This window comes from Kribbella turkmenica, assembly GCF_004348725.1.
Classification (GTDB): Bacteria; Actinomycetota; Actinomycetes; order Propionibacteriales; family Kribbellaceae; genus Kribbella; species Kribbella turkmenica.
The window spans coordinates 1-57,671 of the sequence record NZ_SMKR01000018.1 but is presented as its reverse complement, the minus strand read 5'-3'; the positions used below and the strand labels follow the sequence as shown (position 1 = coordinate 57,671).

Genomic DNA, 57,671 nt, shown 5'->3' with positions numbered 1-57,671 from the left:
GGAGTCGCCGGCGGCCTGGGCGTTCGCGTACATCGCGGCACCCATCTTCTGGCTGGACTGGGCAAGCTTCTCCGACGCGGCCTTGATCGCGTCGGCGTCGTCACCCTCGAGCGCCTTCTTCAGCTCGGCGACACCGTCCTTGACCTCGGTCTTGACGTCGTCCGGGACCTTGTCCTCGTTCTCGGACAGGAACTTCTCGGTCTGGTAGACGAGCCCCTCGGCCTGGTTGCGGTTCTCCACCGCCTCACGGCGCTTGCGGTCCTCCTCGGCGTACTGCTCGGCGTCGCGGACCATCTTGTCGATGTCGTCCTTCGGCAGCGCGGAACCGCCGGTGACGGTCATCCGCTGCTCCTTGCCGGTGGCCAGGTCCTTGGCGTTGACGTGCACGATGCCGTTCGCGTCGATGTCGAAGGTGACTTCGATCTGCGGCACGTTGCGCGGCGCCGGCGGCAGGCCGGTCAGCTCGAAGTTGCCCAGCGACTTGTTGTCCCGGGCCATCTCCCGCTCACCCTGGTAGACCTGGATCATCACCGACGGCTGGTTGTCCTCGGCCGTGGTGAAGATCTCCGAGCCCTTGGTCGGGATCGTGGTGTTGCGCTCGATGATCTTGGTGAACACGCCGCCCTTGGTCTCGATACCCAGGCTCAGCGGGGTCACGTCGAGCAGCAGGACGTCCTTGACCTCACCCTTCAGCACACCGGCCTGCAGGGAGGCGCCGACGGCGACGACCTCGTCCGGGTTCACACCCTTGTTCGGGTCCTTGCCACCGGTCAGCTCCTTGACCAGGTCGGCCACCGCGGGCATCCGGGTCGAACCGCCGACCAGGATCACGTGGTCGATCTTCGCCACGTCGATACCGGCGTCCTTGATGACCGCCTTGAACGGGGCGCGGGCGCGCTCCAGCAGGTCGTTGGTCATCTTCTGGAACTCGGCCCGGGAGAGCTTCTCCTCCAGGTGCAGCGGGCCGGACTCGGTCAGGCTCAGGTACGGCAGGTGGATGGTGGTCTCTGCCGCGGCGGACAGCTCGATCTTGGCCTTCTCGGCGGCCTCCTGCAGCCGCTGCATGGCCATCTTGTCGCCGGACAGGTCGGTGCCGTTCTTGTTCTTGAACTGGGTCACCAGCCAGTTGACGATCCGCTGGTCCCAGTCGTCACCACCGAGGTGGTTGTCACCGCTGGTCGCCTTCACCTCGAAGACGCCGTCGCCGATCTCCAGCAGCGACACGTCGAACGTGCCACCACCGAGGTCGAAGACCAGGATGGTCTGCTCGGTGCCCTTGTCCAGGCCGTACGCGAGCGCGGCCGCGGTCGGCTCGTTGACGATCCGGTGCACCTGCAGGCCGGCGATCTCACCGGCCTCCTTGGTCGCCTGGCGCTGCGCGTCGGAGAAGTAGGCCGGCACGGTGATGACCGCGTCGGTGACCTGCTCCCCGAGGTACGCCTCGGCGTCCCGCTTCAGCTTCTGCAGCACGAACGCACTGATCTGCTGGGGGGTGAACTTCTTACCATCGATCGTCGTGCTCCAGTCCTCGCCCATGTGGCGCTTGATGGACCGGATCGTGCGGTCGACGTTCGTGGTGGCCTGGCGCTTCGCCACCTCGCCGACCAGGACCTCGCCGTTCTTGGCGAAGGCCACCACCGAGGGCGTCGTGCGCGCTCCCTCGGCGTTGGGGATGACGGTGGGCTCGCCACCTTCCAGTACGGCGATGACGGAGTTCGTCGTACCGAGATCGATACCGACCGCGCGGGCCATGCTTTTACCTCCACAGAGTTGAGTGATGCAGACTCAATGTTGCCGTTCGTCCGCCTCGGTTTCAAATCCGTGACTGAACAAACTTGAGTTCACTAGGCTCAACATTGCACATCGGTCAGGTCATTCCCAAGGGGACCCCCGATTTTCCGGGGTCGGCCGGGGTGGGTCCAGGAGACCCCTCCCGGGGCAAACGCTTACCGTGCGATGGTGTCACAGTGAAGCTCCGCCCCATGACCTCTGCCGACGAAGCGGCGGTGCTTGCCCTGAACGCCGCCGCCGCAGACGACGGCCTGGTCGAGCCCCTCGGTCCGGACCGGCTCGACTGGCTCCGGCTGATCGCCGCGCACGCCGCCGTGATCGAGGTGGACGACGAGGTGGCGGCCTTCGTGCTGACCTTCGCACCCGGCTCCGCGCACGACGGACGCGACTTCCAGTGGTTCGCCGAGACGTACGCCGACCGGTTCCTGCACCTCGACCGGATCGTGGTCGCCGAGGAGCACCGCCGCCAGGGCATCGCGACCGCGGTGTACCGCGCGGTCGAGCGGTCCGCCAAGCCATTCGACCGGCTGGTCTGCGGGATCCGTTCCGACCCGCCGGACGTCGCCGGCCTCGCGTTCCACGCCGGCCGCGACTTCGTCGAGGTCGGCAAGCTCCGCCGCCCGGACGGCACCACCACCGCACTGTGCTCGAAGGAGCTCAGCGACTAGCTCGTGCCTGATTCGGGTGCGTGGACGGTGCCTGGCCGCTCCGAGGCCTGATCGACGTACGACGGTTGTCGGCACGGACCGCCAGGCCATCACAATGGTCGACCGCATCCCGCCACCGCGGTGACCTCGCGCGTTGACGCCGCCTTGTGATGGCCTGGCGGTCCGGCTGTGGACAACACTCGACGAACCCCGGCCGATTTCCGCCACCATCGGCGCATGTCCGAGGTTCTCGATGTCCTCCAGCGTCGCGCGGGTACGGCGACGTTCGCCGAACTTCGCGCGGTCGTCTCCGGGCGTGTCATCCGGACGGCCTTGGCCGACGGCACGATCAGGCGCATCGCGAAGGGTGTGTACGCCGTTCCGCCGGCAACCGACGCGCTCGCCGCCGCCCGCGCTCAGGGTGGGGTGGTCTCACACCTGAGCGCCGCCGTTCTGCACGGATTCGCAGTGCTCGAACTGCCGGGCAAGCCCCACGTCACCGTGCCGCGCGGGCAGCACCGCCGCTTGAGTCAGCTCGACTGCGACCTGCACTGGGCCGATGGCGTCCCGTCCGATGGCCGGTGCACCGGCAAGCTCCGAACAGTGCTGGATTGTGCGCGCACTCTCTCCTTCCCGGCGGCGCTCACTGTCGCGGACTCGGCCCTCCGGCTGGGCGCAGTGGACCGATCGCAGCTGCTGATAGGGGCCACCGCTCTGACCGGTCCCGGTTCTCGTCGCGCCCGGCGGGTCGCGGCCGCCGCGGACGGCCGGGCCGAGTCGCCATTGGAGTCCACGCTTCGATCCCTCCTGATCGAGGCTCGAATCGAGGGCTTCGAGCCCCAGGTGGCGGTTCGGGACCACGGCTTCTCCGCCCGGGTCGACCTGGGCCACCCAGAACTCCTGATCGCGTTGGAGGCCGACAGCTTCGCTCACCACGGCACGCGGATCGCGCTCACGCGAGACTGCCGCCGGCACGTCAACCTCACCATCCGCGGCTGGCGTCTGCTGCGCTTCTCGTGGGAGGACGTGATGTTCGACCCAGCATGGGTGGTGGAGGTGATCCGGCAGGCGATCGCCGGATCTCCAGGCCATCACAATTCGCGTGGGAGCGTCAGCGGGAGCCGGAGGCGGCGTGTGTTACGAGGGTTGTGATGGGGTGGGCGTCCACCGTCCCTAGACCGGGCGGCCGCCGGTGAACGTCTGGCTGACCAGGGGGACGCCGGGACGGTACGCCAGGTGGATGTACGACGCCGCGTCGAGCACGGCCAGGTCGGCCCGGGCCCCCGGGGTCAGCCGGCCGACATCGGTACGCCGCAACGACGCCGCACCGCCCGCGGTCGCGGACCACAACGCCTCGGCCGGGGTCATGTGCATCTCGCGCACGGCCAGCGCGATGCACAGCGGCATGGAGGATGAGTAGCCGGAGCCCGGGTTGCAGTCGGTGGCCAGGGCGACCGTCACTCCCGCGTCGATCAGCCGCCGGGCATCCGGGTACGGCGACCGCGTCGAGAACTCGACCGCGGGCAGCAACCCCGCGACCACGCCGGTCGAGGCGAGGGCGTCGATGTCGGCGTCGGACAGGTAGGTGCAGTGATCGGCCGCGGCCGCCCCGATCGCGCAGGCCAACTGGACGCCTGGGCCCTCGCCGAGCTGGTTCGCGTGCACCCGGGCGACCAGGCCCTTCCTCTGCCCGGCGGTCAGGATCGCCCGGGCCTGGTCCTCGTCGAAGGCGCCGCGTTCGACGAAGACGTCGATCCACTTGGCGTGCTCCGCGACCGCGTCGAGCATCGGACCGGTCACCACAGACACATAGCCCGCCGGGTCGTCGGCGAACTCCGCCGGTACGACGTGCGCCCCCAGATAGGTGGTCTCGTCGGTGAACTGCTCCGCGATCCGTAGCGCCCGCGCCTCGTCGGCGACCGTCAGCCCGTACCCGGACTTGATCTCGACCGTGGTGGTCCCCTGCCGGCGCATCTCGGTGACCAGGCGGCCGACGTTCGCGGTCAGCGCCTGGTCGGTGGCCTGCCGGGTCGCCGCCACCGTCGTCCGGATCCCGCCCGCGGAGTACGGCGTACCGGTCATCCGGGCGGCGAACTCGTCGGCGCGGTCGCCGGCGAACACCAGGTGCGCGTGCGAGTCGACGAACCCCGGGATCACCGCCCGCCCACCGAGGTCCACAGCCCCGTCGGCCGCCGGGGCGTCCTGACGCCGCCCGACCCAGGCGACCTTGCTGCCCTCGACCACCAGCGCGGCGTCCCGGAGTTCGCCGAGCGGCTCGCCGCGGGCCGGGTCGTTGGTCACCAGCGAACCGATGTTCGTCAGCAACAGCGAGGTCACGCGGTCACTACTCCGATCGAGGCTGTCAGCTCCGCCGCCACGTCCAGCTTCACATGATTGCCATCAGCAACCAGTCGCCGTCCGCCGACGACCACGTCGGTGACATCGGCGGCCGACGCCGCGAACACGGCGGTCTCCACTGTTCCTCCGGTCCCCGCCGTACGCACGCTGTCCAGGCGAAGGGCGACTAGGTCGGCACGAGCACCGGCCTCGATCACGCCAGCGTCGGCGAACCCGATCGACCGGTGCCCGTCGGCCGTCGCCGCCTTGAGCAACTCGGTCGCGGACCAGTGGCCGCGTTCCTGCGAGGCGAGCCGCTCGTCGAGCTCGACCGCGCGCATCTCCTCGAACAGGTCGATCACCGCGTGGCTGTCCGACCCGAGGGTCAACGGCGACCCGGCGTCCCGCAGCGCCACCGACGGGCCGATGCCGTCGGCCAAATCCCGCTCGGTCGTCGGGCAGAAGCAGGAGTACGTCGCCGAGCTGCCGAGCACACCCACGTCGACGTCGGTGAGCTGCGTGGCGTGCACGGCACTCGTCCGTCCGCTGAGGAAGCCGCTCTCGTCCAGGACCTGGGCCGGCGTACGACCGTAGGCGTCGAGGCAGGCCGCGTTCTCGCCGACCTGCTCGGACAGGTGGATGTGCAGCGGCGCGTCCGGGAACGCGGACGCGACCGCGCCGAGCTGATCTTGAGGCACTCCGCGGACCGAATGCGCGGCCGCGCCGATCACGACGTCGTCGGAGCCGGTCAGGGCCGAGACCCGGGCGGCCCAGCGGGCGGCGTCGCCGTCACTGAACCGCTCCTGCACGGAGTTGAGCGGCTGGTCGATCCCGCCGGCGAGGTAACACGTGTCCAGCAAGGTGATCCGGATGCCGGCGTCGCGGGCGGCCGCGATCAATGCGGCACCCATCGCGTTCGGGTCGTCGTAGCGGCGGCCGCCGGGGGCGTGATGCAGGTAGTGGAACTCGCCGACCGCGGTGATCCCGGCCAGCACCATCTCGCCGTACACGGCGCGGGCGAGTTGGTAATACGACTCCGGGGTGAGCATCGACGCGACCGCGTACATCCGCTCGCGCCACGTCCAGAACGTGCCGCGCCCGGTCTGCGCCCGGCCGCGGAGCGCCCGGTGGAAGGCGTGGCTGTGGCAGTTCGCCAGTCCCGGGACGACCAGGCCGCGGAGGCGGATCGCGTCGCCGGGCTCGGCGTTCGTCTCGACCGCGGCGAAGCGTCCGTCGGCGATTGTCACCAATACGCGCTCGGCGACCCCGGTCGGCAGGAGGGCGCTCGAGCACCAGTACGACGTCACTTCGCGAGATCCCTCAGTACGGCGGCCAGCGCGTCCACGCCGGCCAGGCAGTCGTCAGGCTCGGCGAACTCGGCCGGTGAGTGCGAGATGCCGGTCGGATTCCGCACGAACAGCATCGCGGTCGGGACGCCGGCGGCCGAGAACACCCCGGCGTCGTGTCCGGCCCCGGTCGGGAGCACCGGCGCGCCGTCGAGTACGTCGACCAGGCGGTCGCGCAACCCGGCCGGGAAGTCCACGCTCGGGGAGACGGACTCGGGGACGACGTCGAGCGTCGTACCGTCGCGTTCGGCGCGCTCGGCCGCCTGCCTGGTGATTGCTGCAAGCAACGATTCGAGGGCGGCCTCGTCGGCGGCGCGGGCGTCCAGCCAGGCGGTCACCTGCAACGGCACCGCGTTCGTGCCGTTGGGCTCGACGGAGACTCGGCCGAAGGTCGCGCGGGCGCCCGTGAGGCGGGCCTGTTTGTTGGCGGCCAGGGCGGTCATGGCGTAGGTGAGCATCGGGTCGTGGCGGTCTTCCATCAGGGTCGTGCCGGCGTGGTTGGCCTCGCCGCCGAAGGTGAACCGGTACCGCCCGTGCGGCCAGATCGAGCTCGCCACCCCGACCGGCGCGGTCAGCCCGCGCCCCTGCTCGACGTGCAACTCGACGAACGTCCCCATCTTCGCCAGCAACGGCGACGGCCCGACACCCGCCGGATCCGTCCCCGCCGCCTCGAGCGCCGCCGCCAGCGACACCCCCTGCCGATCAGTCAACGCCAGCGCCCGCTCCGCAGGCAGGACTCCCGCCGCCACCCGAGACCCCAGGCAAGGCATCCCGAACCGCGACCCTTCCTCCTCCACGAACGCCCCGACCCCGATGGGCACGGACGGCTCGAAGCCCTCAGCCCGCAACAGGTCCACCGCCGCCAGAGCCGAAACCACCCCCAACGGCCCATCGAAAGCCCCACCGTCGATCACCGAATCCAGATGACTTCCGGTGACGATGCCCGGCCGGGAGGCCGGCCCTCCGGCCGGGGTTGCAGCAGAGCCGGGACTGGCTGGAGACGCCGCAGCATCCCCAGCGCCCAGGCCCGTGCCCCGGCGGCCGGCGGCGGTTGCGGAATCCCGGGTGCCGGTGCTCGATGGAGCACCCGGTATGCCGAGCTCCGCGTGGCGAGCCGGCTCGCCACGCGGAGACCACCAGGCGACGAGGTTGCCGATGCCGTCGGATTCCAGGGTCAGGTTCCGGCGGGTGCACTGGTCGGTGAACCAGGCGGTGGCTTCGCGTTCGGTCGGCGTCCAGCCGCCGCGGCGGTAACCCCCGGTGTCGGGGTCCCGGCCGACGGCGGCCAGCGCCGCCCACATGTCCTCGAAGCTCAAGACAGCGGGTTCTTCGACAGCCAGTCCTTGGCGACCGCGTTCGGCGACTCCTTGCCGACGTCGATCCGCTTGACCATCTCGGTCAGCGCCTCCGTGGTCAGCTTGGCGGACACCGCGTTCAGCGCCGCGGCGACGTCGTCCGACTTGTGGTCGGTCCGGATCAGCGGAACGACGTTGTTCGGCGGCAGGATGTTCTCCGGGTCCTCCAGCATGATCAGGTTGTTGTCCTTGATCAGCGCCTGGGTGGTGAAGAAGTTCGACACCTGGATCTGGTTGTCCAGCAGGGCCTTCAGGCTCAGCGGACCACCCGCGTCGAGCGTCTTGTACTCCTTGCCGAACTCGACGCCGTACTTCTCCTTCAGCCCCTTCAGCCCGGCGTCGCGCACCTTGAACTCGGAGCTGCCGCCCGCGGCCATGTCCTTCGCGACCGGCTTCAGGTCGGCCAGCGTCTTCAGGCCGTACTTGTCCGCGGTCGCCTTAGTCACCACGATGGTGTCCTCGTCGGCCGCCGGCGACTTCTCCAGCACCTCGAGCCCGGACGGCAGCGACGACTTCAGCGCGTCGTACGTCGCCTGCTCCTCGGTCTCGGTGGAGTCGGACTTGAAGTAGTGCAGCGCGGCACCGGTGTACTCCGGCAGGAGGTGCACCGAGCCGTCCTTGATCGCGGCCATGTAGGTCTCGCGGTTGCCGATGTTCGGCTTCTGCGTGACCTCGACGCCCTTCGCGGCCAGCGCCTGACCGTAGATCTCCGCCAGCAGCTGGCTCTCGGAGAAGTCCGCCGAGCCGACGGTGATGCTGGTGACCTTGTCCGGCGCGGGCGATGAACCCGCGTCACTGTCGCCCAGCTGATCGCCTCCACCCCCACAACCGGCCAGGCCGAGCATCGCCACCCCGGCGATCGCAGTTCGGACGAGTGTGGATCTCAACACGAGAGCCTCCAGTGTCTGGTCAGCCACCGGCCGTTACCGGTGGATATTTCGATGGGGCGGTTCGTCAGGTTCATCAGATCAGGCCGGTCCGACACTTCAGTCGGCCTTCAGGCCGTTCGAGACGACGACGCGGCCGAGGACGGCGAACAGCACGTCGAGACCGATGGCGAGCAGGGCCACCAGCAGCGCGCCGGTGAACATCTGCGGGAAGTCGCGGAGCTTCAACCCGTCGACCACGTAGCGGCCGAGACCGCCGAGGGACACCAGCGCGGCGATCGTCGCGGTCGAGACGATCTGCAGGGTCGCGCCGCGCAGACCGGAGATGATCAGCGGCATCGCGATCGGGATCTCCACCTTCGTCAGGATCTCTCGTCCGGTCATCCCCATCCCCCGGGCCGCGTCGATCGTGGCCGGATCGACACCGGACAGGCCGGCGTACGTCGAGGCCAGGATCGGCGGGATCCCGAGGGCGACCAGCGCGATCAGCACCGGCAGGAAGCCGATCTGGTCGGTCAGCAGCACCGCCAGCATCAGCAGCCCGAGGCTCGGCAGGGCGCGGGCCGCGTTGCCGAGGTTGATCGCCAGGAAGGCCCCGCGCCGGGTGTGGCCGATCCGCAGGCCGACCGGCAGCGCGATGGCCGCGGAGATCCCGAGGGCGGCGAACGTGTACCAGATGTGCTCGATGATCCGGGCCCAGATCCCTTCCGGGCCGGACCAGTTGAACGAGTCGGTCAGGTACTCCCACATGTCAGGCCACCTCCACCGGAGGAGCGGCGATCACGCGCGCCCAGGGAGTCAGGATCCGCTGCAGTCCGACCAGCACCAGGTCAGCCAGCAGGGCCAGCAGCACCGAGAGCACCACGCCGACCACGACCGGGGTGAGGAAGTCCTTCTGGAAGCCCTGGGTGAAGAGCTCGCCCAGACCGCCGATGCCGATCACCGCACCGACGCTCACCATCGAGATGTTCGCGACGGTGACGACCCGGAGGCCGGCGAAGATCACCGGTACGGCGATCGGCAGATCGACCGCGAACAGCCGGTGCAACGGGCCGTACCCGACCGCGACCGCCGACTGGCGGACCTCCGCGGGAACGGAGCGCAGCCCGTCGATCACGTTCCGGATGAGCAGGGAGACCGTGTAGACGGTCAGCGCGACGATGATGTTCACCGTCGACAGCACCTTGGTCCCGAGGATCGCCGGCAGCACGATGAACAACGCGATCGAGGGCAGTGAGTACAGCACGCCGCCGAGGGCGATCAGCGGATTCGCCAGCCACGAGAACCGGGTGGCGACGTACCCGAGCGGCACCGAGATCAGCAGTCCGAGGATCACCGGGACGATCGCCAGGTAGAGGTGCTCACGCAACTGTTCCCAGATCAGCCCGAGGTTGTCTGCTGTCCAGGTCATGGGGCCTCCTGGTTCGGACTGAGGAGCGCAGGCAGCGTAGCGACTGGGGCGACGAGGGGGCATCGGGAGTCGAAGCCCCACGACCCCCGCGACGGAGGCGTGGCCAGGTGCACAGTCATGACCGGAGCGCCTCTGCGACGATGGCCTGGTCGAAGACTCCCAGGGCCTTGCCACTGTCGTCCACGCAGATGCCGCGGCCGGTCGGAGAGGTCAGTACGGCGTCCAGCGCGGCCCGCAACGAGTCACCCTGCTTGAACACGGCGCCGATCGGCAGCAGCTCGTGGTCGGCACGCCAGCCGACCGGCGCACCGGAGTCGTCGAGCACGAGCTCGGACGGCAACGGTTCGACCGGAAGTTCCTGGGGGTGCACGAACGTGAGCGCTCGGTACCCCCGGTCCTGGCCGACGAATCCCCGGACGAAGTCGTCGACCGGATTCGCCAGCAGCTCGGACGGCGGCGCGAACTGCGCGAGCTTGCCGCCGACCCGCAGGACCGCGACGTTGTCGCCGAGCTTGATCGCCTCGTCGATGTCGTGGGTGACGAACACGATGGTCTTGCCGATGTCGCGCTGCAGCCGGAGCAGCTCCTCCTGCAACTGGTGACGGACGATCGGGTCGACGGCGCTGAACGGCTCGTCCATCAGCATGATCGCCGGGTCGGCCGCGAGCGCGCGGGCGACCCCGACTCGTTGCTGCTGGCCACCGGACAGCTGGGCCGGGTAGCGCTCGGCCAGCTTGAGGTCGAGGCCGACGCGTTCCAGCAGCTCCATCGCGGTGTCGCGGGTCTTGCGCTTGTCCCAGCCGAGCAGCTTCGGCACAGTGGCGACGTTGTCGACCACGGTCTTATGCGGGAAGAGGCCGGCGTGCTGGATCACGTACCCGATCCCGCGCCGCAGCGTCACCGGGTCCTTGCTGGTGATGTCCTCGCCGTCGATCGAGATCGTCCCGCTGGTCCGCTCGATGGTGCGGTTGATCATCCGCAGCGACGTGGTCTTGCCGCAGCCCGACGGGCCCACGAACACGGTGATCTGACCGCTCGGGATCCGCAGGGACAGCGTGTCGACGGCGAGTGTGCCGTCCGGATACCGCTTGGTGACGTCCTCGAACTCGATCATGGCGCCCCTTCGCGCTCGTCGTCGGTCGCCCGATCGACCCTAGCGGAACGAGAGACCGAAGCCACGTGATCGCCCGATTTCTCGCTCCGCGGGAAGTGCACCACAGCGATAGAGATTCCCATGGTCGCACTCAGTGGTCAGGATTCCTGCATCGGAACCCGGACCCCCCGGTCGGCGGCAACCTCTGCTGCCTTGTCGTAACCGGCGTCGACGTGCCGGATGACACCCATCGCCGGGTCGTTGCTGAGTACCCGCTCCAGCTTCTGCCGCGCCAGGTCGGTGCCGTCGGCAACCGATACCTGGCCCGCGTGGATGGACCGGCCCATGCCGACGCCGCCACCGTGGTGGATCGACACCCAGGACGCGCCGCTGGCCACGTTCACCATCGCGTTCAGCAACGGCCAGTCCGCGATCGCGTCCGAGCCGTCCAGCATGCCTTCGGTCTCCCGGTACGGCGACGCGACGCTGCCCGTGTCCAGGTGGTCCCGGCCGATCACGATCGGCGCCTCGAGCTCGCCGGACGCGACCAGCTCGTTGAACCGGACGCCGGCCTTGTCCCGCTCGCCCTGGCCGAGCCAGCAGATCCTTGCCGGCAGCCCCTGGTACGCGACCCGCTCACCGGCCATCCTGATCCACCGGGTCAGGTGCTCGTTGTCCGGGAACAGGTCGAGGATCGCCTGGTCGGTCCTCGCGATGTCGGCCGGGTTGCCCGACAGCGCGGCCCACCGGAACGGGCCCTTGCCCTCACAGAACAACGGCCGGATGTACGCCGGGACGAAGCCCGGAAAGTCGAACGCGCGCGTGAACCCGGCCTTGCGGGCCTCGTCGCGGATCGAGTTGCCGTAGTCGAACACCTCTGCGCCGGCGTCCTGGAAGCCCACCATCGCGGCCACGTGCCGGGCCATCGAGGCCTGCGCGCGCTCGGTGAACCCGGCCGGGTCCTTCTCCCGGGCCGTCGTCCAGTCGTCGAACTCGATCCCGGCCGGCAGGTACATCAGCGGGTCGTGGGCCGAGGTCTGGTCGGTGACGACGTCGATCTGAGCGCCGAGCTCCAGCAGTTCCGGCACGATCACCGCGGCGTTGCCGAGGACACCGATCGACAGCGGTCGCCGGGCCTTCCTCGCCTCCTCGGCCAGCCGCAGCGCCTCCTCCAGCGAGTCCGCGCGGACGTCCAGGTAACGGTGCTCGATCCGCCGGTCGATCCGGGTGGGGTCGACGTCGACGCAGATCGCCACACCGTCGTTCATGGTGACGGCCAGCGGCTGCGCACCGCCCATCCCGCCGAGCCCGGCGGTCAGCGTGATCGTGCCGGCCAGCGAGCCGCCGAACTTCTTCTCCGCGACCGCGGCGAAGGTCTCGTAGGTGCCCTGCAGGATGCCCTGGGTGCCGATGTAGATCCACGAGCCGGCCGTCATCTGGCCGTACATCGTCAAGCCCATCGCCTCCAGCTTGCGGAACTCCTCCCAGGTGGCCCAGTCGCCGACCAGGTTCGAGTTCGCGATCAGCACCCGCGGTGCCCACTCGTGCGTCTGCAGCACGCCGACCGGCCGGCCGGACTGCACCAGCATGGTCTCGTCGTCCTTCAGCGTGGTCAGCGTCCGGACCATCGCGTCGAAGGAGTTCCAGTCCCGGGCCGCCTTACCGGAGCCGCCGTACACGACCAGCTCGTCGGGGTGCTCGGCCACCTCGGGGTCGAGGTTGTTCTGCAGCATCCGCAGCGCGGCCTCCTGCTGCCAGCCGCGGGCGGTCAGGGTGGTACCGCGGGGGGCGCGCACGGGACGGGGTCCGGACATGGGTGATCCAGCCTTTCTAGGCGAGTGGGCCGGTGACGGCCTCGGCAGCGGACAAATAGGTGCCGTCAGCAACGAGCCGGACGGAGTGCTCGATCTCGGGCGCGAGGTGCCGGTCGGTGCCCGGGCCCTCGACGTGCTCCCGCAGTACGTCCCGGACGGCGGCGGTGGCCGGGGCCGGGGCGAGAGGTCTGCGCAGGTCGAGCGCCCGCGCGGCGGTCAGGATCTCGATGGCCAGGACGCGCTGCAGCCCGTCGATCGCCGTGCGCAGCTTGCGGGCGGCCGACCAGCCCATCGAGACGTGGTCCTCCTGCATCGCGCTGCTCGGGATCGAGTCCACGCTGGCCGGCGCGGCCAGCCGCTTCAGCTCGGACACGATCGCCGCCTGGGTGTACTGCGCGATCATGTGACCGCTGTCGACACCGGGATCGTCGGCCAGGAACGCGTTCAGCCCGTGGTTCCGGGCGACGTCGAGGAACCGGTCGGTACGCCGTTCACTGATGCCGGCCAGATCGGCGACAGCGATCGCGAGGAAGTCGAGCACGTAGCCGACCGGCGCGCCGTGGAAATTGCCGTTCGACTCGACCCGCCCGTCGGGCAGCACGACCGGATTGTCGATCGCGGCGGCCAGCTCGCGGTCGGCGACCGTCGCGGCGTGCGCCGCGGTGTCGCGGGCGGCACCGTGGACCTGCGGCGAGCAGCGCAGGGAGTAGGCGTCCTGGACCCGGTTGCAGTCCGGACCGCGGTGGCTCGCGACGATCGCACTGCCGGCGAGGATCGCGCGCAGGTTGGCGGCGGCGGACCGCTGGCCTGGATGCGGCCGCAGAGCCTGCAGGTCGTCCGCGAACACCCGGTCGGTGCCGAGCTGGCCCTCGACGCTCATCGCGGCAGCCAGGTCGGCGGTCTTGACCAGCCGGTCGAGGTCGGCGAGGGCGAGCACCAGCATGCCGAGCATGCCGTCGGTGCCGTTGATCAGCGCGAGGCCTTCCTTCTCCGCCAGCACGACCGGCCGCAGGCCGTGGTCGGCCAGGGCCCGGCCGGCCTCGAGAAGGTTGCCGTCGGCATCTCGGACGAAGCCCTCCCCCATCACCGCGAGCGCGACGTGGGACAGGGGCGCGAGGTCACCGGAGCACCCGAGGCTGCCGTACTCGTGGACGACCGGCGTCAGGTTGGCGTTGAGCAGGTCGGCGTACGCCTGGGCTGTCTCGACCCTGACACCGGTGCGGCCGGTCGCGAGGGTCGACAATCGCAGCAGCGCGAGGGCACGGACGACCTCGGTCTCCACCTCCGGACCGGAGCCGGCGGCGTGCGACCGGACCAGGCTGCGCTGCAACTGGGCGCGCAGTTCCGGGGCGATGTGCCGGGTCGCCAGGGCACCGAATCCGGTCGAGACGCCGTAGTGCGGGGTGTCCGCATGGGCGAGTGCCTCGATCGCGGCCCGCGACTTCGCGATCTCCTCGAGCGCCTGGTCGTCGACCCGCACCCGGGCTCCGTACCGGGCCACCGCGACCACGTCGGCCGCCCGCAGCGGCCCGACGCCGACGATCACCTCGTTCTGCTCATCCACGCGTTCATTCCACCGCGCGGCCCGGTGATCCGACAGCAGCGCCATGCACTTTCTGTCTCGCATCTGAGACATGGCCCATCGGCCACCTAAAGTTCAGGGATGGTGTTCGAGATCCGGACGGCGGGGCCGGAGGATGCGGTGGGGATCGCCCGGGTCTGGGCCGCCGCGATGCCGCAACTGGTGAAGACGGCGCGCGGGATCGAGGCCGAACTGCGCAACAGCACCCGCCGGATCGTGCTGATCGCGGTCGACGGCGCCGAGGTGGTCGGCTACGGCAACGTGTTCCTGCCCGATCCCGGTGAGCAGGCGCCGCGGGTGCGGATCTCGGTGCAGGTGCCGCCCGGCGAACGCCGGCGTGGCATCGGCGGCGCGCTGGCCGAGGCCGTCACCGCGAAAGCGGCGAAGGCCGGTGCGGCCAGTCTGCTGGTCGTGGTGGACGACAGCGAGGAGTCCAAGGAGTTCGCGACCCGGCGCGGATTCACCATCGGTCGCCGGATGAGCCATTCCCGGGCCGATCTGAGCGCCGTACCCGCACCGGCCGCTCCGCCCGAAGGCCTGCGCGACGTCGACTTCGACCAGGTGGAGCCGGAGCAGGTGTGGCGGGCGGTCGTGGCCGTCGCGAAGGGTGACCCGAGTGGCCTGTCGCTCGCACCGCCGTACGACGAGTGGCTGGCCACGGACTGGGGTCACGCGGATCTGCGCCGCGACCTCAGCGTCGCCGTGCTCGACGGCGGGACCGTCGCGTCCTTCGTAGTCACGACGGCCGACCCGGAGCGGCGGGTGATCTGGTCCAACCTGACCGGCACGATCCCGGCGCAGCGCGGCCGCGGGCTGGCGAAGGTGGTGAAGTCGGCGGCTCTCGCACGCGCCCGCGACGCGGGATTCATTCAGGCCTACACCGGCAACGACGCGGGGAACGCGCCGATGCTGGCGGTGAACTCCTGGCTCGGCTACCAGGTGTCGTCGGCCGCCTATACCGCGGAGAAGAACCTCTGATGCGCCTCTTTCTCGTCCTCGTGTTCTTCGCGGTCCTCTCCCTCGGAGCCGGCGTTCTGCTGTCCGGGGACGACCAGGATGTCGACTGGCTGGTCGCCGGCGGCCTGTTCGGGCCGGCGCTCGCCGGTGAAGGTCTCCGCGTCTGGCTGCGGCGCAGCCGCGCCCGGTCACGGGAATCGTCCGCAATCCGATAGTTCGCGGCTACGCTGCCGTTGTGAGCGGCAACGTTCCCGCCTCGACCCGCACGCTGCGGGTGCTGACCTTCCTGGCCACCCAGCCCGGACCGGTGCCGATGGAGCGCATCGCCTCCGCGGTCGGCCTGCCGCGCTCGTCGACGTACCACTTGCTGCGGGCAATGATCGATGAGGGCTTCGTCGTCCACCTGCCGGAGGAGAAGCGGTACGGGCTCGGGGTGGCGGCGTTCGAGATCGGGTCGGCGTACCTGCGGCACGATCCCCTGGAGCGGCTGGCGCGTCCGTTGCTCGTCCAGTTGGTCGCGGAGGTGGGTCAGACCGCGCATCTCGGCGTACTGCACGGGCGGGAGCTGGTCTACCTGTTGAAGGAACAGCCGCCGCGGCCGGTCACGCTGGTCACGGATGTCGGCGTCCGGTTGCCCGCGACGCTCACCGCGTCCGGGCGGGCGTTGCTGGCGGAGCTGCCGGCCGCCCAGGTGCGGGCGCTCTTTCCGGGTCCGGAGAGTTTCGTACGGCGCACGGACAAGGGGCCGCAGACGTTGACGCAGCTTCGTCGTCTGCTCGCTGACGAGAAGCGCCAGGGGTTCGCGGTCGAGGACTCGTTCATCAGCCCCGGGGTCTCGTCCGTCGCCAGCGCCGCCGTCGACCACGCCGGCCACCCGGTCGCCGCGATCAGCGTCACCTTCCGCACCGACGCCGTACCACCCGCTGAACGCCGCCTCCTGGCCCACCGAATCCGCCAGGCCGCGACGGCACTCACTCGCCGTTTGCACGGGTAGTTCCACCCACGCCTGAGGATCACCGCATCCCGTTCCGGCAGTCGCTCGAGCGCCTGACGTACGACGGCCCTCCTCGAAACCACCTGACTTCGAGGAGGGCCGTCGCGTCACCCACAGCCGCGGCATCCACGTCGCGGCCGGAGCACTACCAGGTGTTCGCTATCAACGCTCTTCGCGGAAGTCCACGTGCCGGCGGACGGCGGGGTCGTACTTGCGCATCACCAGGCGGTCGGGATTGTTCCGGCGGTTCTTCCGCGTGACGTAGGTGAAGCCGGTGCCCGCCGTGCTGCGGAGCTTGACGATCGGGCGGAGGTCGTTGCGCTTGGCCATACTGTCCTTTCCTGGATCACCTGGCGGGTGACCCTCGCTGAGCAGAACGTCGGCCGGGTAGCCGGTATTCCGCTCCGGAGGTTACCTTGTACTGGTAACCATTTTCAATAAGGCAGGAGTGTTGATGCTACCGGTGACCTTGCTGACGGGTGTCGACGAGCCGTTCCGCGCCGCCGTGGCGGGCCATCTGCTCGCCGCCGCCGGTCCGGCCGGTGTCCTGGTCGAGTACGACGTCGGTGCTCTGGCCGGCGGGTCCGTCGTCCGGATCGCCCGAACCGCCGGCGGGGTGATCGACCGCGAGATGATCCGGCTGGGTCACCCGTGCGTCTCCTGCGCGATGCGCGGCTCGCTCGTCGCGCTGCTGGACAGTATCGCGGCCGTCGAGCGGTACGGCGCCGCGATCGTGTCGGTGCCCGGCGCCGGGGACACCAAGGCGCTGGCCGAGGAGATCACCCGGGAGACGTCCGGGGAACTGCGCGTCGACGCGATCGTCACCACGATCGACACCCGCACCGTGATCGACGACCTCACCGGCGACGGGTCCATCCAGGAGCGTGGCATCCCGACCGCCGCCGAGGACAACCGCGCGATCGCCGAAGTGATCGCACGCCAGCTCGAGTACGCGAACGCGGCCGTCCTGACCACCGACGACAGCACCGTCCGGGCCATGACCCAGGCCATCAACCCCCGACTGCTCGTCCGGACCACACCGGCCGGACTCCTCGGCCTCCGACTGCATGACCCGGACAGGACCGGGTCGGAGCCGGGGTCGATCGGCGCCCCGCTGGAGGACGGCCCGGTCCGCACCCTGGTCTGGCAGTCGGACCGGCCGTTCCACCCCGAACGGCTGTACGACGCCCTGGAGGACCTGGTCGCCGGTACGGCGCGCGGCCGCGGGACCCTGTGGATCGCGACGCAGCACCGCAACCGGCTCAGCTGGGACAACTTCGGCACGAACATCTCGGTCGGGGTGCTCGGCCCATGGCTGGCCGACCTCCCGGCGGACCGGTGGACCGGGGTCGGGCAGCAGCACCAAGCCCGGTCGGCCCTCGAGTGGCACCCCCGGCACGGCGACCGGGCGTCGTACCTGTCCTTCACCGGGATCGACCTGGACGTCCGGGAATTCCGCGAGCGGCTCGACGGTTGTGTCCTACGTGCGGACGAAGCGGTCCACCCCCTGACCGATCCGTTCGCCCCTTATCTGGAAGGAAGTACCGCTGCATGAAGAAGGACATCCATCCCGACTACCGCCGGGTCGTCTTCCGGGACAAGTCCGGCGACTTCAGCTTCCTCACCGGTTCGACCCGCGAGAGCAACGAGACCATCGTCTGGCACGACGGGAACATCTATCCGGTCGTCGACGTCGAGATCTCGTCCGCGACGCACCCGTTCTACACGGGCCAGCAGCGCGTGATGGACACCCAGGGCCGGGTCGAGAAGTTCAAGAAGCGCTACGGCAAGGCGTAACCCGCCGCGGCCGGCCACAGGTTCTCGGGGCCTGGAACAGGGAATTGCCTGTTCCAGGCCCCGGTTTCTTGTCCAGGGACCCGAGTGCCGGCTTGTGTCTGAGATCCGAGACGGGAAGCGTTCCGCGGGTGACGCCAGGACCGGCGGCCAGGTCTCACACTGGGGCTGTGGAACCGGTGGAGCTTTCCGGGGTCGGCCTGACCCCGCTGGAGGCCGTTGCCCTCGGGCAGCGGCGGACCGCGGTGCGGTTGAGCGACGACGCCCGCAAGCGGATGAGTGAGTCGGCCGCCACGGTGGCCGAGGTGGCCCGGCACCGACCCGTCTACGGGCGGACGACCGGGGTCGGCGCGAACCGCGACGTGCTGACATCGGACCCCGAGCACGGTGCCCGTCTGCTCGGATCACACTCCACCACCGGTACGACGTCGTACCCCAAGGACGCGGTCCGGCTCGGGCTGCTGATCCGGGTGAACCAGCTCGCGGCCGGCGGCTCGGGGCTGGAACCCGAGGTCGCCGACGCGATCGTTGCCCTGCTCAACGACGACGAGCTGCCCGATCTGCACCGCGGCGGCGCCATCGGGACCGGTGACCTCGGTCCGCTGGCCGAGCTCGGCCTCGCCCTCGGCGACGTCGTCGACGGGACCAGCGCCCTGCCACTGCTGTCCAGCAACGCGATCACGCTCGCCGAGTGCTGTCTGGCGTACGTCGAGGCCGCCACGCTGATCAACGTCGTACCGCTGGTCGGCGCCCTGTCGCACGTCGCGCTCCGCGGCAACGCCGAGGTGTACGACGTTCGCGTGCAGGAGGCCCGCCCGCAGCCGGGGCAGGTTCGGGTCGCGCGGCGGATGCGCGGACTGCTGGACGGTCTGCCGATCCCGCCGGCCCGGGTCCAGGACCCGTTCGGCCTGCGGGCGTTCGCCCAGGTGCTCGGCCCGGCCGTCGACCATGCAGACGCTCTGGGCAACGGCCTGCGGATCGACATCAACGCGTCCGCGGAGAATCCACTGGTGGCCGGTGACACCGTGCTGCACAACGGCAACTGGCACGCGATGCCGATCGCGCTCGCCCTCGACTCCCTCCGGCTCAGCCTGCACAGCGTGGCGACGCTGTCGACGTCCCGCGTCGCCAACCTGGTCGATCCGGAGTTCACCGGGTTGAGCCGGTTCCTGGCCAGCGGTGCCGCGGCGAGCTCGGGCGTGATGATGATCGAGTACGTCGCCCACGACGCGCTGGCGGCGGTCCGGTCGTCGGCGCAGCCCGCGACTCTCGGCACGGCGACGCTGTCCCGGGGCGCCGAGCACCACGCCAGCTTCGCGCCCCAGGCCGCCGTACTGACGGCACAGCTCCTCGACGCACTGCGCGAGGTGCTCGCCAGCGAACTGGTCACCGCGGTACGGGCGATCCGCCTGGCCGGACTGTCGCCCGACGATCTCGCACCGGCCGCGGTCGGGCCGTGGCTCGCCGACGCACTGGCCGCGCTGCCCGGCGACTTGACCGACCGCTCACTGCGGGAGGACCTGGAGATCGCCCGCGGCCTGCTCACGCAGTGGGGCGACCGCCAGGTCGAGCATCCCGCCGAGTCCGGCTAGAGCTCCTTGAGCTCGAAGGCCTGTGCCATTGCCTTGAAGCCTTCGGCGTTCGGGTGCAGGTGATCGCCGACGTCGTACGCCGGCAGCATCTTGGACGGTGCCGCCGGGTCGCGGACCGCCTTGTCGAAGTCGACGACGGCGTCGTACTCACCGGACGTCCGGATCCAGTGGTTGAGCGCCTGCCGGTCCGCCTCCCCTTCGGGCGTGTAGTAGCCGGCGCCCTCGTACGGCGTCAGCGTCGCGCCGATCACCTTCAGCCCGGCCTGGTGCGCCCGCTCGATGAACTGCCGGTGCACGGCGATCAACGCCGCCGGCTCGACCGCGCCGCGGCTGCCACCGATGTCGTTGATGCCCTCGAGCAGTACGACGGTCTGCACGCCGGCCTGCCCGAGCACGTCCCGGTCGAACCGCGCCAGCGCCGAGTCGCCCGCCGTACCGGCGTTGTTGAGCAGGCGGTTGCCGCTGATCCCGGCGTTGAGAACGCCGAGCTCACGGTGCGCCGGCCCGGCCAGCAGCCGGTCGGCCAACTGGTCCGGGTACCTCAGGTTCTGGTCGATCGGCGACACCACGCCGTCGGTGATCGAGTCGCCGAACAGCACGACCGAGCCGCGCACCCGGCTCCGCACGTCGACACCTTCGATGATGTACCGGGCCATCCCGGAGATCGCCTGGTACTGCGACCCGTCGCCGCCGGTCTGGTCACCGGTGGCCAGGAAGCTCGTGGCGTAACCGGCCGGGTGCTGGGTCAGCGGGCCCGTCGGACCAGGGAAGTACGTGCTGATGACCAGGTCGGTGTCGTCCGGTACGGCGAGGCGCACCGGATCGGACACCCACTCGGTACCCACCGGGATCGTGACCGACGGCCGGCCGCCGAACAGCACCGGGACCAGCTTGGACGGCTCGACCGTCGGCGTCCCCGCGAGGTCGTCACCTCGCGGCGTCAGCGTCACCTTGCCGACGACGAGCGGGGACCTACCGTAGACGTTGGACAGCCGCAGCCGCAGCTCCGAGCCGCCGGCGCTCAGGTGAGCCACCTGCCGGAGGGTCGTGTCGGTGACACCGGTGGCCGAAAGCCCCGACGTACCCGGTGGAGTGACGGCGACGGCCCAGCTGCCGATCCAGTCGGGTGACGGCGAGGCCGAGGCGGTGGGAGTGAGCGGAAGCGCGAGCAGCGCCAGAGCGGCGACGAGCTGTTTGAGACGGCGCATGAGACCACCTTCGTCTGGGCGGAAACGGGACGTTCCCTTCGATCTCACCCGGAGTCGCCGCACACTCGCAACCGGTCATCGGTGAGCGGTCGGAGTTCAGAGCCGAACGCACAGTCTTCTCAGAGCCGGCCGTAGGCCTTCAGGGTGCGAAGGGCCGCAATGGTGACGATGCCTCGGTAGGCGAGGGTGGAGGAGGTGCCCGGCGGTTCCCAGGTGAGGGTCCAGCCGCCGTCGGACTGCTGGTCGGCGACCAGGCGGTCGAGGTGGGCCTCGAGCTGGGAGTCGTCGAAGAGCCCGCGCCAGAAGCTGTCCGGCGTCGGCGCAAGGTGCAGCGGGGTGACGCCGTACTCCGGGTCGGCCGCGTCGGCGCGGTACCAGTTGAGTTTGGGCAGCCAGTCCCGGACCTTGTCGAGGTCGACGTCGTCGGTGTGCTCCAGGAACTCCATCGCGACGTGCATGCCGTGGGCGTCCTCGGGGAAGCCCTTGGCCAGCTCGGCGGCGCACCATGCACCGGCCTTGTCCCGCCACGGGTGCTCGAAGCCGAACCGGTGGAGCTGTCCGACCAGACCGGCCGTCGGGTTCAGGCCGGGCTCGTACGTCCACTCGGTCATGTGCTCGGCCCGCGGGTAGCCCTCGATCACCGGGCCGCACAGCGGGACCGCGCCGTCCGGGGTCGCGATCGAGTCGAGCCAGTCGACAGCCCGCCGGACCATCTCGTCGTCCCGCGCGCCGGCGGTCAGCAGGGTCTCGAAGGCGACCTGCACGTCGAGTGCGAGGCTGTCCGGGCAGCGCTTGTCCGGCTCCAGCCCGTGGCCGAAGCCGCCGTCCGCGTTCTGGTAACCACGCAACGCGTCCACGACGCCGCCCGCGTCAGCCTCCTCGAAGACCGCGGCGAACAACCGGCTCTCCACCAGCCGTCCCTCGCGGCGTACGAAATCCCGACCTGCGTTGAAGATGTCCATGCCGATACCTTGCCGCACCTGCCCGCGAGGGTCTTGAACGAAACAGACATCGGGTCAGGGTTCGAAGCGGTAGCCCATGCCTGGTTCGGTGAGCAGGTGCTTGCGGCGGGCCGGGTCCGGCTCGAGCTTGCGGCGGAGCTGGCCCATGTAGAAGCGGAGGTTGCCGCTCGCGTTCTCGTAGCCGGGCCCCCACACCTCTGTCAGCAAGTGGCGTTGCGACATCAACTTGCCCGGGTGCCGGAGCAGGACCTCGAGCAGGTGCCACTCGGTCGGGGTGAGCCGGACGTCGTCCCCCGACTCCGACGTCACCCGCTTGGCGGCCAGGTCCACGGTCGCGCCGCCGACGGTGACCACCGGCTGATCCTGGGAGCTGTAGCTGCGCCGCAGTACGGCGCGCATCCGGGCGAGCAGCTCGTCGATGCCGAACGGCTTGGTCACGTAGTCGTCCGCGCCGGCGTCGAGCGCCTCGACCTTGTCGGTCTGGTCGGTCCGCCCGGACAGCACCAGGATCGGCGCCCCCGACCAGCCGCGCAGACCGCGGATCACGTCGACACCGTCGAAGTCCGGCAACCCGAGGTCGAGGATGACGAGCTCCGGCGGGTGCTGCGCCGCCACCTTCAGCGCCGCCGTCCCCGAACCGGCCAGATGCACCTCGTAACCGCGGGCCCGCAGGTTGATCTGCAGCGCGCGGACGATCTGCGGTTCGTCGTCGACCACCAGAACCCTGGTCACGGAGCCTCCCGGCCCAGGCGTTCGCGGGCTCCTGGGACCGGAGCGTCCGCGGGGCGCGCCGTCGCGGTGGGAAGCGCGATCACCATGGTCAGCCCGCCGCCGGGAGTTTCCTCCGGCTGGAGCGTGCCCCGCATCGCCTCGGCCAACCCGCGCGCGAGCGCGAGACCCAGGCCGACCCCGACCGTGTTGTCGGTGTCACCGAGCCGCTGGAACGGCGCGAACACCCGGTCCAGGTCCGCACGCGGGAACCCGGGTCCGCGATCGATCACCCGGACCTCCGCGGTGTCGCCCAGCGCACTGCCGGTGACCAGCGGCGGCCGCCCCTCCGGCGAGTACCGGACCGCGTTCGCGAGCAGGTTCGCGATCACCCGTTCGAGCAGCGCCGGGTCCGCCTCGACCAGCGGCAGGGTGTGCGGGACGTCCACGGTCACCCGGTCGCCGTCGTCGCCGAGCTCGGCCAGTACGCCGGGAATCACCTCGTCCAGCGCCATCGGCCGGGTGAAGACCGGCAGGACGCCGGCCTGCAGCCGACTCAGGTCGAGCAGGTCGTCCACGAGTCGCGACAACCGATCGAGCGACTCGTCCGCGGTCTCCAGCAACTCGGCCCGCTCGGACTCGGTCCAGTCGACGTCGTCGCTGCGCAGGCTGGTCACCGACGCCTTCGCCGACGCGAGCGGTGATCGCAGGTCATGACCGACGGCCCGGAGCAATGCCGTACGGAGTTTGTCCGCCTCGGCCAGTGGCTTCGCTTCCGCGGCGGCCTCGCTCAACCGGGCCTTGTCGACCAGGGCAGCCGCGTGGGCGGCGAACGCCCCGACCAGCCGGCGCTCGTCCGCCGCCAGTTGGTGGCCTTGCAGCACCAGGACGAGGTCGTCCCGCGCGGGGATCTCCGCGTCGGCTTCCTCCGGCCGCGTGCAGGTCAGCGGGCCGGCCGAGGCGATCGGCCGCCAGACCTCGGTCAGCTCGTCGTCCACCCGCTCCATCAGGCAGGCACCCGTCATCCCGAAAGCCTCGCGGACGCGGTCCAGCAGCGCGGGCAGGGCAGTCTGACCGCGCAGTACCGACCCGGCCAGCGTGGCCAGGGTCTCGGACTCGGCGGCCGCGCGGGCCGCCTGTCTGGTCCGTCTCGCCGCCCGGTCGACGACCGAGCTCACCATCGCCGCGACCAGCACGAAGATCGCCAGCGCCAGCGCGTTGTTGATGTCGGCGATCGTGAACGTCCGGGTGGGCGGGGTGAAGAAGTAGTTCAGCACGACGGTGCCGCCGATCGCGGTCAGCAGCGCCGGCCAGAGTCCCCCGACCAGCGCGACCACGACCACTCCCAGCAGGAACGCGAGCACGTTGCTCGTGAGGTTCAGGTGGTCCGCGCCGAGTTCGAGCAGGAGCGCGAGCAGCGGCGGCAGGACGACGGCCAGCACGAACCCCTGGACCTTGCGCCGCCGGGACAGGCTGCCGCGCAACCGGGGCAGCCGGCCGCGGCCCATCTGCGCGTGGGTGACGATGTGGACGTCGATGTCGCCCGAGTCGCGGATCGTGCTGGAGCCGATCCCGGGGCCGGTGAGCATCGAGGACAGCCGCGACCGGCGCGAACCGCCGAGCACGAGCTGGGTCGCGTTCTCCGCCCGGGCGAAGGACAGCAGCGCGGCCGGTACGTCGTCGCCGACCACCTGGTGGTAGCTGCCGCCGAGGCTCTCGATCAGGGTCCGCTGCTCGGCAAGCCGGGTCGGGTCGGCGCCGGTCAGGCCGTCGGAGCGGGCGACGTGCACCGCGAGCAGGTCACCGCCGACGGACCTGGCCGCGATCCGGGCGGCCCGCCGGATCAGGGTCTCGCCCTCCGGCCCCCCGGTGAGGGCGACCACGACCCGCTCCCTGGCCTCCCAGGTCGACTCGATGTCGTGCTGCGCGCGGTACTGCTGCAGGCCCGCGTCCACCCGGTCGGCGAGCCAGAGCAGGGCGAGCTCGCGCAGGGCGGACAGGTTGCCGACCCGGAAGTAGTTGCCCAGGGCAGCGTCGATCTTGTCGGCCGCGTAGACGTTGCCGTGTGCCATCCGGCGGCGGAGCGCCTCCGGGGTCATGTCGACCAGCTCGATCTGGTCGGCGGCCCGGACCACCCGGTCGGGAACGGTCTCCCGCTGCGGTACGCCGGTGATCTTCTCGACCACGTCGTTGATCGACTCGAGGTGCTGGATGTTGACCGCCGAGATCACGTCGATGCCGGCGGCCAGCAACTCGTCGACGTCCTGCCAGCGCTTCGCGTTCCGGCTGCCCGGGACGTTGGTGTGCGCCAGTTCGTCGACCAGCGCCACCTCCGGCCGGCGGGCGAGTACGGCGTCGACGTCCAGCTCGGTGAAGCGGGCACCGCGGTAGTCGATGATCTGCCGCGGGACCACCTCGAGGCCCTCCAGCATGTCGGCCGTGTGCTGCCGGCCGTGGGTCTCCACGAATCCGGCCACCACGTCCGTGCCCCGGGCCAGCCGTCGTTGCCCCTCGCCCAGCATCTTGTAGGACTTCCCGACGCCGGGCGCGGCACCCAGGTAAATCCGCAGATGCCCGCGAGCACTCATGCTTCCATGCTCTCAGAGCGCGGCCAGCGCGGCGTTCAGGCTGACCACGTTCACCCGGGGCTCACCGAGGAAGCCGAACGTGCGACCCTCCGTGTTCTCCTGCACCAGTTTCCGGACCTCGGCCACCGGCAGGCCACGTGCGCGAGCGACCCGGTTCACCTGCAGAGCGGCGTACGCAGGGCTGATGTGCGGGTCGAGGCCGCTGCCGCTCGCCGTGACTGCGTCCGGCGGGACTCGGTCCGGGCTGACGCCTTCCAGCTCGGCCACCGCTCGCCGCCGTTCGTCGATCAGCCTCACCAGCTCCGGGTTGTTCGGCCCGTACTGCGAGGCCGCGCTGCCCATCCCGTCGTAGTCGGCCGCCGACGGCCGCGTCTGGAACCACCGCTCGCCGTACTGCTGACCGATCAGGCTGGACGCGACCTCCTGGCCGTGCACCCTGACGATCGATCCGTTCGCCTGGTCGTGGAACAGCACCTGCGCGACGCCCGTCATCGCCAGCGGATAGGCGACGCCGAGGACGACGGTGAAGAGCACGAGCGCCCGGACCGCCACCCCGGCCTGCCGAAGACTGCTTGCCATTGTCAACTACCACCTCTCAGCGGAGACCCGGGACCAGCGAGATCACCAGGTCCAGGATTTTGATCCCGACGAACGGGGTGACCAGGCCGCCCACGCCGTACACCAGCAGGTTGCGGCGCAGCATCGCCGAGGCCGACGACGGCCGGTAGCGGACCCCGCGCAGCGCCAGCGGAACCAGCGCCACGATGACGAGCGCGTTGAACACGATGGCCGACACGATCGCCGACTCCGGCGAGTGCAACCGCATGACGTTCAGCCGGTCCAGGCCCGGGTACGCCGTCGCGAACAGCGCCGGCAGGATCGCGAAGTACTTGGCCACGTCGTTCGCGATCGAGAACGTGGTCAGCGACCCGCGGGTGATCAGCAACTGCTTGCCGATCTCGACGATCTCGATCAGCTTGGTCGGGTCGGAGTCGAGGTCGACCATGTTGCCGGCCTCCTTCGCGGCCGACGTACCGGAGTTCATCGCCACGCCGACGTCGGCCTGGGCGAGCGCGGGCGCGTCGTTGGTGCCGTCACCGGTCATCGCGACCAGCCGGCCGCCCTCCTGCTCCTGCTTGATCAACGCCATCTTGTCCTCGGGCGTCGCCTCGGCCAGGAAGTCGTCGACCCCCGCCTCCTCGGCGATCGCCTTCGCCGTCAGCGCGTTGTCACCGGTGATCATCACGGTCCGGATGCCCATCGACCGCAGCTGGCCGAACCGCTCCCGCATCCCGTGCTTGACCACGTCCTTCAGGTGGATGACACCGAGCGCGCGGGCCGTGCCGTCCACGCTCTCGGCGACGACGAGCGGCGTACCGCCGGAGGCCGAGATGCCGTCGACCAGTTCACCGAGCCGCGGGTCCGTGCTCCCGCCGCGGGCGTGGATCCAGCCGTCGACCGCCCCGGCCGCGCCCTTGCGGATCAGCCGGCCGTCCACGTCCACACCACTCATCCGGGTCTGCGCGGTGAACTCGACAAACGTTGCCTGCGGCAACTCGCCGGTGTGCCGCTCACGCAGTCCGTACCCGGTCTTCGCCAGGACGACGATCGACCGGCCCTCCGGCGTCTCGTCGGCCAGGCTGGACAGCTGGGCCGCGTCCGCGAGCTCGGCGTCGGCGACCCCGCCGACCGGGACGAACTCGGCCGCCTGCCGGTTCCCGAGCGTGATCGTGCCGGTCTTGTCGAGCAGCAGCGTGTTCACGTCGCCCGCCGCCTCGACGGCGCGGCCCGACAGCGCGAGCACGTTGCGCCGGACCAGCCGGTCCATCCCGGCGATCCCGATCGCGGACAGCAGCGCACCGATGGTGGTCGGGATCAGGCAGACCAGCAGGGCGACCAGCACCACCAGGCTCAACTCGGTGTTCGCGTACGCCGCGAACGTCGGCAACGTCACCGTGGCGACCAGGAAGACGATCGTCAGGCCGGCCAGCAGGATGTTCAGCGCGATCTCGTTCGGCGTCTTCTGCCGGGACGCGCCCTCGACCAGGGCGATCATCCGGTCGATGAAGCTCTCGCCGGGCTTCGTGGTGATCTTCACGACGATCCGGTCCGACAGCACCTTGGTGCCGCCGGTGACCGCGCTCCGGTCACCGCCGGACTCCCGGATCACCGGCGCGGACTCACCGGTGATCGCCGACTCATCGACGCTCGCCACGCCCTCGACCACGTCGCCGTCACCGGGGATGACCTGGCCGGCCTCGACGACCACCAGGTCACCGAGCTTCAGGGCGGTGGCCGGTACCTCCTCCTCCCCGCCGTCGCCGGTCAGCCGGCGGGCGGTAGTCTCGGTCTTCGACCGCCGCAGCGTCTCCGCCTGGGCCTTGCCCCGCCCCTCGGCGGCCGCCTCGGCCAGGTTGGCGAACACGACGGTCAGCCAGAGCCAGACGACGATCCACCAGACGAACACCCCTGGGTCGGTGACCGCGAGGGTCGTGGCGGCGACCGCCCCGACCTCGACGACGAACATCACCGGGTTCTTCACCATCACCCGGGGGTCGAGCTTGCGCAGCGCGTCCGGCAGCGAGGTGAGCAGCATCCGCGGGTCCGATCGGCCGGTGGACGACTTCGACGGCGCGGTCACAGTCCCTCCGCAAGGGGTCCGAGAGTGAGTGCGGGCAAGTAGGTCAGGCCGGTGACGATCAGGACGACGCCGGCCAGCATCGAGACGAACAAGGCCGTGTCGGTGGGCAGCGTGCCCTGGGTCACCGGAACCGGCTGCTGCCGGGCGAACGAGCCGGCCAGCGCCAGCACGAGCACGATCGGCACGAGCCGCCCGAGCAGCATCACGAGTCCGAGAGCGACGTTGTAGAACGGGATGTTCGCGCTGAGCCCGCCGAACGCGCTGCCGTTGTTGTTCCCGGCGGACGTGAAGGCGTAGAGCACCTCGGAGAAGCCGTGCGGGCTGTCGGTGTTGAAGATCGACGCCCGCGCCACCGCCAGGCCCATCGCGGTCGACGCACCGGTGAGCACCAGCGTCGGCGTGGTCAGGATGTACAGCGACACCAGCTTGATCTCGCGCGCGGTGACCTTTCTCTGCAGGTACTCCGGGGTCCGGCCGACCATCAGGCCCGCGACGAACACGGTCAGGACGGCGAGCACGAGCATGCCGTAGAGCCCGGTCCCGGCTCCGCCGGGTGAGACCTCGCCGAGCATCATGTGGAGGAGCGCCGTACCGCCGCCGAGCGGGGTGAACGAGTCGTGCGCCGAGTTCACCGCGCCCGTCGACGTGCCGGTGGTCGAGGAGGCGAACAGGGCCGACGCCCATTCGCCGAAGCGGGTCTCCTTGCCCTCCATGGCCGCGCCGGCCACCTGGGTCGCCGTACCCGCGCCCTGGTTCTCGAAGAACGTCGTGGCGAAGGTGAAGGCGGCCCACAGCGTGCCCATCACGCCGAGGATCGCGTAGCCCTGCCGCTCGTCGCCGACCATCAGGCCGAACGTCCGGGTGATGCAGACCGGGATCAGCAGCAGCAGGAAGATCTCGACCAGGTCGGACAGCGGATTCGGGTTCTCGAACGGGTGTGCGGAGTTCGCGTTGTAGAAGCCGCCGCCGTTCGTGCCGAGCTCCTTGATGACCTCCTGGCTGGCGACCGGACCGCCCGGGATCGTCTGGGTCTGGCCGGCCACCGAGGTGACCTCGTGGCCGGCGGAGAAGTTCTGGACGACGCCGGTCGCGACCAGCACCAGGGTGCCGACGATCGCGATCGGCAGCAGGACCCGCAGGGTGGTGCGGGTGAGGTCGACCCAGAAGTTGCCGAGCCGGTCGGTCGTCGACCGGGCGAAACCGCGGATCACCGCGATCGCGACAGAGATGCCGACGGCGGCGGACAGGAAGTTCTGCACCGCGAGGCCGGCGAACTGGACCAGGTGGCCCATGGTCACCTCGGGCGAGTACGACTGCCAGTTGGTGTTCGCCACGAACGACGCGGCGGTGTTGAACGCCAGCCCGGACTCGACGTTCGGGCGCCCGAGCGACAACGGCAGATGGGACTGCAGCCGCTGGATCAGGAACAGCAGGACCAGGCTGATCACGGAGAACGCGATGAGTGAGCGGGCATAGACGGCCCAGGTCTGCTCGGCCGTCGGGTCGACCCCGAGCAGACGGTAACCGCCGCGCTCGATCCGCAGGTCCCGGTCGGAGGTGAAGACTCTGGCCAGGTAGCCGCCGAGCGGCCGGTACACGGCGGTCAGGAGCACGACCAGGAGGCCGGCCTGGAGCAGGCCGGCGACGGTGTCGGACATCAGAACCTCTCGGGAAAGATCAGGGCGGCGACGAGGTAGAGAATCAGGGCCACTGCGACCACGAGGCCGGCAGAGAAGGTGCTCATGCAGTCACTGCACACCGCTCGCTGCGCTGACAGGAGGGTTCTCACAGGGCTCTCACACGTGCCGCGGGAGCTCTCACAGGGTTCTCACGGGCAGTCGCTGCCGGGTGCGACTTCGCGTTGACGGCCGCAGTCCGCATACTTACGCCTGGCAATCACAGCCCACAGACAAGGGAAGAAGAACACCTAGTGACCGAAATGGACATCGCTGCGCCGACCGAGCAGTTCTTCTCCGCGGAGACCCGGGAGGCGCTCGCCGAGGCGAGCCGCCGGCTGGCGGAGCGTCTCCAGGCCCACACCGAGGCCCTGCTCGCGATGACCGGCGACGAGGAGCAGGCCGCGCTCTACGAGCAGAACGCCGCGCTCGAGGAGCTGGTCGAGGGCTGGAACGACGCCGTCTTCGAGCACACCGGTACGGCACCTCTCCTGCTGGAGGACACCGCCGACGACGAGGACGACGAGATCGAGCAGGACCACGTGATCAGTGTGGTCTCCCGCTTCGACCTGCGGGTGGCCGACCTGGACGCGCTGATCGAGGCCGGCCGGGCCGCGCAGCAACGGCACCCGGCCGAGCTGGACGACGGCGCCGAGCCGGAGCCGGTGGAGTCGGCCGAGCAGGCGATCTACGAGATCAGCCGTGAGGTCGGCGAGGCGTGGTTCGAGCTGCCGGGGATCGAGATGGTGGCCGGCGCCCGCGCGTACGTCGTACCGGAGCCGCCGTTCGAGCCGCTGGACGCCGACGCCGAGGACGTCGTCACCGAGCTCATCGCCCCGAACGGCACCGCCACCCACGCGGAGACCTGGGCCTGACGAACAGCCTCGGGCGGACTCGCCCGTCCGCCCGAGGCTTCAGGCCACGGCGACCGCGTCGATCTCCAGGAGCCATTCCTCGGCGTAGATGTCGCAGATGATGACGGTGAGGGCCGGGGCGTGCTTGCCCAGGACCTCCTCGCGGATCTTCGAGTTGAGCGCGCGGTACTGCCGGTCGGACAGGTACGTCGTCACCTTCACCAGGTTGTGCACCCCCATCCCGGCCTCGCCGAGCACCACGAGCACGTTCCGCCAGACCATCCGGCACTGCGCCTCGAAGCTCTCCGGCACCCGCCCGTGCTCGTTGCCCCATGGGACCTGGCCGCTGACGAACACCATCCGCTCGGCCCCGTCCACCTGGACCCCGTGCGTGTAGTTGCCCGTGGCCGCCGGCAGGATCGCCGGGTTCAACGCCGCGATTGCAAGCTCCGCCATCGATGAATCCTTCTCCGCTCCGTTCGGATCCCGCCCCCCGGGTCGGTACTGCACCATCTCTACCCCGCGGACCCCGTACCACCCAACCGCCGGACGAGATCGATGGCGAACCGACAAACAAGTGACATCCGGGCGGACAGAGTCGCCGGGGTGGAACGGACGGTCGAACGTCTTCTGGGGGTCCGCGTCGTCGAGCGCACCGACCTCGGCAGCAGCGAACTCGCCCCCGTCGCCCGGCTGACCGTCGACCGCGGCGGCGCGCGGAGCGAGAACATGCGCGAACGCTCGACTCGACATCGTCGGATCGACCGCGGCGAGGCCGGCCTGCCTGAACCGGCCGGCCACCCGCAGGCCACTGTGTATCTCTTCTTTCTTGTCCTCGTCCGGTCTTCTCTGCTCTCCGTCAGTCCAACGGGCGGAGCTCGTCGGCGTAGGAGACGGAGACGCGGCGGAGGACCCCTTCCTTGACCGAGTACTGGCCCATGCGCCACAGGGGTGGGCTGTAGGCGTGGACGGTGACGCTGCCTTTGTCGAGGCCGGTGAGGCGGTGGATGTGGTCGGGGCCGAAGCCGTAGACGTCGCCGGCTTCGACCTCGGTCTCGATGGACTCGGTGCCGATGGCGAGGTTGTGCTCGACGAGTTTGCCGCGGGCGACCGCGACCGCGCCGGAGGAGACGTCGTGGTCGTGCCAGCCGGTGTCGTTGACCGGCGTCCAGCAGATCAGCCAGACGTCGACGTTGGCGTCGCGGTGGAGCGAGGCGAAGACGCGCTCCTGGTCGCTGTAGGCGACCATGTCCTCCCACAGGTGCGGCTGGGCGGCGACCGACGCGGCGAGTTCGGACAACTCGGTGGGATCGAGGTCCCGGCCCGGAAGGTTGTCCAGCGACAGGCAATTGTTGAGCTCCACGAGCCGGCTGGCCTGGCGCGCTGGGACGACTGGTACGTCGATGGGCTGAGCAGTCACTGCACTCCCCTCTCAGGAGATGGTTGCCCGGCTCCGTACAGGAGCCGGTGTGGGTTGTCGTGGCGGATCACCGCGGTCGCGGCGTCGCCTTGGCGGTGGTCGGTGATCCCGGCGTACGGCCGGTCGGTGCCGTGCACGACCTGGTCGATGCCGAGGACCCGCGCGACCGCGTCGATACCCTGCGGGCCGTAGCTCGAGGTGTCGACGTACAGGTTGGGGTCGATGGTGCCGAGCGCGCCGCCGCGGGCGGCGAGCCGTTCGTGGTGCACGGGTGCGAGCCCGGCCGCGGCGACGAAGCACAGCCGCAACCGCGGGAACTGGTGGCGCCCGCCGTACGCGTGCCAGGCCCACCACGCGGCCTGCAGCTGGTTCGAGTAGTCGACCACCGGCGCCCACCACCCGGGCGCCTCGTCGACCGGTACGGCGGTGCCCGGGTGGACCAGGATCGGCTTGTTCAACCGCTCGGCCGTCGCGAGAAGCTCGCCGTGCGCCTCCCACCCGGCCGGCGTCCCGAGCACGTGCGCCGGCAGCTGCAATCCGACGAATCCCTTGTTCAGCAGGGATTCCGCGCCGGCCACATCGGGCTCGCGCAGATCGCATGACGCCCACGCCTTGAAGGGCTTCGGCAGCGCGGCAGTGCCCACATGCCAAGCGTCGAGCAGCGCCGCGTCCCCCAGCTGCTCGATCCCGAGCGGACTCGACAGCGACACCACGGCCAGCGCCGTGCCGGCGTCCTGCTCCACCGCGACCCGCTTGTCGATCGCGTGCGCCGCCGGGTCGATCTCGTGCGGCGCCTCGGTCGCGGTGTGCAGCGTCCAGCCGTCCAGGTACGGCGCGGCCCGGCGAGCGCGGAGCCGGTCGACGAACTCGGCCGGCCACAGGTGCTGATGGACGTCGATCACTGCGTCACCTCCTGGACCTGATCAAATTGAAGCGCTTCAGGATGTCTAGAGTGAAGCGCTTCAAGACCGCGCTTGTCAAGTTTCTGTCCGACCGACGGGCTAGGGTTCGACACATGTCCGGATCCGGCCGGAGGCCAACCCTCAAGGACATCGCCGCGGAGACCGGCCTGTCGATGGCGGCCGTGTCCTACGCGCTGCGTGGCCTGCACGGAACGCCGGAGACCCGGCAACGCGTCCAGGATGCGGCCGACCGGCTGGGCTACCAGGCCGACCCGGTCGCCCGGGCGCTCGCGTCCGGGCGCAGCGGCTCCGTCGGCGTGCTCTGCGCGTCCCTGGAGGATCTCTGGCAGCAACGGCTCGCGGCCGCGCTCGGCCGCGAGCTGCTGGCACCGGACCGGAACGCCTGGATCATCGACTCGGCCGGCGACGCCGACCGGCAGCTCGAGCTCGCCCAGCACCTGGTCGACCACCGTGCCGACGCGATCGTGGTGATTCCGGTCAACCCGGCCGCGAAGGGCTGGGCCAGGATCGCCCAGCAGGCGCCGGTGATCGCGATCGGCGACGCCCTCCCCGGCGCCAAGGCGAAGTCCGAGGTGATCTTCGACAACGAGACCGGAGTCAGTACGGCGCTGCGCCGGCTGGCCGACGCGGGTCACCGGAGCGTGGCGGTGCTCAGCCCGTCGCACCGTCTCGAGACGCAGCGTCCGGCCGAGGAGATCGCCCAGCGAGTCGCCGCTGACCTGAAGCTCAAGGTCCGGATCATCCCCTGCCCGCACGACCTGGCCGGCGCCACCGAGGTGGCCCGCGAACTGCTCAGCGGCAGTTCCCGCCCGACCGGCATTCTCGCGCTCGCCGACTCGATGGCTTTCGGAGTGTACGCAGCCGGCCGCGAGCTCGGCCTCCGCGTGCCGGACGACGTCTCCCTGCTCGGCTACGACGACCAGCCGCTGTCCCAGCTGCTCACGCCGCCGCTGTCGACCTTCCACTGGCCACTCGAGGACCTGGTGAACGACGTGGTCGCGCGGGTCACGTCCGCCGTCGACACCAACCGCCGCGTCCGCCGGACCACCGTCGAGCCGACGCTGATCGAGCGCGGCTCGGTCGCCGCTCCACCCAGGATCGTCCATCCGGCGAAACTAGACTAATTCACTACACATTCCGGCGACTGTCCAGAATGCGGAAGGCCGGCCGAGCGAATGCTCGACCGGCCCTCGCGGAGGTACTGCGTTACTTCGTGCCGAAGACCTGGAGTTCGGTCATGTCGGTGAACTGGCATCCGCCGAAGGCTCCGTCGGGGCAGTTCGTGGCGAAGTCGGGCACCTGCGGGCTGAGCATCCAGAACCGCACGTACTGGACGCCGGTGGCGTTGCCGGTCGGGTTGACCAGGTTGTACTTGCCCCGGTTCTCCGCGGTGAAGGTGCCCTCCGCCGCGGTCGCCCAGGTGGTGCCGTCGGCCGAGGTCTCGATCTTGTACTGACCGGTCGACGAGCTGCCCGGGTCACCACAGGTGTTCGACGGGTCGACGTTGAACGCGCTGATGTCGACCGTCTCCGGAAGCTTGACGTCGATGTGCTTCGGGATCATCTGGTTGGTCGGGGTCGCGTTGTCGTCACCGGTGGTGCTGCCCCAGCCGGTGCCCTGGGCGTTGTCGATCGCGTAGTCCGGACCGCACTGCGGGCTGTAGTCCGGCCCGTTGAAGTCGACCACGGAACCACCACCGGAGGCGGCCGCCCAGTTGCGGCGCGGCTCGAAGGTGGCGGTGGCGCCGGGCTTGACCGTGACCGGCTGGACGATCAGCTCATAGCCGGGAGCGGACACGACGACCTTCGGGTAGGTGCCCGGGGCGACGCCGGTGATGCCGAACGTGCCGTTCGCGTCGGTGGCGTCGGCGTAGTCACCCGCGAAGCCGGAGGCGTGGCCGCCGACGTAGACGAGCGCACCGGCCACCGGAGCGCCGGTGTCCTTGTCCTTCACCGTGCCGGTCAGCGTGGTGGTCGCACCCTTCGGCGGCTTGTGGAAGTCCTCCGCCGGGAAGGCGTCGCCGCCGTCGACGACACCGGCGTACCAGCCCATGCCGCGGTTGGCGAACACGGTCCAGATGATGTCGGCGTTCTTCCCGCCGCTGGCGACCAGGTCGGCCTGCACGATCGCGTTGCGCATGTCGAGCATGGTCGGGTCGTTGGGCGCCAGCTCCATCGCGCGGGTGATGATGCTGACCGCGTAGCTGCGGCCGAACCGCTCCCGCAGGTCCCACAGCGTCTGCGCCCAGACCTCACCCGAGGCGTGCACCTGCGGGGCGCCGCCGATGGCCGGGAAGTCGCCGTAGGTGTAGCCGCCCTGCGAGCCGTCGGCGGCGACACACGCCGGCGCCTTCGCCCGGACCCGGCAGTCGATGGCCTGGGTACGGATCGAGCCACCGCCGGTGACGTACTTGCCCTCGAGGACCTCGCCCGGCGCGGTGGTGTCCTTCTCCAGACCGTGCGACACCAGGTAGTCGAGCGCGTAGAAGTCGCTCCAGGCCTCACCCATCGCGCCGGCCTGAATGCTGTTCAGCGTCGAGTTGCCGGTCGCGTCGACGACCAGGCGGTTGGACAGACCGTGGCCGTACTCGTGGTACAGGATGTCGGCCGAGTTGGACGAGCTGGTCGCCACGGTGGTGTTGTCGCCCGGCGTACCGAAGAGGTACATCTGCATGGTCGGCGGGATGCCGTCCGGCGGGGTGTTCATGTTCGCGTTGTTGACGTGGTTGGCGTCCGGGCCGCCGTTGGCCGCGGTGGCCGCGCCGTCCAGCGCGTTCAGCAGCACCGGGTCGCCGCCCGCGGCGTCGAACGAGCCGGCCGCCGGGGTGAAGCTGATCGGCGGCTTGGCCAGCCAGTCGTGGAAGTTGCTGGCCAGGTAGAACCCGTTGGTGACGTCCTGGTTCAGGTTGGTCTTCCAGGAGTCCGGCTTGGCCGGGTCCCAGGAGCAGACGAAGGTCGCCGAGCAGATCGACGAGGCGTTGAACGGCGTCAGCTTGTACTCGGCGGTGGTCCGGGTGCCGGGCACCTTGACCGTCTCGCCGGCGTCCGGCTGGTTGTTGTCGTTCACGTCCGCCCAGGCGGCGACCGACGTCCCCTCGAGCAGGGTCTTGGCGTTCTTCGGCAGCCACTTGTTGTAGATCAGGTTCTCGACCCGCTGGGTCCCGCCCTTGGCGGCGCCCGGGTAGTTGTCCTGGACCAGGGCGTCGCCGACGCCGTCGCTGGACAGGTTCCGGCGGTAGAGCAGGCCACCGGTCTGGGCGTCGATCACGTGCGTGTAGATCTTGGTGCCCCCGGTGTTGACGTACGTCATCCAGCCCTTGCGCAGCCCGTCGGCGGTGTGGAACCACACCTGCTCGACGATGTCGCCGTTGCTGAACCTGGTCTCGGCGCCGGTGGTCTTCGCGGTCGCGGACTTCGCCGTCCCGCCGATGTCCTCGGCCGCGGCGCTGCGAGCCCCCGCCGCGGTCAGCTTCGGCGCGGCCGCGGCGGACCGGGCCTGGGCCTGGGAGGTCAGGCCGGCCACCGGGGCGCCCATGATCGAGATCAACTGGCCGTTCTTGGTGACGTTGGCCTTCAGGCCGTTGCCGAACACCTCGATGCCGTCGACCACCTGGGTCCAGAAGATGTGGTGCGTGCCGAGGTCGTCCACGTAGTCCTTGCGCAGCTTCAGCGTGGCCAGGTCGTCGGCAGAGAGCTTGAAGACCTCGGGGTGCGCCTTCACGTAGTTCAGCGCGATGTCCTGCGCCTTCTTGGCGCTCCTGCCGGTCAGGAAGCCGTCGAGCTTGGTCACCTGGGCCGGGGTGCCGGTGTTCGGGTCCACCTCGACGACACCCTGGGTGCCGAGCGAGTTGCGGAACTTCTCCGACGCGGCGGTCTCCTTGCCGGCCACCTTGGCGGCGCGGGCGTACGTGGTCTTGGCGCTGGGCGTGCGGGCGTCGTAGTTGCCCTTTTGCTCCCGGCCCCCCAGTGTTTCGCCCTGAGCCGCCTTGCCCTGATCGGGACCGGCGGTCTGCGCGGCCGTGGCGCCACCTGCGGCGGTCACGACCAGCACAGTGGCGGCGGAGACGGCGGTGGCTGCCAGGAGCCCCCGCCCTCTGCGTGATGTGATCACAAACGCTCCATGGAGTTGTGTGCGCGGATCGCCCTCCACGACCCGTCCCGGGGGTGACCCTAAGCCTGGCGGTGGCCCCGGGGAAGGGAAATCACCGGATTGGGCATGGGAACGAGGGTTGTCCTTCGTGTGCGGAAGAGTACTAGGAGCGACAGCAGAACCGTTGCACCCAGCTACGAGATGAACGCAATGGGTGTCGTCCAGTGGATGTGCGACTGGGGTCGGTCGGAGCCGACACGAAGTGCATTGCCACCGCGGATCATGATCCGCCCGGCGATCCCGCGACGAGCGGCCGGTGCGGCCTGGACCTGGCCCCTGGGGGCGTTCGCCCTTGACACGGTTTCGCCGGCCGGGCGTAAGGTGGCGAGAAATCGATTTCCCATGCTGGAGGTCCACCGATGTCCCTGCTCAGCCGTCGAACGTTCCTGCAGGCAGCGGGCGGTACGGCGCTCGCCGGTGCGCTGGCCGGGTGCGGTGGGGGTGAGGACGGCGGCGGGTCGTCGACGAAGGAACTGTCGTTCGTCTACATGGGCACGGCCGAGCAGCAGGCCACCTGGAACAAGCTGTTCGCCAGGTTCGGTGAGCAACACCCGGACATCAAGCTGAAGGCCGAGGGCATCCCGCTGTCGAACTGGGGCGACTTCTTCAACAAGCTGTCCACCCGGCTGGCCGGCGGCCAGGTGCCGGACGTGATCCAGGTGGCCACCGAGGGCCAGCGGCTGTTCGCGTCCAAGGGGCTGCTCGCGCCGCTCGACGACTACATCGCCAAGGACAAGGCGACGATCGACGAGTACTACGCCGACATGGACCCGAACCTGATCGAGTGGAACAAGAAGTACAGCTCCACCGACGGCAAGACGTACTACCTGCCGGGCGAGTTCAACACGATGTGCATGTGGTACTCGAAGGAGCTGTTCGCGAAGGCCGGCGTTCCCGAACCGACGGCGACGTGGACCTGGGACGACTTCCGGTCCGCCTGCGAGACGATCAAGGCCAAGACCGGCGCCTTCGGGTACGCCGCGGGCCCGGAGTACTTCGCGGCGATCATGCCCTGGCTGCTCACCAACGGCACCAGCAGCTTCAGCGACGACTGGTCGACACCGACGTTCGACGACCCGGCGGTGCTCGAGGCGGCCGAGTTCAACCGCAAGCTGGTCGCCGACAAGCTCTCGCCGCCTCCCGGCGGCACGTTCGACGCGACGACCGCGGCGGCGCAGGGCAAGCTGGCGATGTTCGGCGGCGGCCGGTGGCCGATCATCAGCATCCGCAACCTGAAGGCGACCGCGAAGATGGGCATCGTGCCCTGGCCGACCAAGGTGGAGCAGGGCTCGCCGGTCGGCTGGAACGGCTACCCGATCATGAAGGCGTCGAAGAAGAAGGACGACGCCTGGACCTTCATCAAGTTCCTGATCTCGAAGGAAGGGTCGTCGTTCTTCGCCCAGCTCGGCGGGACCATCGTGCCGGCGCGGAAGTCGATCGCGAACAGCGAGTCCTTCCTGACCGACGCGCCGAAGGGCACCGAGTACCTGTACCAGGCGCTCAGCTACGCGACGCCGATTCCGTCGCCGGACAAGGGCGCCGCCGTACAGAAGGCGGTGGAGGACGGCTGGAAGCAGGTGCTCACCGGCAACGCGTCCCCGGCCGACGCGCTCGGCAAGACGCAGACCTCGCTCGAGGGGCTGGTCTGACTTGGTGACCGCCGTTGCCGAGCGGGCCCGGGTGCAGCAGGCGACGGCCAAGCAGCGCCGGGACTGGTTGCCGGGCTACCTGTTCATCAGTCCGGCGGTGCTGCTCTTCCTTGTCTTCGTGGCCCTCCCCCTGGTCGCCGCGTTCGGGCTGAGCCTGTTCCACTGGGATCTGCTCAGCACGCCGGAGTTCGCCGGGCTGGACAATTTCCGCCGACTCGTCACGGACGGGGACACCATCCGCGCGGTGGTCAACACCTTCGTGTTCGCGATCTCGTCGGTGGTCACACACATCGGCCTCGGCATGGTGCTCGCGCTCGGCGTCCACCGGACGATGACCCGGGGCACGAAGTACTTCGTCAGGACGGCGTACTTCTTCCCGTTCCTGATCTCCTGGGCCGCCGTCGCGCTGATCTGGAAGTACGTCCTGGACCCGGCGTTCGGGCTGGCGAACTACTACCTCTCGTCGACGACGAACTGGCTGGCCTCGCCGACGTGGGCGCTGCCGACGCTGATCGTGGTCGACTGGTGGCACACCATCGGCTACACCTTCATCATCCTGCTGGCCGGGCTGCAGACGGTCCCGGCGCAACTGCACGAGGCGGCCCGGGTGGACGGCGCGAACGCGTGGTGGCGGTTCTGGAGCGTCACCCTGCCGGTGATGTCGCCGACGATCTTCTTCGCCACCGTGATCACGTTCATCGGCGCGTTCCAGATCTTCGACCCGATGGTGATCATGACCCAGGGCGGCCCGGACGGCGCGACCCGGAGCATCGTGATGTACACCTACGAGAAGGGCTTCCAGTCCTTCGAGGTCGGGTACGCCGCCGCCCTCTCGCTGGTGCTGTTCGTGGTGATCATGGTGGTCACCGGGCTGCAGTTCCGCCTCAGCCGGCGGTGGGTGCACCAGTGAAGGGCAAACTGATCGACCTGGTGCTCGTGCTCGGCGGGCTGCTGATGATCGCGCCGCTGGTCTGGCTGGTCGTGACCGCGCTGTCCGAACCGATCGACGCGTTCCAGCTGCCGCCGCGGTGGATCCCGCGTCCGCCGACGCTGGAGAACTTCCAGCAGGTGCCCGACCTGATCCCGTTCGCCCGGATGGCCTGGAACAGCCTGCAGATCGCGGTGATCACGACGGCCGGCGCGTTGCTGACGAGTGCGCTGGCGGCGTACGCGTTCAACCGGCTGCGGTTCCCCGGGCGCGACCACATCTTCTCGGTGCTGCTGGCCGCGCTCGTCGTGCCGGTCCAGCTGACCGTCGTCCCGATCTTCATCATGATGCGGTGGCTGAACCTGGTCGACACCACGGTGGCGATCTGGTTGCCGGCGCTGGTGAACGTGTTCGGGATCTTCTTCCTGCGGCAGTACATCGCCTCGATCCCGCGCGAGCTGGACGAGGCGGCGATCATGGACGGCGCCGGACACTTCTGGATCCTGTTCCGGGTGATCCTGCCGCTGGCCCGGCCCGGGCTGACGGCGCTCGGGATCTTCGTCTTCGAGGCGTCCTGGAACAACTTCTTCTGGCCCTACATCTTCCTGTCGTCCCCGGAGAAGATGACGCTGCCGGTCGGCCTGGTCGCGCTGCAGGGTGCGATGGGCGGCGGTCCCGCGGTCGTGCTGTTCGCGGCGATCACCCTGGTCGTGCTGCCGATCCTCGTCCTGTTCCTGATCTTCCAGCGGTCCTTCATCGCCTCGATCGCCTCCACTGGCCTGCGCGCATGACCGACCACCTCCCCGCCGCCCTCCGTGCTCTCTGGCACGAGCTACCGCTGCTCGCCGCTGCCGGCGTCCTGGTGTGTACAGCGTCCGGAGTCGTCGTGCTGTTGATGCCTGGGCTCTCACCAGGCAGCGTGTTACTGAGTGCACTGCTGGTCGGTCCGGTGTGGGCCGGCCTGGTAGCGACCACTGACTCTGTAGTGCGCGACGGCCCGGGTGGGGTGTTGCTGATGCTGCGCAGCGTTCGACGATGTGGGCCCGCCGGGCTGGAGGTCGCCGCCGTTCCCGCGATCATCGGTGCGCTGGCGTTGCTCAACTGGACTCTCTACAGCGGTCCGCTGTTCCTGCTGCCGATGGCGGTCAGCGGATGTGCGACCGTGCTGGCCGTCCTGGCGGCCTGCTACGCGTTCAGCCTCCGTGTGACCACCGGAATGCGAGGGCGGTCGCTGTGGTTCACGTCGCTGGCGCTGGTCGCTCGCGCACCCGTCGTACCCCTGGGGATCGTTGCGTTGGGAGTCGTCGCACTGATGCTCGGCACCTCGGTCACCGCCTCGTTGCTGTTGCTCGCACCCGGTCCGGTGGCGTTGTTCGCCTCGGCCGGCACCTGGACTGTCTACCGGACGGAGAACCATGCACTACAGCGGTGACAAACTGACGCACTTCGCACTGCCGTTGGGCGGCCTGGGGACCGGCACCGTCGCCCTCGCCGGCAACGGCGCGTTGCGGCAGTGGCAGTTGCACAACATCGGCAACCACGAGGCCAGCGTGCCGGACAGCTTCTTCGCGCTGCGGCTGTCCCAGGTCGAGCCGCCGCTGGACGACATCCGTCTGCTCCAAGGACCGCTGCGGCAGCCGTCGCACACGCCACTTGTCACGGATGACGTCGTACCGGACTGCGAGCGGCGGCTGCATCAGGTGCTGCAGCCGGTGGGCGAGGCGAAGGTGTCGGCGGTGTATCCGCGCGCACGGGTCGACTACGTGACCGACCTGCCCTTGGACATCAGCATGGACGTGTTCAACCCGCTGGTGCCGACCGACGCGGCCGCGAGCTCTCAACCGGTGGTCGCCTTCACCTTCACGCTGCACAACACCGGTGAGTTCCCCCTGCACGGTCTGCTCGCCGGTGCCCTGCAGAACTCCGTCGGCTGGGACGGCGTGACCCCGATCGACGGCGTCGACTGCAGCCTGTACGGCGGCAACACGAACCGCTTGCGGGAGACCGACGAGTGGACGTCGCTCATCATGGAGAACACCGCCCTCGCTCTGGATCACCCAGGCGCAGGACAACTGGTGCTCTCGACGGACAGCCCGGCGGCCTTGAGTTATCCACAGTGGTCGAAGCCCGAGCAGTTCATCACCTACCTGGCCGGCCGGCCGACACGTCGCCCGTATTCGGCCGACGGCCCGAGCGCGCAGGGAACGACCTGGAACGGCGCCCTGGCCGCGCCCTTCCGTCTGGAGCCCGGTGAAACCGTGCGGCGCCGGTTCCTGATCGCGTGGCACTTCCCGAACCGATATGTCGACTTTCAGCAGTTCGGACCGCGGCGCGACTACGGTCACAGCCGCTTCTGGCTCGGCAACGCGTACACCCGCCGTACGCCTGATGCCGTGGCGGTGTCGGAGTCGTTCATCGCCCGGTGGCCGGAACTGCAGGCGGTCACGACCGCCTGGGCGGACGCGTTCGAGTCGAGCAGTCTGCCCGGTGAGGCCGGTTCTCGGCTGGCTGCGCTGGTTGCCGACATCCGCAGCCCAACGATGTTCCAGACCGCGGACGACACCGTGCTCGGCTTCGAGGGCGTGCTCGGTGCGTCCACCGGGATGTGGGCCGGCCGGTACGGCGGCTCGTGCCCGCTCAACTGCACACACGTGTGGAACTACGAGCAGACGCTCTCCCGGCTCTTCCCGTCGCTCGAGCGGAACATGCGGGATACGGAGTACGACGTGATGCAGGCACCCGAGGGGTACATCCCCCACCGAGTGATCGCGCCGACGTACCACCGGCAACTGTGGGACGTAATGATCGGCGGCCCTGAGGAGCCCGCGCTCGACGGCATGCTCGGCGCGGTGCTGAAGACCTACCGCGAGGTCCGGCTGGGCGCAGGACTCGACTGGCTCCGCCGCCGGTGGTCGAACGTCGAGCGACTGCTCACCCACATCCGGGACAAATGGGACGCGGGGGCGACCGGCGTACTGCGTGGCGTTCAGCCCAGTACGCACGACATCGACCTGTGTGGCGTCAACACCTTCATGGGCACGCTCTGGCTGGCCGCACTCCGCGCCGCCGAGGAGATGGCGCTGCTTCTCGGCGAGGACGGCAAGGGCTACCGGGTGCTCTTCGAAGCCGGGAGCAAGGCGTACGACGAACTCCTGTTCACCGGTGAGTACTACCGGCAGATCCTGTCGCCGGACGAGAAGCCGGACTTCCAGTGGGGAGACGGCTGCCTGGCGGACCAGCTGGTCGGGCAGTGGTGGGCCCACCAGCTCGACCTCGGCTACGTCCTGCCGGCCGACCACGTGAAGACCGCGCTGCGCAACGTGGTGCGGCACAACCTCCGCAAGGGCTTCGATGGTTTCGACCACCCCTACCGAGTCTTTGCGGACGGCGACGACACCGGCCTGCTGATGTGCACCTGGCCGCACGGCGGCCGCCCGGACGTCCCGACCCGGTACTGCGACGAGGTGTGGACCGGATCGGAGTACCAGGTCGCCGCACACTGCCTCTACGAAGGACTCGTCGACGAGGGCTTCCAGATCCTCCAGGGCCTCTGGGACCGGTACGACGGCAGCCGGCGCAACCCGTTCAACCCGATCGAGTGTGGTGACCACTACATCCGCAACGCCGCCGGCTGGACCGTGCTCGAAGCCCTCGCCGGCTTCCGGTACGACGCCCTGTCCGGCATCCTCACGTTCGCACCGCTCGACGTCGCCCGCACGGCCGACACCTGGCAACTCCCCTTCGTCGCCGGGACCGGCTGGGGAGTGGCAACCAGCACCGCCGACTCCGTCACCGTCACCTGCCACACCGGCCAGCTCGACCTCGAGGCCGTGCACGTCGACGGCGCCGCACTGCCCACCGAAGCCACCGTGGTCCTGCCCGGAAGGCCCTTGGTGATCCGGCGAACCTGACGCCAACCGTCGACAGCACGTCACTGCCCGACCAGGCACGAGGCTTCGCCGCCGTACTCGGGCCCGAAATGGGAGTGCCGGCCGTCCGGCAACGCCACCGGACGGTCGGCACCCGCTCTAGTGGAGTCCGAGTTGGGCGGACTCCTGGTCGGTGAAGAGGCGGGAGCGGATCAGGAAGCGGACACCTTCCGGAGCCTCCACCGAGAAGCCGCTGCCACAACCCTTCACCACGTCGACGGTGAGCTGGGTGTGCTTCCAGTACGCGTACTGGTTCGCGGACATCCAGAAGGCGATCGGCCGGTCCAGGCCGTCGACGACCAGATCGCCGAGATGCACGTCCGCCGACCCCGTCCTGAACTCCCCGTCCGGGTAGCACATCGGCGAACTGCCGTCGCAGCACCCACCGGACTGGTGGAACATCAGCGGACCGTGCATCTCGGTGAGGCGGCGGAGCAACGCCGCCGCCTCGCCCGTGAGCAACACTCGTTGAACACCTTCCCCACCCCACCGCCCCGATCGGTCGACCATCGGGGACTCAGAAGAACCCGAGCTTGTTCGGGCTGTAGCTGACCAGCAGGTTCTTCGTCTGCTGATAGTGGTCGAGCATCATCTTGTGGTTCTCCCGGCCGATGCCAGAGCTCTTGTACCCGCCGAACGCGGCGTGCGCCGGGTAGGCGTGGTAGCAGTTCGTCCAGACCCGGCCGGCCTGGATCTCCCGCCCGGCCCGGTACGCGGTGTTGATGTCCCGCGACCAGACCCCGGCCCCCAGCCCGTACAGCGTGTCGTTGGCGATCTTCATCGCGTCGGCGTAGTCGTCGAACTTGGTCACCGCGACCACCGGGCCGAAGATCTCCTCCTGGAAGATCCGCATCTTGTTGTCGCCCTCGAAGATGGTCGGCTGGATGTAGTACCCGCCGGCCAGGTCGCCGCCGAGCTCGGCCCGGACGCCACCGGCGACCACCTTGGCGCCTTCCTCCTTGCCGATGTCGATGTAGGCGAGGATCTTCTCGTACTGGTCGTTGCTCGCCTGCGCGCCCATCATCGTGTCGGTGTCCAGCGGGTTGCCCTGCTTGATCGCCTTCGTCCGCGCGGTCGCGTCGGCCAGGAAGTCGTCGTAGATCGACGACTGGATCAGCGCCCGGGACGGGCAGGTACACACCTCGCCCTGGTTGAGCGCGAACAGGGTGAACCCCTCCAGCGCCTTGTCGTAGAACTCGTCCCGGCTCGCCGCGACGTCGTCGAAGAAGATGTTCGGGCTCTTGCCGCCGAGCTCGAGCGTGACCGGGATGATGTTCTCGGAGGCGTACTGCATGATCAGCCGGCCGGTCGTGGTCTCGCCGGTGAACGCGACCTTGGCAACTCTGTTGCTAGAGGCAAGCGGTTTGCCGGCCTCGACGCCGAACCCGTTGACCACGTTCAGCACACCGGGCGGCAGCAGGTCGTGGACCAGCTCCAGCAGCACGTGGATCGACGCCGGGGTCTGCTCGGCCGGCTTCAGTACGACGGCGTTGCCGGCCGCGAGCGCGGGAGCGAGCTTCCAGGTCGCCATCAGGATCGGGAAGTTCCACGGGATGATCTGGCCGACCACGCCGAGCGGCTCGTGGAAGTGGTACGCGATGGTGTCGTCGTCGATGACCGAGACCGACCCCTCCTGGGCCCGCAGGGCGCCGGCGAAGTACCGGAAGTGGTCGATCGCCAGCGGCAGGTCGGCGGCCAGCGTCTCCCGGACCGCCTTGCCGTTGTCCCAGGTCTCGGCGACCGCGAGCGCCTCGAGGTTGGCCTCGATCCGGTCGGCGATCTTGTTCAGGATGTTCGCCCGCTCTGCCGGCGACGTACGCCCCCAGCCCGGTGCGGCACCGTGGGCGGCGTCGAGGGCGCGCTCGACGTCGTCCGCCGTACCGCGGGCGATCTCGGTGAAGACCTCACCGGTGACCGGCGTCGGATTCTCGAAGTAGCCGCCCTTGGCCGGCGGCACCCATTCGCCGCCGATGTAGTGCTCGTAGCGGGATTTGTACGCGACCGGGCTGCCATCACTCCCGGGAACTGCGAAGATCGTCATGGGTCCTCCTACGGAACGCGACGGTGGACCGAACCTAGGCAGCGCGACGTTGCATGGACGTTGCAACCCGGAGTGAGGCTGGATGGACGCACCGGAGCAGGCCCGCAGGCTGAGTCAGCTGTACGACGAGGTGCTCGGCAGCGGCCGGGTGCCCGAGGCGCAACGCCCGCTCGTCGCCGCGTCCTGGCAACGATCGCTCGCCGCCGACGTCGACCCCGAGCTGGACGCGCCGCCGGTGATCGTCGACAACGGCGTGGTCGAGGGCCTGCGCGAGAACCACCCGCTCCGGGCCGTGCTGCCGGTACTGCGCCAGACGCTGACGTCGATCGCCGACGAGGCCTCGCACATCATGATCATCACCGACGCGCAGGGCACGATCCTCTGGCGTGAAGGCGCGGCCGACGTCCGCCGGCAGGCCGACCGGATCGCCTTGTCCGAGGGCGCGATCTGGTCCGAGGACATGATCGGCACCAACGGCATGGGTACGTCGCTCGCCGTCGGCAAACCGGTCCAGATCCACTCGGCCGAACACCTGGTCCGCCGGATCCACGAGTGGACCTGTGCCGCCGCGCCTGTGCACGACCCGGACACGGGCAAGCTGCTCGGGGCGGTCGACGTGTCCGGACCGCTGCGCACGGTCCACCCCGCGATGGTCGCACTGGTGACCGCCGCGGCGCAGCTGGCCGAGGGACAACTGCGCGTCCGGATGGCCGCGGCCGACGAGATGCTGCGCGCGCGGAACATGCGGCACCTGATGGCCCTGGGCGACGCCCCAGGCGCCCTGCTCACGCCGACCGGCCGCGTCCTCGCCGTCCAGCCGCTGGAGTGGTTGCCCGACCGCCTCGTCGTGCCGGACGGCACCGACCGGATCGACCTCGGCGACGGCCGTGAGGGCCTGATCGAACCGCTCGACGAGGGCTACCTGCTGCGGATGCCCGGTACGCCGGTCCGCCGCAGCAGCCGCCCGTCACTGCGGCTGAAGCTGCTCGGGGCCGGGCAGCCGATCGCGGTCGTCGGCGACCGGGAGATCGCGCTGACGTTGCGACGGGCCGAAGTCCTCGCACTGCTTCTGCTGCATCCGGCCGGGCTGACCGCCGAGCAGCTGATGCTCCAGCTGTACGGCGACGAGGGGAACCCGACGACCGTCCGCGCGGAGATGCACCGGCTGCGGAACCTGCTGGGCGGCGGGGTCCTCGACACCAAGCCGTACCGGATCATCGCCGAGGTCACCGGTGACGTCACCGACGTCCAGGCCGCCCTCCGCGACGGCGAGCTGACCACCGTTCTCGACCTCTACCGCGGACCGTTGCTCGCCCGCTCCGACGCCCCGGCCCTGCGCGCCGAACGCGACGAGCTGGACGCCACCGTCCGCCGCGCGATCCTCGACACCGCCGACGCCGACCTGCTCTGGCGGTTCGCCCAGACCCCGACCGGCGCCGAGGACCTGGAGGTCTTCGAGACCCTGGCCACCACGCTGCCACACCACGACCCCCGCCACGCGGCCGTGATCGCACGCCTCACCCGCCTGCTCGAGTGAGCGAACCTTTCGCATCGAGCGGCCGCCGTGCGTTGATGGCCGGCAGGTACTCCTCGAAGAAGACCAGTGCGCGCAGTTGCCGTCGACTACGGGTCCCGGTCTTCTCGAAGATCGACTTGAAGTGATCCTGGATCGTCCAGGGCGAGAGGTGCAGTTGCTCGGCGAGCGCGACCGTGGAGAAACCTCGTACGGCGAGGCCGGCCACCTCGCGCTCGCGGTCGGTGAGTCCGTACGCCTCGAGTTCCAAGGCGATCGCGGCTTCCGGTGCCGCGCGCTGGATGACGATGGCGACCCGGTCGGATCCGGCCCCGTCGGGCACGGACGCATGCAGCGAGACCCAGCCTGCCCGGGTCGGAACGTCCATGCTGGGTGCCGCGCGATCCGGAATCCCCCGCGCGTGGTGGCGAGCGACCGCGGCGAGTGACGGCAAGGGCAGCGGGACCTTGTGCGGCCTGGACGAGCTCTCCCCGGCCAGGTCGTCGAGCAGCGCCCGCGCCGGCGGCGTCACGAGCTCCACCTCGTCGCGCCGGCCGAGCAGGACGAGCCCGGGCGCCGCGTCGTTGTCGCACCGACGCGCCGCGTCCAGCCGGATCGAGGCGCGGAGGCCTTCGGCGATCGGCCGGGACAAGCGCGCGACCACGCCGGCCTCCCGGTGGGTGAAGTCTCCGGTCGCAGCCGTTCGATGGAACACGACACAGCCCCAGGCACGGCCGCGGGAGACGAACGCGGCGCGCAGCTCGAACGGAGTGCCGTGCGGCGCCAGGAACTCCCGGTAGCGAGCGCTTCGTTCCGGACGACCGCGGGTCGACTCGCCCAGGATTCCCACCGGCGCACGGCGCCTGGCGATCGAGGCGAACGTGTTGTGATCGTCACGCTCGTACTCGCTCGCCAGCACCGACCAGGCCGCGGCGGGCTGGTTCTCCAGGGTCATGAACCCACCCGCCAGCAGCTCGACCGGATTCGCCGAGGTCAGCATCAGGGTTCGCGGGTCCAGACCGTGCCAGCAGGTCGCGTCGATGGGAACCGCACGACGGATCCGCGCCGCGAGCTCCTGATGGAATTCCTCACGCCGCATTCCTCGCAGGGAGAGCCGCCTCACCTCGGCCACGAGGCGGTCCACGTCCCAGACCCCCATGGGCGATTATCCGCACGAACGCGCGGGAGCGGGCAAGTCACCTCCGGAAAACATCCCAGATTTCCTGGCTCCCGCCGTACCGGCGAGCCGACTGACGATGAGGGTGTCCGAAACCGATGAACCTCAGGAGAAACGCCATGACCACCGAGATCCAGACCATCGCGTTCACGGTCCCGCTGCTGCCCGGGATGACCGACACCGACAGGCGGGTGATGAACGCCTGCTGGCAGGGTGACCGGCGATCCGAGTACGAAGCGTCCCGCCGCCGGCTCGGCATCACCCGGGAACGGGTGTGGATCCAGCCAGGGCCGGACGGCGACGCCGCCCTCGTGGTCGTCGAGTCCGCCGACGTACAGGCCGCATTGGCGGGGGTCGCCTCCTCGCCGGAGCCGTTCGACCGCTGGTTTCGCGACCACTGCCGCGCCGTTCACGGGATCGACCTCGAAGCCGGCTTCCCCCCGCCGGAGCTCGTGCTCGACTTCCGTGCCTGAGCCGGAGGAAGAGTTCGGGTGAGTGCACAATCACATTTCTCGCGTGACGAGCCCGACATCGACATGACTGCCGAGTAACCAACCAATAACATCGCTGGTATGCAGATCCTCGCCATCGTCGTCTCGCTCGCGATCGCCGCCGTCGGCATCGCGTTGTTCGGCAAGACGATCGGGCACATGGTGTCCGTCATCAAGCTCGGTCAGCCGGCCCCCGGCCGCACCGACCGCCCCGGGCAGCGCAGCGCCACGCTGGCCAAGGAGACGCTCGGCCACACCCGGATGCTGCAGTGGAGTCACATCGGCGTTCTGCACTGGTTCGTCGCGTTCGGCTTCATCGGGCTGTTCCTCAGCCTGGTGACGGCCTTCGGCCAGTTGTTCGACGCGCGCTTCGCTCTGCCGGTCATCGGGCACTGGTTCGTGTTCGAGTGGGTGACCGAGTTCCTCACCTGGACCGGCCTGATCTCGATCGCCGGACTGATCGTGATCCGGCTGCTGAACCTGCCCAAGGGCCACCTGGCCCGGTACAGCCGGTTCTTCGGGTCGCGCGCCTGGCAGGCGTACTACGTCGAGTACACGATCCTCGGCGTCCTGGTCTGCATCCTCCTGCTGCGCGGCCTGGAGTACCAGCTGGGCGCCGGCGACAAGGTCCACTTCCCGACGACGTTCTTCATCGGGACCGGGCTGTTCGGCGGCCTGAGCGAGCAGGGGCTGGAGAACGCGGTCTACCTGGTCGCGATGATCAAGATCCTGATCTCGTTCGCCTGGATGATCACCATCTCGCTGAACGCCACCATGGGCGTCGCCTGGCACCGGTTCACCACCTGGCCGAACATCTGGTTCAAGCGCGAGCCGGGTGGTGAGGGCGGCGGTCTGGCGTTGGGCGCGCTGCAGCCGATCATGGTCAAGGGAGAGCCGATCGACTTCGAGAACATCGAGGACCTGGACGAGGACGCGGCCCTCGGCGTCGGCAAGGTCGAGGACTTCACCTGGAAGGGCCTGCTCGACTTCACCACCTGCACCGAGTGCGGCCGCTGCCAGTCGCAGTGCCCGGCCTGGAACACCGAGAAGCCGCTGTCGCCCAAGCTCGTGGTGATGAACCTCCGCGAGCACGCGTACGCCAAGGCGCCGTACCTGCTGGCGTCCTCCGACGACGAGCGCAAGTCCCTCCCGGAGCTGGTGCTCGCCGAGCAGGACAAGCCGCTGGTCGGGTCGCCGGACGTCGCGGTGATCGACGAGGACGCGCTGTGGGCGTGCACGTCGTGCGGCGCGTGCGTGCAGCAGTGCCCGGTCGACATCGAGCACGTCGACGCGATCATGGACATGCGCCGCTACCAGGTGCTGATCGAGTCCTCGTTCCCGTCCGAGCTCAACGGGCTGTTCAAGGGCCTGGAGAACAAGGGCAACCCGTGGAACATGAATCCGTCCGGCCGGATGGACTGGGCCAGGGACCTGCCGTTCGAGGTCAAGCAGGTCGGTACCGACGTCGAGTCGCTCGACGAGGTGGAGTACCTGTTCTGGGTCGGCTGCGCCGGCGCCTTCGAGGACCGTGCGAAGAAGACCACCCAGGCCGTCGCCGAGCTGATGGACATCGCCGGCGTCAGCTTCGCCGTCCTGGGCGACGGCGAGACCTGCACCGGTGACCCGGCCCGGCGCTCCGGCAACGAGTTCGTCTTCCAGCAGCTGGCGATGCAGAACGCCGAGGTCTTCAAGGAGACCAAGGTGCGGAAGGTCGTGTCCACCTGCGCGCACTGCTTCAACACGCTGAAGAACGAGTACTCGCAGCTCGGTGTCGAGCTCGACGTCATCCACCACACCCAGCTGCTCAACCGGCTGGTCCGCGACGGCAAGCTCACCCCGGTCGCCTCGACCGACAGCACCCTGAACGGCCAGAAGATCACGTACCACGACCCGTGCTACCTCGGCCGCCACAACCAGGTGTACGACGCCCCGCGCGAGCTGCTCGACATCATCCCGGGCGCCGAGTACGCCGAGATGCCGCGGAACCGGACGAAGTCGTTCTGCTGCGGTGCGGGCGGTGCGCGGATGTGGATGGAGGAGAAGATCGGCAGCCGGATCAACGTGAACCGGACCACCGAGGCGGTCGAGACCGGTGCGGACAAGATCGCCACCGGCTGCCCGTTCTGCCGGGTCATGCTGTCCGACGGCCTGACCGCGAAGCAGGCCGACGGCTCGGCCCGCGAGTCGGTCGAGGTCGCCGACGTCGCCCAACTGCTGCTCGCCTCGGTCAAGCGCGGCGACGGCTGATTGCAACTAGCTGCAAGGCCCTTCCCTTCCAGGTGGTCCAGACCATAAGATCCACCGTCCTGCATCACCTGGGGAGGAATCCGCACCATGAAGCTCCGCTCTGCCATGTCCGCTGCCGCCGCACTTCCGCTGGCGCTCGGACTGGCCGCCTGTGGCTCCGACCAGCCCGAGGCCACCGGCTACAAGCCGTCCGCCCCGGCGTCGATCCCGGCCGCCACGCCGACCACCGCCGCCGTACCGCAGAAGGTCGCGCCGGCCGCACACCTCGACCGGGTCACCTTCGTCCCGGCGATGAACACCGCCCTGACCAAGCAGAAGTCCTGGCGCGTCGTCGGCACCATGACCGCCAACGGCAGCACTCTGCTCACGATGGACGGTGTGCAGACGGCGGATCCGGTGGCCCTCGAGATGGAGATGACCGGCGCGGCCTTCGAGGGCAAGACCGCGAAGATCATCGTGATCAAGGACATCGGTTACGCGTCGATTCCGGGCATGACCCCGGCCGGCAAATATGCGCGGATCGACGCCGACGACGCTCCCGAACTGCGCGAACTGCTCGAGGGCGGTGACCCGACCAAGATCTACAAGTCGTTCGAGGGCGCGGTGCGGAGCGTCGAGTTCGTCGGGACGGAACCCGTTGGCCGCCAGCTGCTCGACAGGTACGACGTCACCGTCGACACCGCGAAGGCGCTCACCGCGCAGGGCAAGAAGGTGCCGGCCGGTGTGCCCAAGACGCTGACCTACTCGATGTGGCTGGACAAGTCCCACCTCGTCCGCCGATTGGAGTTCAACCTGATGGGCATGAGCATGGAGATGACGATGTCCGACTACAACAAGCGGGTCACCATCACCGCACCGCCGGCGAGCAAGATCGTCCGGTGACGCTTCCCAGCAGGGTCGCCGCCTCGGCCGCGGCCCTTGTCCTGGCCTTGATCACCCCGGCCTGCGCGGCCGAGAAGCAGACGTTCTCGGCCGCCGGGCCGACGCCCTCCGTGGCGCCGCTCGAGGCGAACCCGGTCGTCCAGCTGAACCGGAAGACGTTCGTCCCGGCGTTGAGTGCGGCCCAGGCGAAGCTGACGTCGTGGCAGCTGAACGCGAAGATGATGCTCAACGGCACCGTCATGCTCGAGATGACCGGCTCGCAGACCACCAGACCTGCCGGGACCTCTGTGCGAATGACCGGCCGGGAGCTCGACGGCAGGACCGCGCGGCTGATCAAGGTCGGGAAGACCGTGTACCTGTCGGTCTCGGGGGTGACGCCGGCGGGCAAGTACGTGAAGCTGCGTGCCGGTCAGGAGCCTGAGCTCGACCAGACGCTGGCGAGGACCGACCCGACGACGATCTTCACCTCGCTCGGCGCCAGCCTGCGCGGGGTCGAGTACACCGGTCGGCAGGTTCTCGACAGTGTGAAACTCGAGTGCTACGAGGTCACGGTCGACGTCGCGAAGGCCCTCAAGGCCCAGGGCCAGCCGGTTCCCAAGGGGTTGCCGCGGACCGCGACGTACACGCTCTGGCTGGATTCGGCGCACCGGCCGCGGTACATCAGCTTCGAATACGCCAAGGTGACGATGATCGTCACCCTGTCCGGCTTCAACACACCCGTCCGGATCACGCCGCCGCCGGCGAGCAAGATCGTGCGCTGAGGCCGGAATCGGTCAGATCTCACCCGATCGTGAGAACTTCTCGTAATCTCCCGTTACGGAAGTGATCACCTACGGATGATCGGGTGGGCTGGTGCCGATGCGAAGTACTCGACGAAACTTCCTGACCGTCACCGGGACGGCGGCCGCGCTGGCGCTGGCCGGCAACCTGCCTGAAGTCGGGCGGGCGCTGGCCGGGGCGACCGGACGCGGCGACCGCCGGGATCCGTTCACCCTCGGCGTCGCGTCCGGCGATCCGTTGCCGGACGCGGTGGTGATCTGGACCCGGCTGGCCCCTGAACCGCTGGCACCGTTCGGCGGGATGGACCGCCGCCCGGTCGAGGTGCAGTGGCAGGTCGCCGAGGACCCGCACTTCCGCCGGGTCGTCCGCCACGGCACCACCAGGGCGCGGCCGGAGTCGAGTCACTCGGTGCACGTCGACGTCCGCGGGCTGCGGCCGTGGCGGCACTACTGGTACCGCTTCCGCGTGAACGGGCAGCTCAGCCCGGTCGGCCGGACCCGGACCGCGCCGGCGGCCGAGGCGATCGTCCCCGAGTTGTCGCTCGCGTTCGCGTCCTGCCAGGCCTGGTGGGAGGGGTGGTACACCGCGTACGCCGACATGGCGCGGCGCGACCACGACCTGGTGTTCTTTCTCGGCGACTACATCTACGAGTTCGGCATCGACCGCGGCATCCGGCCGAACTCGAACGCGCCGTGGATGACCCAGCAGACCGTGACGCTGGACGAGTACCGGGTCCGGTACGCGTCGTACAAGCTGGATCCCGACCTCCAGGCGGCGCACGCGTCCGCGCCCTGGGTGGTCACGCTCGACGACCACGAGGTGGTCGACAACTGGGCCGACGAGGCACACCCGAGTGCACCGCCCGCGCAGTTCCTGGTCCGGCGCGCCAACGCCTTCCGGGCGTACTGGGAACACATGCCGCTGCGGCTCACGCAGTTGCCGAAGGGCCCGGACCTGCCGCTCTACCGGCGGATCAAGTACGGGCGGCTGGCCGACTTCGACGTACTCGACACCCGGCAGTACCGCTCGGACCAGGCGTACGGCGACGGCACCAAGGCACCCGGGCCGGAAACGAAGGACCCGGCGCGGACGATCACCGGCGACGCTCAGGAGAAGTGGCTGCTCGACGGCTGGTCCGCGTCGCGAGCACGCTGGAACGTGCTCGCGCACCAGACCGCGATCGCCCGGCTGGACACCAGGCAAGGTCCGGACGTGCTGGTCCCGATGGACACCTGGGACGGCTACGAGGCGTCTCGCGCGCGCGTCCTCGGCGGCGCCGTCCAACGGAAGGTTCGCAACCTGGTGTCGATCGCCGGCGATCTGCACCGCAGCGTCGCCTCGGACCTGAAGCTGGACTTCACCGATCCGGACTCGCCGACCGTCGCCACCGAGTTCGTCGGTACGTCGATCAGCTCCGGCATCGACGGGATGGACCTGGATCCGGGCGGCGCGACGCTGCTCCAGGAGAACCCGCACATCAAGTTCGGCAACTTCCAGCGCGGCTACGTCAGCTGCAGCATCACCCCGCAGCGCTGGATCTCCGACTACCGCGTGGTCGACAAGGTCAGCGTCCCGAACGGCACCGTCAGCACCCGCGCCAAGCTCCTCGTCGAGGACCGGCGCCCGGGCATCCAGACCCTCTGAGGAGACCGCGATGACCATTCGATGGCAGTCGGCCGTCGCCCTCGGTACGGCGGTGGCGGCAACCGTGATCGCGTTGCCCCAGGCAACGAGCAGCCGGCCGCGGGCCGACGTCCAGGTATCGGTCCAGCCGGAGCGGCTGAACGTCGTCGGCCTGCCCTGCCTGCCCGGCAACCTCACGCTCACCATGACCAACACCGGCTCCGAGGATCGGTACGCCGATCTGACGCTGGATCCCCGTGGCCCGCTGCAGCTGTCCCGGACGCTGTTCTCGTCCTGGTTGCCGGCCGTCGACCCCGACCAGCCGGTGTCCGCACCGGTCGAGGTCCGCGTCCCGCGCGACACCCGGCCCGGCGACCACTCCGTCGACCTCGAGGTGGACCGGTCCAGGCTGACCGTCCCGGTGACGGTGAATCCTCCGCCACCCAAGGATCCGGGGAGCAACGTCGCCCTCGGCGAACAGGCCACCGCGTCCTCGACGCACGGCAACTTCGCACTCTGCGGTGCGGTCGACGGCGACCACGACTCCGAGCACTGGGACACCCTGACGGGCTGGAACGACGGGACCCGCGCGGTCTTCCCGGACAATTACGACGTCACCCTGGCGACACCGACCACGATCGACCGGGTCGAGCTCTACACGCTCGACTCGGTCAGGTACCCGGCCGCGACCAACGGACTGCGCGACTGGGACGTCCAGGTCCGCAGCGGCTCCGGCGACTGGCGGACGGTGGCCGAGGTCCGCGGGAACACCCTGGGCCACGTGACGTCGACGTTCGATCCGGTCCAGGCGGACGCCGTCCGCATTCTCTGCCTGGCCGGCAACGGCAACACCTACTCGCGGATCGTCGAGGTCGAGGTCTACGGCTCCTGACGATGTCCTGATCTGTGACAACCACACCGCGACCCGCGCGTTGAACCGGGTCGACGCCGGGGACCCGGCTACGACCGACCTGCTGCACGCGATCGTCGTCGATCTCGAGAAGCAGACCTGGATGCTCAGCGCGGAGAACCGCGGCGCCTGAGCCTCACCGCAGGTAGGAAGCGCCGTTGAAGTCGAGGACCGCGCCGCTGGACCAACCGGCCTGGGGCGAGGCGAGCCAGTGGACGGCCTCGGCGACCTCCTCGGCGGTGGCGGTCCGGTTGAACGGGCTCTGCGCCCGGATCGCGTCGCCGCCCGGACCGGACAGCACGGCCTCGGCCATGTCGGTGGCGATGAATCCGGGCGCGATTGACGTCACGGTGATGTCATGTGGCGCCAGTGAGACCGCCATCGACTGGCCGAGGGAGTGCAGCCCGGCCTTCGCGGCGCCGTACGCGGGCACGTCCGGCTCGCCGCGGTAGGCCCCGCGTGACCCGACGTTGACGATCGCGCCCCGCCGTACGCCCTCGGCCGGGTCCTTGTCCAGCATCTGCCGGGCCACGCACCAGGTCAGGTGTGCCGCCCCTTCCAGATTCACCGCGAGCGTACGGCGCCAAGCCGCCACCCACTCGTCGTACGGCGTCTCCGCGAGCGGATGGCCGAGCCGCCGGGATCCCGCGACCGGCTCGTCCACGAACAGCGCGGCGTTGTTCACCAGGACGTCGATCCGGCCGAGGACGGCGGCCGATTCCTCAACCAGGCAAGGGATCGCGGCCGGATTACCGAGATCGGCGGCGATCACGCCGTGACCGTCCCCCGGCAGGCCGGCTCGGACCTGCTCGGCCCGCTCGACCGCGCGACGGCAGTGCAGCACAACCCGGTCACCGGCTCGCGCGAACACCTTCGCGACCTCCGCCCCGACACCCCTGGACGCACCCGTCACGAGCACACCTCTGGACACTGTTCCTCCTGTCGCCGACTGCACCACATTCTGCCCGTGCCGCCGTCGTGACATCAGATGCGGTTGACAGTGACGTCATGGTGACGTCATAGTTGCAGTCATGGAACTTGACCACTATCTCGAGTCGGTACGGCGGAGCGTCGAGAACGCGACCGCCCTGGCCGACGACCAGACTCGCTCCGTGGCCCAGCGCCTGGGAGCCACGCTGGATGACGCGGGCCGCCTGGCCCTCATCTCAGCCCTGTCCGACGCCGCCGGGGAGATCAGCCGCGAACTGTCCCCCGGTTCGGTCGAGCTCCGGATGGCCGGTGGCCGTCCCGAGTTCGTGGTCACGCCGGCCCCGAGCCAGCTGACCGGCCACGACGACACGGACGACGAAGACCTCGACGGCGAAACCGACGACCAGCCCGCCGAGGCGATCACCCCAGACGCCGACGAGCCGACCGCGCGGATCACCCTGCGGCTCCCGATGTCGGTGAAGAACAAGGTGGACGAGGCCGCCGCGGCCGAGGGCATCTCCTCGAACGCGTGGCTGATGCGCACCGTGATGACCGAGCTGAGCGACCGCGGCCGGGGCCGGGGCCGCGAGCCGCGCCCGCCGCGCCCCCCGCGGCCGCCGCGCGGTGGCTTCTTCGGCCCCGACGGCCCGCTGGGCCCGAACGGACCGCTCGGACCCGACGGCGTGTTCGGCCCGGACGGTGTGTTCGGTCCCGACGGCCCGTTCGGCGAGGAAGGCTTGTTCGGACCCGAGCGCGGTAAGCGTGGCCGCGACCGCGATCGTGACCGCGATCGTGACCGCGATCGTGACCGGGGCCGGCGTGACCGGGACCGGGACCACCGCGGGCGCCGCGGTCCGGGCCAGCGGATGACGGGGTGGGTCCAGTGAGCGGGTTCACCTCTCAGCTGGTCGAGGCCGCGAGCCTGATCGACCGGGTCCGGATCGAGATCGGCTCCGGCCGGGTCGACATCGTCCCGAACGACGGCACCGAGACCGAGGTCACCCTCGAGGTCGACAGCGGCAGCGAGGAGGACGTCATCTTCAAGGTGCACGACGGCGAACTGCTCGTCGAAGGCCCACGCAACGTCCGCCACGGCCCGGACATCCAGGTCCGGATTTCCACCCCGGCGACCCTGGAGGCCCGGATCAAGACGGGTTCCGGTGACATCGGCTCGCGGATGCCGCTGAGCACCGCGCGACTGTCCACCGGCTCCGGCGACGTCCGGCTGGAACGGGTCGAGGGCGACCTGGCGATCAACACCGGCAGCGGTGACGTCCGGGTCGAGCACGCCGCCGGCGTGGTCCGGGCGGGTACCGGCTCCGGCTCCATCACCATCGACGAGGCCGCCGACGCGCTCGGGCTGAGCACCGGTTCCGGTGACGTCCGGGTCGGCGACGCGGCCGGCCCGACCACGGTGAAGGTCGGCTCGGGCGACATCACCATCGAGCGGATCCGGGACCACTCGGTCGCCACCTCCGGATCCGGCGACGTCCGGGTCGAGATCGCCGACGGGCCGAGCGTCCAGGCGGAGACGGCCCGCGGGGACGTCCAGATCGGGGTGCCGGACGGCGTCCCGGCGTACCTGGACCTGAAGACCGTCACCGGACGGATCCGGTGCGACCTGGAGCCCGGCGAGAGGCCGGCCGAGGGCGAGCGCGCGCTGATGCTGCGGGCCCGCACGGTCTCCGGCGACATCAGCGTCGTCAAGGTCTGATCCACACCACCCAGGAAGGTCCCGCCGGCAACGGCCCGGCGGGACCTGGGCGAAGCATTGCCGAAATCAGCACGGGGACCATCGTGAGGGGAGCAAGGACATGATCACCGAACAGCAAGAGGTAGCCC

Annotated in this window: 51 protein-coding genes (1 of these 51 running past the window's edge); 24 read left to right on the top strand and 27 right to left on the bottom strand. The window is 69.7% G+C overall.

All coding sequences use genetic code 11. From position 1 onward, the window contains the following. Nucleotides 1-1,752 carry the 5' portion of a molecular chaperone DnaK gene (gene dnaK, locus E1218_RS06480; RefSeq protein ID WP_132317258.1) on the bottom strand. 114 nt of this gene lie to the left of the window's left edge, so only the first 1,752 of its 1,866 coding nucleotides appear in the window; the start codon lies at nt 1,750-1,752; the stop codon falls past the left edge of the window. A 230-nt stretch (nt 1,753-1,982) separates the two neighbouring features. On the opposite strand from dnaK, the gene E1218_RS06475 reads away from it, so the two are divergent. Beyond that, the gene (locus E1218_RS06475) at nt 1,983-2,459 is read left to right on the top strand and encodes a GNAT family N-acetyltransferase (protein ID WP_132317256.1); all 477 of its coding nucleotides are present in this window, start codon (nt 1,983-1,985) and stop codon (nt 2,457-2,459) included. A 216-nt stretch (nt 2,460-2,675) separates the two neighbouring features. Further along, entirely contained in the window at nt 2,676-3,590 is a 915-nt protein-coding gene (locus E1218_RS06470; protein ID WP_132317254.1) for a type IV toxin-antitoxin system AbiEi family antitoxin domain-containing protein, read from the top strand. A gap of 21 nt (nt 3,591-3,611) precedes the next feature. Here the strand turns inward: E1218_RS06470 and hutI are convergent, their stop codons facing one another. From hutI to hutH, 9 genes are all read right to left on the bottom strand, one after another. Next, a complete protein-coding gene (hutI, locus tag E1218_RS06465) occupies nt 3,612-4,775 on the bottom strand; it encodes an imidazolonepropionase (RefSeq protein ID WP_132317252.1) in 1,164 nt (387 codons plus the stop codon). Continuing rightward, nucleotides 4,772-6,082, bottom strand: a complete 1,311-nt coding sequence (locus E1218_RS06460) for a formimidoylglutamate deiminase (protein ID WP_132317250.1) — start codon at nt 6,080-6,082, stop codon at nt 4,772-4,774. The genes hutI and E1218_RS06460 overlap by 4 nt, the downstream gene beginning before the upstream one ends. Beyond that, nucleotides 6,079-7,422 (bottom strand): allantoate amidohydrolase, encoded by a 1,344-nt coding sequence (locus E1218_RS06455; protein ID WP_233712057.1) that lies wholly within the window; start codon nt 7,420-7,422, stop codon nt 6,079-6,081. The genes E1218_RS06460 and E1218_RS06455 overlap by 4 nt, the downstream gene beginning before the upstream one ends. Nucleotides 7,423-7,433: 11 nt before the next feature. Next, the gene (locus E1218_RS06445; protein WP_407657581.1) at nt 7,434-8,363 is read right to left on the bottom strand and encodes an ABC transporter substrate-binding protein; all 930 of its coding nucleotides are present in this window, start codon (nt 8,361-8,363) and stop codon (nt 7,434-7,436) included. Between the two features lie 99 nt (nt 8,364-8,462). Then, entirely contained in the window at nt 8,463-9,113 is a 651-nt protein-coding gene (locus tag E1218_RS06440) for an ABC transporter permease (RefSeq protein WP_132317248.1), read from the bottom strand. Between the two features lies 1 nt (nt 9,114). Next, entirely contained in the window at nt 9,115-9,774 is a 660-nt protein-coding gene (locus E1218_RS06435) for an ABC transporter permease (protein WP_132317246.1), read from the bottom strand. Between the two features lie 115 nt (nt 9,775-9,889). Then, entirely contained in the window at nt 9,890-10,888 is a 999-nt protein-coding gene (locus tag E1218_RS06430) for an ABC transporter ATP-binding protein (protein WP_132317244.1), read from the bottom strand. A 137-nt stretch (nt 10,889-11,025) separates the two neighbouring features. Further along, a complete protein-coding gene (gene hutU / locus E1218_RS06425) occupies nt 11,026-12,681 on the bottom strand; it encodes a urocanate hydratase (protein ID WP_132317242.1) in 1,656 nt (551 codons plus the stop codon). Between the two features lie 16 nt (nt 12,682-12,697). Continuing rightward, a complete protein-coding gene (hutH, locus tag E1218_RS06420; protein ID WP_132317274.1) occupies nt 12,698-14,290 on the bottom strand; it encodes a histidine ammonia-lyase in 1,593 nt (530 codons plus the stop codon). A 54-nt stretch (nt 14,291-14,344) separates the two neighbouring features. Between hutH and E1218_RS06415 the strand changes: the two genes are divergently transcribed. From E1218_RS06415 to E1218_RS06405, 3 genes are read left to right on the top strand one after another with little or no spacing between them, the layout of a single operon-like run. Further along, complete coding sequence (locus E1218_RS06415; RefSeq protein WP_233712052.1) at nt 14,345-15,241, top strand: GNAT family N-acetyltransferase; 897 nt, start codon at nt 14,345-14,347, stop codon at nt 15,239-15,241. Then, nucleotides 15,241-15,435 carry a hypothetical protein gene (locus tag E1218_RS06410; RefSeq protein WP_132317240.1) on the top strand — a complete coding sequence of 65 codons (195 nt, stop codon included), beginning with the start codon at nt 15,241-15,243 and terminating at the stop codon, nt 15,433-15,435. The genes E1218_RS06415 and E1218_RS06410 overlap by 1 nt, the downstream gene beginning before the upstream one ends. Before the next feature lie 20 nt (nt 15,436-15,455). Further along, the gene (locus tag E1218_RS06405) at nt 15,456-16,214 is read left to right on the top strand and encodes an IclR family transcriptional regulator (protein ID WP_132317238.1); all 759 of its coding nucleotides are present in this window, start codon (nt 15,456-15,458) and stop codon (nt 16,212-16,214) included. 162 nt (nt 16,215-16,376) lie between these two features. Here the strand turns inward: E1218_RS06405 and rpmG are convergent, their stop codons facing one another. Next, entirely contained in the window at nt 16,377-16,544 is a 168-nt protein-coding gene (gene rpmG / locus E1218_RS06400) for a 50S ribosomal protein L33 (protein ID WP_132317236.1), read from the bottom strand. 124 nt (nt 16,545-16,668) lie between these two features. Between rpmG and E1218_RS37720 the strand changes: the two genes are divergently transcribed. The 3 genes from E1218_RS37720 to E1218_RS06385 all read left to right on the top strand — a co-directional run bounded on the left by E1218_RS37720 (nt 16,669) and on the right by E1218_RS06385 (nt 19,600). Beyond that, a complete protein-coding gene (locus tag E1218_RS37720; RefSeq protein ID WP_132317234.1) occupies nt 16,669-17,769 on the top strand; it encodes a CobW family GTP-binding protein in 1,101 nt (366 codons plus the stop codon). After that, nucleotides 17,766-18,011: a type B 50S ribosomal protein L31 gene (locus E1218_RS06390; protein WP_132317232.1), complete on the top strand. Its 246-nt coding sequence runs from the start codon at nt 17,766-17,768 to the stop codon at nt 18,009-18,011. The genes E1218_RS37720 and E1218_RS06390 overlap by 4 nt, the downstream gene beginning before the upstream one ends. 167 nt (nt 18,012-18,178) lie before the next feature. After that, nucleotides 18,179-19,600: an aromatic amino acid lyase gene (locus tag E1218_RS06385; RefSeq protein ID WP_233712051.1), complete on the top strand. Its 1,422-nt coding sequence runs from the start codon at nt 18,179-18,181 to the stop codon at nt 19,598-19,600. Here the strand turns inward: E1218_RS06385 and E1218_RS06380 are convergent. From E1218_RS06380 to kdpF, 8 genes are all read right to left on the bottom strand, one after another. After that, complete coding sequence (locus E1218_RS06380) at nt 19,597-20,808, bottom strand: SGNH/GDSL hydrolase family protein (RefSeq protein WP_132317228.1); 1,212 nt, start codon at nt 20,806-20,808, stop codon at nt 19,597-19,599. The two genes, E1218_RS06385 and E1218_RS06380, sit on opposite strands and share 4 nt — an antisense overlap. A gap of 119 nt (nt 20,809-20,927) precedes the next feature. After that, nucleotides 20,928-21,770, bottom strand: a complete 843-nt coding sequence (locus E1218_RS06375) for a prenyltransferase/squalene oxidase repeat-containing protein (protein ID WP_132317226.1) — start codon at nt 21,768-21,770, stop codon at nt 20,928-20,930. Nucleotides 21,771-21,824: 54 nt separating this feature from the next. Further along, nucleotides 21,825-22,502: a response regulator gene (locus E1218_RS06370; RefSeq protein WP_132317224.1), complete on the bottom strand. Its 678-nt coding sequence runs from the start codon at nt 22,500-22,502 to the stop codon at nt 21,825-21,827. Next, nucleotides 22,499-25,066, bottom strand: coding sequence for a sensor histidine kinase (locus tag E1218_RS06365; protein ID WP_132317222.1), 2,568 nt, complete (start codon nt 25,064-25,066; stop codon nt 22,499-22,501). The genes E1218_RS06370 and E1218_RS06365 overlap by 4 nt, the downstream gene beginning before the upstream one ends. A 12-nt stretch (nt 25,067-25,078) precedes the next feature. Further along, nucleotides 25,079-25,651, bottom strand: coding sequence for a potassium-transporting ATPase subunit KdpC (gene kdpC, locus E1218_RS06360; protein WP_407657579.1), 573 nt, complete (start codon nt 25,649-25,651; stop codon nt 25,079-25,081). A 10-nt stretch (nt 25,652-25,661) separates the two neighbouring features. Then, on the bottom strand, nt 25,662-27,662 hold the full coding sequence (gene kdpB / locus E1218_RS06355) for a potassium-transporting ATPase subunit KdpB (protein ID WP_132317270.1): 2,001 nt from the start codon (nt 27,660-27,662) through the stop codon (nt 25,662-25,664). A 41-nt stretch (nt 27,663-27,703) separates the two neighbouring features. Further along, a complete protein-coding gene (kdpA, locus tag E1218_RS06350; protein WP_132317218.1) occupies nt 27,704-29,365 on the bottom strand; it encodes a potassium-transporting ATPase subunit KdpA in 1,662 nt (553 codons plus the stop codon). After that, nucleotides 29,365-29,451 (bottom strand): K(+)-transporting ATPase subunit F, encoded by an 87-nt coding sequence (gene kdpF, locus E1218_RS38105; RefSeq protein ID WP_132317268.1) that lies wholly within the window; start codon nt 29,449-29,451, stop codon nt 29,365-29,367. Before kdpF ends, kdpA begins: the two co-directional genes overlap by 1 nt. Before the next feature lie 195 nt (nt 29,452-29,646). On the opposite strand from kdpF, the gene E1218_RS06340 reads away from it, so the two are divergent. Beyond that, nucleotides 29,647-30,258, top strand: a complete 612-nt coding sequence (locus E1218_RS06340; protein WP_233712050.1) for a hypothetical protein — start codon at nt 29,647-29,649, stop codon at nt 30,256-30,258. A gap of 39 nt (nt 30,259-30,297) precedes the next feature. On the opposite strand, the gene E1218_RS06335 is transcribed toward E1218_RS06340, so the two are convergent. From E1218_RS06335 to E1218_RS06325, 3 genes are all read right to left on the bottom strand, one after another. Next, nucleotides 30,298-30,693 (bottom strand): RidA family protein, encoded by a 396-nt coding sequence (locus E1218_RS06335; RefSeq protein WP_132317214.1) that lies wholly within the window; start codon nt 30,691-30,693, stop codon nt 30,298-30,300. A 403-nt stretch (nt 30,694-31,096) separates the two neighbouring features. Beyond that, on the bottom strand, nt 31,097-31,657 hold the full coding sequence (locus E1218_RS06330; RefSeq protein ID WP_132317212.1) for a cysteine dioxygenase: 561 nt from the start codon (nt 31,655-31,657) through the stop codon (nt 31,097-31,099). Next, nucleotides 31,654-32,559, bottom strand: coding sequence for an amidohydrolase family protein (locus tag E1218_RS06325; protein WP_132317210.1), 906 nt, complete (start codon nt 32,557-32,559; stop codon nt 31,654-31,656). The genes E1218_RS06330 and E1218_RS06325 overlap by 4 nt, the downstream gene beginning before the upstream one ends. 113 nt (nt 32,560-32,672) lie before the next feature. On the opposite strand from E1218_RS06325, the gene E1218_RS06320 reads away from it, so the two are divergent. Beyond that, the gene (locus tag E1218_RS06320; RefSeq protein WP_132317208.1) at nt 32,673-33,704 is read left to right on the top strand and encodes a LacI family DNA-binding transcriptional regulator; all 1,032 of its coding nucleotides are present in this window, start codon (nt 32,673-32,675) and stop codon (nt 33,702-33,704) included. A gap of 82 nt (nt 33,705-33,786) precedes the next feature. Here E1218_RS06320 and E1218_RS06315 read toward each other — a convergent pair whose 3' ends face one another. Beyond that, entirely contained in the window at nt 33,787-36,621 is a 2,835-nt protein-coding gene (locus E1218_RS06315) for a M36 family metallopeptidase (protein WP_233712049.1), read from the bottom strand. Between the two features lie 467 nt (nt 36,622-37,088). Between E1218_RS06315 and E1218_RS06310 the strand changes: the two genes are divergently transcribed. The 5 genes from E1218_RS06310 to E1218_RS06290 are packed head-to-tail and all read left to right on the top strand — an operon-like array spanning nt 37,089 to nt 43,217. Then, nucleotides 37,089-38,378, top strand: coding sequence for an ABC transporter substrate-binding protein (locus E1218_RS06310; protein ID WP_132317204.1), 1,290 nt, complete (start codon nt 37,089-37,091; stop codon nt 38,376-38,378). A gap of 4 nt (nt 38,379-38,382) precedes the next feature. After that, complete coding sequence (locus tag E1218_RS06305) at nt 38,383-39,288, top strand: carbohydrate ABC transporter permease (protein WP_233712048.1); 906 nt, start codon at nt 38,383-38,385, stop codon at nt 39,286-39,288. Then, nucleotides 39,285-40,097 (top strand): carbohydrate ABC transporter permease, encoded by an 813-nt coding sequence (locus E1218_RS06300; RefSeq protein ID WP_233712047.1) that lies wholly within the window; start codon nt 39,285-39,287, stop codon nt 40,095-40,097. Before E1218_RS06305 ends, E1218_RS06300 begins: the two co-directional genes overlap by 4 nt. Further along, the gene (locus E1218_RS06295) at nt 40,094-40,738 is read left to right on the top strand and encodes a hypothetical protein (protein ID WP_132317200.1); all 645 of its coding nucleotides are present in this window, start codon (nt 40,094-40,096) and stop codon (nt 40,736-40,738) included. The genes E1218_RS06300 and E1218_RS06295 overlap by 4 nt, the downstream gene beginning before the upstream one ends. After that, nucleotides 40,722-43,217, top strand: coding sequence for a GH116 family glycosyl-hydrolase (locus tag E1218_RS06290; RefSeq protein WP_132317198.1), 2,496 nt, complete (start codon nt 40,722-40,724; stop codon nt 43,215-43,217). Before E1218_RS06295 ends, E1218_RS06290 begins: the two co-directional genes overlap by 17 nt. A 117-nt stretch (nt 43,218-43,334) precedes the next feature. On the opposite strand, the gene E1218_RS06285 is transcribed toward E1218_RS06290, so the two are convergent. Beyond that, a complete protein-coding gene (locus tag E1218_RS06285) occupies nt 43,335-43,700 on the bottom strand; it encodes a DUF779 domain-containing protein (protein ID WP_456073230.1) in 366 nt (121 codons plus the stop codon). A gap of 52 nt (nt 43,701-43,752) precedes the next feature. Further along, nucleotides 43,753-45,276 (bottom strand): aldehyde dehydrogenase, encoded by a 1,524-nt coding sequence (gene adh / locus E1218_RS06280; RefSeq protein WP_132317194.1) that lies wholly within the window; start codon nt 45,274-45,276, stop codon nt 43,753-43,755. An 82-nt stretch (nt 45,277-45,358) separates the two neighbouring features. On the opposite strand from adh, the gene E1218_RS06275 reads away from it, so the two are divergent. Continuing rightward, entirely contained in the window at nt 45,359-46,813 is a 1,455-nt protein-coding gene (locus E1218_RS06275; RefSeq protein ID WP_132317192.1) for a helix-turn-helix domain-containing protein, read from the top strand. On the opposite strand, the gene E1218_RS06270 is transcribed toward E1218_RS06275, so the two are convergent. Continuing rightward, nucleotides 46,794-47,888 (bottom strand): helix-turn-helix transcriptional regulator, encoded by a 1,095-nt coding sequence (locus tag E1218_RS06270; protein ID WP_165949148.1) that lies wholly within the window; start codon nt 47,886-47,888, stop codon nt 46,794-46,796. The genes E1218_RS06275 and E1218_RS06270 overlap by 20 nt on opposite strands. A gap of 197 nt (nt 47,889-48,085) precedes the next feature. Here E1218_RS06270 and E1218_RS06265 point away from each other — a divergent pair, with 197 nt between their 5' ends. The 6 genes from E1218_RS06265 (at nt 48,086) to E1218_RS06240 (ending at nt 54,881) form a co-directional block, all read left to right on the top strand. Continuing rightward, the gene (locus E1218_RS06265; RefSeq protein WP_132317188.1) at nt 48,086-48,439 is read left to right on the top strand and encodes a hypothetical protein; all 354 of its coding nucleotides are present in this window, start codon (nt 48,086-48,088) and stop codon (nt 48,437-48,439) included. A 99-nt stretch (nt 48,440-48,538) separates the two neighbouring features. Further along, a complete protein-coding gene (locus tag E1218_RS06260) occupies nt 48,539-50,704 on the top strand; it encodes a (Fe-S)-binding protein (protein WP_132317186.1) in 2,166 nt (721 codons plus the stop codon). Between the two features lie 87 nt (nt 50,705-50,791). After that, complete coding sequence (locus E1218_RS06255; protein WP_132317184.1) at nt 50,792-51,586, top strand: hypothetical protein; 795 nt, start codon at nt 50,792-50,794, stop codon at nt 51,584-51,586. After that, nucleotides 51,583-52,347 (top strand): hypothetical protein, encoded by a 765-nt coding sequence (locus tag E1218_RS06250; protein WP_132317182.1) that lies wholly within the window; start codon nt 51,583-51,585, stop codon nt 52,345-52,347. The genes E1218_RS06255 and E1218_RS06250 overlap by 4 nt, the downstream gene beginning before the upstream one ends. Nucleotides 52,348-52,444: 97 nt before the next feature. Further along, a complete protein-coding gene (locus tag E1218_RS06245) occupies nt 52,445-54,010 on the top strand; it encodes an alkaline phosphatase D family protein (RefSeq protein WP_132317180.1) in 1,566 nt (521 codons plus the stop codon). A 10-nt stretch (nt 54,011-54,020) separates the two neighbouring features. Then, nucleotides 54,021-54,881 carry a galactose-binding domain-containing protein gene (locus E1218_RS06240; RefSeq protein ID WP_233712046.1) on the top strand — a complete coding sequence of 287 codons (861 nt, stop codon included), beginning with the start codon at nt 54,021-54,023 and terminating at the stop codon, nt 54,879-54,881. Nucleotides 54,882-55,035: 154 nt separating this feature from the next. Here E1218_RS06240 and E1218_RS06235 read toward each other — a convergent pair whose 3' ends face one another. After that, a complete protein-coding gene (locus E1218_RS06235) occupies nt 55,036-55,830 on the bottom strand; it encodes an SDR family NAD(P)-dependent oxidoreductase (protein WP_233712045.1) in 795 nt (264 codons plus the stop codon). A 100-nt stretch (nt 55,831-55,930) separates the two neighbouring features. Here E1218_RS06235 and E1218_RS35915 point away from each other — a divergent pair, with 100 nt between their 5' ends. Further along, nucleotides 55,931-56,716, top strand: coding sequence for a hypothetical protein (locus E1218_RS35915; RefSeq protein ID WP_165949147.1), 786 nt, complete (start codon nt 55,931-55,933; stop codon nt 56,714-56,716). Then, nucleotides 56,713-57,543: a DUF4097 family beta strand repeat-containing protein gene (locus tag E1218_RS06225; RefSeq protein ID WP_233712044.1), complete on the top strand. Its 831-nt coding sequence runs from the start codon at nt 56,713-56,715 to the stop codon at nt 57,541-57,543. Before E1218_RS35915 ends, E1218_RS06225 begins: the two co-directional genes overlap by 4 nt. Nucleotides 57,544-57,671: the final 128 nt, after the last annotated feature.

What these genes read in the sequence shown, in the direction of transcription:
- E1218_RS06475 (WP_132317256.1), top strand. Translation starts at nt 1,983, where the DNA reads ATGACCTCTGCCGACGAAGCGGCGGTGCTTGCCCTGAACGCCGCCGCC.
- E1218_RS06470 (WP_132317254.1), top strand. Translation starts at nt 2,676, where the DNA reads ATGTCCGAGGTTCTCGATGTCCTCCAGCGTCGCGCGGGTACGGCGACG.
- E1218_RS06455 (WP_233712057.1), bottom strand. Translation starts at nt 7,422, where the DNA reads ATGTGGGCGGCGCTGGCCGCCGTCGGCCGGGACCCCGACACCGGGGGT.
- E1218_RS06440 (WP_132317248.1), bottom strand. Translation starts at nt 9,113, where the DNA reads ATGTGGGAGTACCTGACCGACTCGTTCAACTGGTCCGGCCCGGAAGGG.
- E1218_RS06435 (WP_132317246.1), bottom strand. Translation starts at nt 9,774, where the DNA reads ATGACCTGGACAGCAGACAACCTCGGGCTGATCTGGGAACAGTTGCGT.
- E1218_RS06430 (WP_132317244.1), bottom strand. Translation starts at nt 10,888, where the DNA reads ATGATCGAGTTCGAGGACGTCACCAAGCGGTATCCGGACGGCACACTC.
- hutU (WP_132317242.1), bottom strand. Translation starts at nt 12,681, where the DNA reads ATGTCCGGACCCCGTCCCGTGCGCGCCCCCCGCGGTACCACCCTGACC.
- hutH (WP_132317274.1), bottom strand. Translation starts at nt 14,290, where the DNA reads ATGGCGCTGCTGTCGGATCACCGGGCCGCGCGGTGGAATGAACGCGTG.
- E1218_RS06415 (WP_233712052.1), top strand. Translation starts at nt 14,345, where the DNA reads ATGGTGTTCGAGATCCGGACGGCGGGGCCGGAGGATGCGGTGGGGATC.
- E1218_RS06410 (WP_132317240.1), top strand. Translation starts at nt 15,241, where the DNA reads ATGCGCCTCTTTCTCGTCCTCGTGTTCTTCGCGGTCCTCTCCCTCGGA.
- rpmG (WP_132317236.1), bottom strand. Translation starts at nt 16,544, where the DNA reads ATGGCCAAGCGCAACGACCTCCGCCCGATCGTCAAGCTCCGCAGCACG.
- E1218_RS37720 (WP_132317234.1), top strand. Translation starts at nt 16,669, where the DNA reads ATGCTACCGGTGACCTTGCTGACGGGTGTCGACGAGCCGTTCCGCGCC.
- E1218_RS06390 (WP_132317232.1), top strand. Translation starts at nt 17,766, where the DNA reads ATGAAGAAGGACATCCATCCCGACTACCGCCGGGTCGTCTTCCGGGAC.
- E1218_RS06380 (WP_132317228.1), bottom strand. Translation starts at nt 20,808, where the DNA reads ATGCGCCGTCTCAAACAGCTCGTCGCCGCTCTGGCGCTGCTCGCGCTT.
- E1218_RS06375 (WP_132317226.1), bottom strand. Translation starts at nt 21,770, where the DNA reads ATGGACATCTTCAACGCAGGTCGGGATTTCGTACGCCGCGAGGGACGG.
- E1218_RS06365 (WP_132317222.1), bottom strand. Translation starts at nt 25,066, where the DNA reads ATGAGTGCTCGCGGGCATCTGCGGATTTACCTGGGTGCCGCGCCCGGC.
- kdpB (WP_132317270.1), bottom strand. Translation starts at nt 27,662, where the DNA reads ATGCTGCTCACCTCGCTGCCGGACGCGCTGCGCAAGCTCGACCCCCGG.
- kdpA (WP_132317218.1), bottom strand. Translation starts at nt 29,365, where the DNA reads ATGTCCGACACCGTCGCCGGCCTGCTCCAGGCCGGCCTCCTGGTCGTG.
- kdpF (WP_132317268.1), bottom strand. Translation starts at nt 29,451, where the DNA reads ATGAGCACCTTCTCTGCCGGCCTCGTGGTCGCAGTGGCCCTGATTCTC.
- E1218_RS06340 (WP_233712050.1), top strand. Translation starts at nt 29,647, where the DNA reads ATGGACATCGCTGCGCCGACCGAGCAGTTCTTCTCCGCGGAGACCCGG.
- E1218_RS06335 (WP_132317214.1), bottom strand. Translation starts at nt 30,693, where the DNA reads ATGGCGGAGCTTGCAATCGCGGCGTTGAACCCGGCGATCCTGCCGGCG.
- E1218_RS06320 (WP_132317208.1), top strand. Translation starts at nt 32,673, where the DNA reads ATGTCCGGATCCGGCCGGAGGCCAACCCTCAAGGACATCGCCGCGGAG.
- E1218_RS06310 (WP_132317204.1), top strand. Translation starts at nt 37,089, where the DNA reads ATGTCCCTGCTCAGCCGTCGAACGTTCCTGCAGGCAGCGGGCGGTACG.
- E1218_RS06295 (WP_132317200.1), top strand. Translation starts at nt 40,094, where the DNA reads ATGACCGACCACCTCCCCGCCGCCCTCCGTGCTCTCTGGCACGAGCTA.
- E1218_RS06290 (WP_132317198.1), top strand. Translation starts at nt 40,722, where the DNA reads ATGCACTACAGCGGTGACAAACTGACGCACTTCGCACTGCCGTTGGGC.
- adh (WP_132317194.1), bottom strand. Translation starts at nt 45,276, where the DNA reads ATGACGATCTTCGCAGTTCCCGGGAGTGATGGCAGCCCGGTCGCGTAC.
- E1218_RS06275 (WP_132317192.1), top strand. Translation starts at nt 45,359, where the DNA reads ATGGACGCACCGGAGCAGGCCCGCAGGCTGAGTCAGCTGTACGACGAG.
- E1218_RS06270 (WP_165949148.1), bottom strand. Translation starts at nt 47,888, where the DNA reads ATGCGGCGTGAGGAATTCCATCAGGAGCTCGCGGCGCGGATCCGTCGT.
- E1218_RS06265 (WP_132317188.1), top strand. Translation starts at nt 48,086, where the DNA reads ATGACCACCGAGATCCAGACCATCGCGTTCACGGTCCCGCTGCTGCCC.
- E1218_RS06260 (WP_132317186.1), top strand. Translation starts at nt 48,539, where the DNA reads ATGCAGATCCTCGCCATCGTCGTCTCGCTCGCGATCGCCGCCGTCGGC.
- E1218_RS06255 (WP_132317184.1), top strand. Translation starts at nt 50,792, where the DNA reads ATGAAGCTCCGCTCTGCCATGTCCGCTGCCGCCGCACTTCCGCTGGCG.
- E1218_RS06245 (WP_132317180.1), top strand. Translation starts at nt 52,445, where the DNA reads ATGCGAAGTACTCGACGAAACTTCCTGACCGTCACCGGGACGGCGGCC.
- E1218_RS06240 (WP_233712046.1), top strand. Translation starts at nt 54,021, where the DNA reads ATGACCATTCGATGGCAGTCGGCCGTCGCCCTCGGTACGGCGGTGGCG.
- E1218_RS35915 (WP_165949147.1), top strand. Translation starts at nt 55,931, where the DNA reads ATGGAACTTGACCACTATCTCGAGTCGGTACGGCGGAGCGTCGAGAAC.